Source organism: Actinoplanes sp. 13, assembly GCF_056134165.1.
The window spans coordinates 56,215-112,277 of sequence record NZ_JBVYOQ010000022.1 but is presented as its reverse complement, the minus strand read 5'-3'; the positions used below and the strand labels follow the sequence as shown (position 1 = coordinate 112,277).

General features: G+C 69.5%; 54 protein-coding genes and 1 pseudogene (1 of these 55 running past the window's edge). 30 read left to right on the top strand and 25 right to left on the bottom strand.

All coding sequences use genetic code 11. The annotated features are described in order from the left end of the window. Positions 1-48: 48 nt before the first annotated feature. From AC0NH5_RS32200 to AC0NH5_RS32190, 3 genes are all read right to left on the bottom strand, one after another. Positions 49-1,422 (bottom strand): MFS transporter, encoded by a 1,374-nt coding sequence (locus AC0NH5_RS32200; protein WP_474410641.1) that lies wholly within the window; start codon positions 1,420-1,422, stop codon positions 49-51. 83 nt (positions 1,423-1,505) lie between these two features. Then, on the bottom strand, positions 1,506-2,147 hold the full coding sequence (locus tag AC0NH5_RS32195) for a DJ-1/PfpI family protein (RefSeq protein ID WP_474410639.1): 642 nt from the start codon (positions 2,145-2,147) through the stop codon (positions 1,506-1,508). Positions 2,148-2,166: 19 nt separating this feature from the next. Continuing rightward, positions 2,167-3,099 carry a GlxA family transcriptional regulator gene (locus AC0NH5_RS32190; protein WP_474410637.1) on the bottom strand — a complete coding sequence of 311 codons (933 nt, stop codon included), beginning with the start codon at positions 3,097-3,099 and terminating at the stop codon, positions 2,167-2,169. A 187-nt stretch (positions 3,100-3,286) separates the two neighbouring features. Between AC0NH5_RS32190 and AC0NH5_RS32185 the strand changes: the two genes are divergently transcribed. The 5 genes from AC0NH5_RS32185 to AC0NH5_RS32165 all read left to right on the top strand — a co-directional run bounded on the left by AC0NH5_RS32185 (position 3,287) and on the right by AC0NH5_RS32165 (position 10,405). Continuing rightward, positions 3,287-3,709, top strand: a complete 423-nt coding sequence (locus tag AC0NH5_RS32185; protein ID WP_474410693.1) for a recombinase family protein — start codon at positions 3,287-3,289, stop codon at positions 3,707-3,709. A 327-nt stretch (positions 3,710-4,036) separates the two neighbouring features. Further along, complete coding sequence (locus AC0NH5_RS32180) at positions 4,037-4,333, top strand: hypothetical protein (RefSeq protein WP_474410635.1); 297 nt, start codon at positions 4,037-4,039, stop codon at positions 4,331-4,333. Between the two features lie 311 nt (positions 4,334-4,644). Then, entirely contained in the window at positions 4,645-5,700 is a 1,056-nt protein-coding gene (locus AC0NH5_RS32175) for a ThuA domain-containing protein (protein ID WP_474410633.1), read from the top strand. Positions 5,701-5,719: 19 nt separating this feature from the next. Continuing rightward, positions 5,720-8,395 (top strand): outer membrane protein assembly factor BamB family protein, encoded by a 2,676-nt coding sequence (locus AC0NH5_RS32170; RefSeq protein WP_474410631.1) that lies wholly within the window; start codon positions 5,720-5,722, stop codon positions 8,393-8,395. 78 nt (positions 8,396-8,473) lie between these two features. Then, positions 8,474-10,405: an alpha/beta hydrolase family protein gene (locus tag AC0NH5_RS32165; RefSeq protein WP_474410629.1), complete on the top strand. Its 1,932-nt coding sequence runs from the start codon at positions 8,474-8,476 to the stop codon at positions 10,403-10,405. A 54-nt stretch (positions 10,406-10,459) separates the two neighbouring features. Here the strand turns inward: AC0NH5_RS32165 and dctP are convergent, their stop codons facing one another. The 3 genes from dctP to AC0NH5_RS32150 are packed head-to-tail and all read right to left on the bottom strand — an operon-like array spanning position 10,460 to position 13,357. Then, the gene (gene dctP / locus AC0NH5_RS32160; RefSeq protein WP_474410627.1) at positions 10,460-11,494 is read right to left on the bottom strand and encodes a TRAP transporter substrate-binding protein DctP; all 1,035 of its coding nucleotides are present in this window, start codon (positions 11,492-11,494) and stop codon (positions 10,460-10,462) included. A 31-nt stretch (positions 11,495-11,525) separates the two neighbouring features. After that, positions 11,526-12,806 (bottom strand): TRAP transporter large permease, encoded by a 1,281-nt coding sequence (locus AC0NH5_RS32155; RefSeq protein WP_474410625.1) that lies wholly within the window; start codon positions 12,804-12,806, stop codon positions 11,526-11,528. Continuing rightward, positions 12,803-13,357 carry a TRAP transporter small permease gene (locus tag AC0NH5_RS32150; protein WP_474410623.1) on the bottom strand — a complete coding sequence of 185 codons (555 nt, stop codon included), beginning with the start codon at positions 13,355-13,357 and terminating at the stop codon, positions 12,803-12,805. The genes AC0NH5_RS32155 and AC0NH5_RS32150 overlap by 4 nt, the downstream gene beginning before the upstream one ends. A 403-nt stretch (positions 13,358-13,760) precedes the next feature. Here AC0NH5_RS32150 and AC0NH5_RS32145 point away from each other — a divergent pair, with 403 nt between their 5' ends. After that, complete coding sequence (locus AC0NH5_RS32145) at positions 13,761-14,570, top strand: IclR family transcriptional regulator (RefSeq protein ID WP_474410621.1); 810 nt, start codon at positions 13,761-13,763, stop codon at positions 14,568-14,570. A 14-nt stretch (positions 14,571-14,584) separates the two neighbouring features. Here AC0NH5_RS32145 and AC0NH5_RS32140 read toward each other — a convergent pair whose 3' ends face one another. From AC0NH5_RS32140 to AC0NH5_RS32125, 4 genes are read right to left on the bottom strand one after another with little or no spacing between them, the layout of a single operon-like run. Next, positions 14,585-15,634: a Gfo/Idh/MocA family protein gene (locus AC0NH5_RS32140; RefSeq protein WP_474410619.1), complete on the bottom strand. Its 1,050-nt coding sequence runs from the start codon at positions 15,632-15,634 to the stop codon at positions 14,585-14,587. Further along, positions 15,625-16,083, bottom strand: a complete 459-nt coding sequence (locus AC0NH5_RS32135; protein WP_474410617.1) for a type II 3-dehydroquinate dehydratase — start codon at positions 16,081-16,083, stop codon at positions 15,625-15,627. Before AC0NH5_RS32135 ends, AC0NH5_RS32140 begins: the two co-directional genes overlap by 10 nt. A gap of 28 nt (positions 16,084-16,111) precedes the next feature. Beyond that, positions 16,112-17,869, bottom strand: a complete 1,758-nt coding sequence (locus AC0NH5_RS32130; protein WP_474410615.1) for a thiamine pyrophosphate-binding protein — start codon at positions 17,867-17,869, stop codon at positions 16,112-16,114. Further along, entirely contained in the window at positions 17,866-19,356 is a 1,491-nt protein-coding gene (locus AC0NH5_RS32125; RefSeq protein ID WP_474410614.1) for an aldehyde dehydrogenase family protein, read from the bottom strand. Before AC0NH5_RS32125 ends, AC0NH5_RS32130 begins: the two co-directional genes overlap by 4 nt. Before the next feature lie 166 nt (positions 19,357-19,522). Here AC0NH5_RS32125 and AC0NH5_RS32120 point away from each other — a divergent pair, with 166 nt between their 5' ends. Further along, the gene (locus AC0NH5_RS32120) at positions 19,523-20,743 is read left to right on the top strand and encodes a CaiB/BaiF CoA transferase family protein (protein ID WP_474410692.1); all 1,221 of its coding nucleotides are present in this window, start codon (positions 19,523-19,525) and stop codon (positions 20,741-20,743) included. Next, complete coding sequence (locus AC0NH5_RS32115; protein ID WP_474410612.1) at positions 20,740-21,552, top strand: citryl-CoA lyase; 813 nt, start codon at positions 20,740-20,742, stop codon at positions 21,550-21,552. Before AC0NH5_RS32120 ends, AC0NH5_RS32115 begins: the two co-directional genes overlap by 4 nt. An 81-nt stretch (positions 21,553-21,633) precedes the next feature. On the opposite strand, the gene AC0NH5_RS32110 is transcribed toward AC0NH5_RS32115, so the two are convergent. Beyond that, the gene (locus AC0NH5_RS32110) at positions 21,634-24,408 is read right to left on the bottom strand and encodes a TIM barrel protein (RefSeq protein WP_474410610.1); all 2,775 of its coding nucleotides are present in this window, start codon (positions 24,406-24,408) and stop codon (positions 21,634-21,636) included. A 193-nt stretch (positions 24,409-24,601) separates the two neighbouring features. Between AC0NH5_RS32110 and AC0NH5_RS32105 the strand changes: the two genes are divergently transcribed. The 4 genes and pseudogenes from AC0NH5_RS32105 (at position 24,602) to AC0NH5_RS32090 (ending at position 26,929) form a co-directional block, all read left to right on the top strand. Further along, positions 24,602-25,258 carry a TetR/AcrR family transcriptional regulator gene (locus AC0NH5_RS32105; RefSeq protein WP_474410608.1) on the top strand — a complete coding sequence of 219 codons (657 nt, stop codon included), beginning with the start codon at positions 24,602-24,604 and terminating at the stop codon, positions 25,256-25,258. A gap of 57 nt (positions 25,259-25,315) precedes the next feature. Next, complete coding sequence (locus AC0NH5_RS32100; RefSeq protein WP_474410606.1) at positions 25,316-25,750, top strand: hypothetical protein; 435 nt, start codon at positions 25,316-25,318, stop codon at positions 25,748-25,750. A 618-nt stretch (positions 25,751-26,368) separates the two neighbouring features. Beyond that, positions 26,369-26,422 (top strand): annotated as a pseudogene (locus AC0NH5_RS32095) (hypothetical protein); the annotation flags it as partial. A gap of 15 nt (positions 26,423-26,437) precedes the next feature. Then, positions 26,438-26,929, top strand: coding sequence for a calcium-binding protein (locus AC0NH5_RS32090; RefSeq protein ID WP_474410605.1), 492 nt, complete (start codon positions 26,438-26,440; stop codon positions 26,927-26,929). Positions 26,930-27,064: 135 nt separating this feature from the next. Here the strand turns inward: AC0NH5_RS32090 and AC0NH5_RS32085 are convergent, their stop codons facing one another. Next, on the bottom strand, positions 27,065-27,835 hold the full coding sequence (locus AC0NH5_RS32085) for a response regulator transcription factor (protein ID WP_474410604.1): 771 nt from the start codon (positions 27,833-27,835) through the stop codon (positions 27,065-27,067). 458 nt (positions 27,836-28,293) lie between these two features. Between AC0NH5_RS32085 and AC0NH5_RS32080 the strand changes: the two genes are divergently transcribed. The 3 genes from AC0NH5_RS32080 to AC0NH5_RS32070 are packed head-to-tail and all read left to right on the top strand — an operon-like array spanning position 28,294 to position 29,362. Beyond that, positions 28,294-28,641, top strand: a complete 348-nt coding sequence (locus AC0NH5_RS32080; protein WP_474410602.1) for a hypothetical protein — start codon at positions 28,294-28,296, stop codon at positions 28,639-28,641. After that, positions 28,641-29,072, top strand: a complete 432-nt coding sequence (locus AC0NH5_RS32075) for a MerR family transcriptional regulator (RefSeq protein WP_474410690.1) — start codon at positions 28,641-28,643, stop codon at positions 29,070-29,072. Before AC0NH5_RS32080 ends, AC0NH5_RS32075 begins: the two co-directional genes overlap by 1 nt. After that, positions 29,069-29,362: a hypothetical protein gene (locus AC0NH5_RS32070; protein ID WP_474410600.1), complete on the top strand. Its 294-nt coding sequence runs from the start codon at positions 29,069-29,071 to the stop codon at positions 29,360-29,362. The genes AC0NH5_RS32075 and AC0NH5_RS32070 overlap by 4 nt, the downstream gene beginning before the upstream one ends. 486 nt (positions 29,363-29,848) lie before the next feature. On the opposite strand, the gene AC0NH5_RS32065 is transcribed toward AC0NH5_RS32070, so the two are convergent. Continuing rightward, on the bottom strand, positions 29,849-30,112 hold the full coding sequence (locus AC0NH5_RS32065) for a hypothetical protein (protein WP_474410598.1): 264 nt from the start codon (positions 30,110-30,112) through the stop codon (positions 29,849-29,851). Between the two features lie 262 nt (positions 30,113-30,374). Between AC0NH5_RS32065 and AC0NH5_RS32060 the strand changes: the two genes are divergently transcribed. Further along, on the top strand, positions 30,375-30,734 hold the full coding sequence (locus AC0NH5_RS32060) for a hypothetical protein (RefSeq protein WP_474410597.1): 360 nt from the start codon (positions 30,375-30,377) through the stop codon (positions 30,732-30,734). 91 nt (positions 30,735-30,825) lie between these two features. On the opposite strand, the gene AC0NH5_RS32055 is transcribed toward AC0NH5_RS32060, so the two are convergent. The 5 genes from AC0NH5_RS32055 to cspE form a co-directional block, all read right to left on the bottom strand. Next, a complete protein-coding gene (locus AC0NH5_RS32055) occupies positions 30,826-31,500 on the bottom strand; it encodes a uridine kinase family protein (RefSeq protein WP_474410596.1) in 675 nt (224 codons plus the stop codon). Between the two features lie 64 nt (positions 31,501-31,564). After that, positions 31,565-33,007, bottom strand: a complete 1,443-nt coding sequence (locus AC0NH5_RS32050; RefSeq protein ID WP_474410594.1) for a GGDEF domain-containing protein — start codon at positions 33,005-33,007, stop codon at positions 31,565-31,567. Positions 33,008-33,145: 138 nt separating this feature from the next. Then, positions 33,146-33,778 carry a maleylpyruvate isomerase N-terminal domain-containing protein gene (locus AC0NH5_RS32045; protein WP_474410592.1) on the bottom strand — a complete coding sequence of 211 codons (633 nt, stop codon included), beginning with the start codon at positions 33,776-33,778 and terminating at the stop codon, positions 33,146-33,148. Positions 33,779-33,907: 129 nt separating this feature from the next. After that, positions 33,908-38,422, bottom strand: coding sequence for a HAMP domain-containing protein (locus tag AC0NH5_RS32040; RefSeq protein ID WP_474410590.1), 4,515 nt, complete (start codon positions 38,420-38,422; stop codon positions 33,908-33,910). Between the two features lie 218 nt (positions 38,423-38,640). Beyond that, on the bottom strand, positions 38,641-38,844 hold the full coding sequence (gene cspE / locus AC0NH5_RS32035; RefSeq protein ID WP_474410588.1) for a transcription antiterminator/RNA stability regulator CspE: 204 nt from the start codon (positions 38,842-38,844) through the stop codon (positions 38,641-38,643). Positions 38,845-39,139: 295 nt separating this feature from the next. On the opposite strand from cspE, the gene AC0NH5_RS32030 reads away from it, so the two are divergent. After that, positions 39,140-39,562: an ATP-binding protein gene (locus tag AC0NH5_RS32030; RefSeq protein ID WP_474410586.1), complete on the top strand. Its 423-nt coding sequence runs from the start codon at positions 39,140-39,142 to the stop codon at positions 39,560-39,562. A gap of 2 nt (positions 39,563-39,564) precedes the next feature. Next, positions 39,565-39,894 (top strand): STAS domain-containing protein, encoded by a 330-nt coding sequence (locus AC0NH5_RS32025; protein ID WP_474410584.1) that lies wholly within the window; start codon positions 39,565-39,567, stop codon positions 39,892-39,894. A 75-nt stretch (positions 39,895-39,969) separates the two neighbouring features. Here AC0NH5_RS32025 and AC0NH5_RS32020 read toward each other — a convergent pair whose 3' ends face one another. After that, the gene (locus tag AC0NH5_RS32020) at positions 39,970-40,551 is read right to left on the bottom strand and encodes a hypothetical protein (RefSeq protein WP_474410582.1); all 582 of its coding nucleotides are present in this window, start codon (positions 40,549-40,551) and stop codon (positions 39,970-39,972) included. Positions 40,552-40,761: 210 nt separating this feature from the next. Between AC0NH5_RS32020 and AC0NH5_RS32015 the strand changes: the two genes are divergently transcribed. Both AC0NH5_RS32015 and AC0NH5_RS32010 read left to right on the top strand, forming a co-directional pair. Next, positions 40,762-40,926 (top strand): hypothetical protein, encoded by a 165-nt coding sequence (locus AC0NH5_RS32015; RefSeq protein WP_474410580.1) that lies wholly within the window; start codon positions 40,762-40,764, stop codon positions 40,924-40,926. 32 nt (positions 40,927-40,958) lie between these two features. After that, on the top strand, positions 40,959-42,698 hold the full coding sequence (locus AC0NH5_RS32010; protein WP_474410579.1) for an amylo-alpha-1,6-glucosidase: 1,740 nt from the start codon (positions 40,959-40,961) through the stop codon (positions 42,696-42,698). A gap of 36 nt (positions 42,699-42,734) precedes the next feature. Here the strand turns inward: AC0NH5_RS32010 and AC0NH5_RS32005 are convergent, their stop codons facing one another. Then, positions 42,735-43,796 (bottom strand): hypothetical protein, encoded by a 1,062-nt coding sequence (locus AC0NH5_RS32005; protein ID WP_474410577.1) that lies wholly within the window; start codon positions 43,794-43,796, stop codon positions 42,735-42,737. Positions 43,797-44,007: 211 nt separating this feature from the next. Here AC0NH5_RS32005 and AC0NH5_RS32000 point away from each other — a divergent pair, with 211 nt between their 5' ends. The 3 genes from AC0NH5_RS32000 to AC0NH5_RS31990 all read left to right on the top strand — a co-directional run bounded on the left by AC0NH5_RS32000 (position 44,008) and on the right by AC0NH5_RS31990 (position 45,968). Next, positions 44,008-44,529 carry a SigE family RNA polymerase sigma factor gene (locus AC0NH5_RS32000; RefSeq protein WP_474410575.1) on the top strand — a complete coding sequence of 174 codons (522 nt, stop codon included), beginning with the start codon at positions 44,008-44,010 and terminating at the stop codon, positions 44,527-44,529. Continuing rightward, the gene (locus AC0NH5_RS31995; RefSeq protein WP_474410573.1) at positions 44,526-45,275 is read left to right on the top strand and encodes a hypothetical protein; all 750 of its coding nucleotides are present in this window, start codon (positions 44,526-44,528) and stop codon (positions 45,273-45,275) included. Before AC0NH5_RS32000 ends, AC0NH5_RS31995 begins: the two co-directional genes overlap by 4 nt. 318 nt (positions 45,276-45,593) lie before the next feature. Then, entirely contained in the window at positions 45,594-45,968 is a 375-nt protein-coding gene (locus AC0NH5_RS31990) for a BlaI/MecI/CopY family transcriptional regulator (protein WP_474410571.1), read from the top strand. A gap of 9 nt (positions 45,969-45,977) precedes the next feature. Here AC0NH5_RS31990 and AC0NH5_RS31985 read toward each other — a convergent pair whose 3' ends face one another. Beyond that, complete coding sequence (locus AC0NH5_RS31985) at positions 45,978-46,904, bottom strand: M48 family metalloprotease (RefSeq protein ID WP_474410569.1); 927 nt, start codon at positions 46,902-46,904, stop codon at positions 45,978-45,980. Between the two features lie 122 nt (positions 46,905-47,026). Here AC0NH5_RS31985 and efeU point away from each other — a divergent pair, with 122 nt between their 5' ends. The 4 genes from efeU to trhA all read left to right on the top strand — a co-directional run bounded on the left by efeU (position 47,027) and on the right by trhA (position 51,117). Beyond that, positions 47,027-47,863 (top strand): iron uptake transporter permease EfeU, encoded by an 837-nt coding sequence (gene efeU / locus AC0NH5_RS31980; RefSeq protein ID WP_474410567.1) that lies wholly within the window; start codon positions 47,027-47,029, stop codon positions 47,861-47,863. A gap of 9 nt (positions 47,864-47,872) precedes the next feature. Beyond that, entirely contained in the window at positions 47,873-49,012 is a 1,140-nt protein-coding gene (gene efeO / locus AC0NH5_RS31975) for an iron uptake system protein EfeO (protein WP_474410566.1), read from the top strand. Positions 49,013-49,021: 9 nt separating this feature from the next. Then, positions 49,022-50,284 (top strand): iron uptake transporter deferrochelatase/peroxidase subunit, encoded by a 1,263-nt coding sequence (gene efeB, locus AC0NH5_RS31970; protein WP_474410564.1) that lies wholly within the window; start codon positions 49,022-49,024, stop codon positions 50,282-50,284. A gap of 83 nt (positions 50,285-50,367) precedes the next feature. Continuing rightward, complete coding sequence (gene trhA / locus AC0NH5_RS31965) at positions 50,368-51,117, top strand: PAQR family membrane homeostasis protein TrhA (protein WP_474410688.1); 750 nt, start codon at positions 50,368-50,370, stop codon at positions 51,115-51,117. Positions 51,118-51,139: 22 nt separating this feature from the next. On the opposite strand, the gene AC0NH5_RS31960 is transcribed toward trhA, so the two are convergent. The 4 genes from AC0NH5_RS31960 to AC0NH5_RS31945 form a co-directional block, all read right to left on the bottom strand. Next, positions 51,140-51,475, bottom strand: a complete 336-nt coding sequence (locus tag AC0NH5_RS31960) for a hypothetical protein (RefSeq protein ID WP_474410562.1) — start codon at positions 51,473-51,475, stop codon at positions 51,140-51,142. A 156-nt stretch (positions 51,476-51,631) separates the two neighbouring features. Continuing rightward, positions 51,632-52,078: a YsnF/AvaK domain-containing protein gene (locus tag AC0NH5_RS31955; protein ID WP_474410560.1), complete on the bottom strand. Its 447-nt coding sequence runs from the start codon at positions 52,076-52,078 to the stop codon at positions 51,632-51,634. Between the two features lie 88 nt (positions 52,079-52,166). Beyond that, the gene (locus AC0NH5_RS31950) at positions 52,167-52,925 is read right to left on the bottom strand and encodes a DUF2382 domain-containing protein (protein WP_474410558.1); all 759 of its coding nucleotides are present in this window, start codon (positions 52,923-52,925) and stop codon (positions 52,167-52,169) included. 180 nt (positions 52,926-53,105) lie between these two features. Beyond that, positions 53,106-53,873: a TetR/AcrR family transcriptional regulator gene (locus AC0NH5_RS31945; RefSeq protein ID WP_474410556.1), complete on the bottom strand. Its 768-nt coding sequence runs from the start codon at positions 53,871-53,873 to the stop codon at positions 53,106-53,108. A gap of 158 nt (positions 53,874-54,031) precedes the next feature. Here AC0NH5_RS31945 and AC0NH5_RS31940 point away from each other — a divergent pair, with 158 nt between their 5' ends. The 3 genes in view from AC0NH5_RS31940 to AC0NH5_RS31930 are tightly spaced (at most 11 nt apart) and all read left to right on the top strand, a layout consistent with a single transcriptional unit that may run on beyond the window. Beyond that, complete coding sequence (locus tag AC0NH5_RS31940) at positions 54,032-55,288, top strand: sensor histidine kinase (RefSeq protein WP_474410555.1); 1,257 nt, start codon at positions 54,032-54,034, stop codon at positions 55,286-55,288. Continuing rightward, positions 55,276-55,920: a response regulator transcription factor gene (locus AC0NH5_RS31935; protein ID WP_474410554.1), complete on the top strand. Its 645-nt coding sequence runs from the start codon at positions 55,276-55,278 to the stop codon at positions 55,918-55,920. Before AC0NH5_RS31940 ends, AC0NH5_RS31935 begins: the two co-directional genes overlap by 13 nt. 11 nt (positions 55,921-55,931) lie before the next feature. Then, positions 55,932-56,063: the 5' end (the start) of a DUF4097 family beta strand repeat-containing protein gene (locus tag AC0NH5_RS31930; protein ID WP_474410552.1), read on the top strand. 672 nt of this gene lie beyond the right edge of the window; only the first 132 of its 804 coding nucleotides appear in the window; its start codon is at positions 55,932-55,934; its stop codon lies beyond the right edge, outside the window.

Below are 56,063 nucleotides of genomic sequence, written 5' to 3'. Positions count from 1 at the left end.
TGCTGTCAGTGTTCGGTCGATCCCCTTAGATCAGCCCAACTCCGTTGATTATCCGGCGAGTAACACCGGCCCTTTCCGGTGGGCCGGGCGCCTGGGCATCTGCGATGCAGGCAGCAGACCGAGGGCGGCGAGGGCGGCCAGGACCAGCAAAGCAGGGCCCATCGTCGAAACAGCGGAGCCGGCTGCGCCGGCCGCGACGGCGATGCCCAGGGTGGGCCCGATGTTGATGGCTGTCTGCTTGAGCCCACCGACGACTCCGGCGTACCCGGGCGGTGCGTCGCCGACCACGGTGCCGGTGGCAGTGACCATCAAGGTGGCATACCCGGCACCGATGACAGCCAGGGCCGCGGGCATGCCCGTCCACGGGCTGTCCGGACCGACCCGGGACAGCCCCACGATGCCGAGCACGACGAGGACCGTGCCCGCGACCGCGGTGCGGCGCGCACCGTGCCGACGGAGCGCGACGCTCGCGGCGGGTGCACCCAGGATCATGAGCACGGTCAGCGATAGGACGCGCAATCCGCTGGCAAGCGGGTCGAGGTGAAGTGTGTTCTGCAGGTAGAACGTGCCCATGAACAGCACACCGAACAGGCCGGCGCTGATGACCAGCAAGAGTGCCATCGATGCCATCACCGGCACGGACCGTGCCACGGCAGCCGGAACGATCGGGTGCCTGGTGTGGCGCTCGTGCCAGACGAGCACCGCCACGACACAGGTGAAGGCTAGGAGTTCGAGCAGCGTCGGCGCCGCGGTCCACCCCCGCGCGGGCACCTCGGCCAGGGCGTGGACCAGGATGGCGAGCGCGATGGCGAGCAGGCCCGCACCGGTCAGGTTGAGCCGCGAAGAGACGGAACGTTCCGGTACAGGCATCCGCACAGCGACGGCGAGAGCGGCGATGACCAACGCGATAGGCACGTTGACCCAGAACGCGGCCCGCCAACCCCACTGCGCCACCAAAACACCGCCGAGGAGGGGACCGGACCCCGCTGCCACCGCAATCGCCGCGGTGCGGATGGCGATCGGCGTACCGAGCCGGTCTGCGGGATACACCAGCCGCAGCAGCGCGAGTGTTGCTGGCTGCAGAAGGGCACCGAAACCGCCCTGCGCCGCGCGCAGGACGATCACCCCTTCGATGGCCGACACGAGCGCGATCCCGGCCGAGGCAGCCCCGAAACCGAGCACGCCGACGAACAATAAGCGCGGATGCCCGTACCGGTCCCCGAGACGCCCGGCGATGACGAGTAACGCAGCCACCGCAACCAGATAGCCGGTACTCGTCCAATGGATCTGCGCCACGCTCGCGTCGAGGTCGCGCTGCAGGCTGGGCTGCGCCATGAGCAGGATGGTGCCGTCCAACGCGACGATCATCGCGCCTGCCGCGCTAACCAGGAGGGCGAGCCGCCGCTGTACGGGTGTGGTCATGGAGCCACCGGACCTGGCTGTGCGTCCGCGATCCGCCATGCCGGACCGGCCACCTTGTCGAGAATGCTGTCCATGGCTCCTCGTCAACTTCGAGTCAAGATGAAATCTTTGCGGCTGCGCACCGCGGCGAGCACCTCGCGTGGTGACCGTTCCGGTGAACCGGCCTGGTAGGGCGGCTGCGGGTCGTACTCGTGAGCCAGCTGAATGGCCTGGGCCACCGCATCTCCGGCGATGCGGCCGGCCAGCGTGAACGCCATGTCGAGGCCGGCGGACACTCCCGCGCCGGTGAGGTACTTGCCGTCGGTCACCACCCGCTGCGCGACCGGGACGGCTCCGAGCGGGGCGAGTTGGTCATGTGCCAGCCAGTGTGTGGTGGCGCGCCGGCCGATGAGTACCCCCGCAGCGGCGAGCAGGAGCGAGCCAGTGCAGACCGAAGTGGTCCACGTGCTGGTGGTGTCCACCGCACGCAGCCAGTCACGGATCGGCCCGTCGCCCATGTGATGGCGCTGCCCGGGCCCGCCGGGCACCACGACCACGTCGGGCCTGACCACCTCGGACAGGGCGGCGTCGGCGGTCAGCGCCAGGCTGCCCACCTCGGTGCGTACCGGTCCGGGTCGCTCGCCCACGAACACGACCTGCGCTCCGGGCAGGTGGGCCAGTACCTCGTACGGGCCGACTGCGTCCAGGGCGGTGAGCCGGTCGAAGAGCAGGACGGCAATCTGCATGAAAACCTCCGTTGATCGGTCAGAATCGGCGCCGGTATTCGCCGGGCGAGACGCCCAACTCGCGGACGAACGCGCGGCGCATCGTCTCGGCCGTGCCGTACCCGCAGCGGGCGGCGATGCGCTCCAGCCCGTCGTCACCGTCGAGCAGCAGGCGGCGCGCCGCCTCCAGGCGTACGTTGTCAACGTAGCGGCCCGGTGTCTGGCCGACCTCGCCGACGAAGGCTCGCGCGAACTGGCGCGGCGACAGGCTCGCCCGCCGGGCCAGGGCCGGCACGCTGAGATCCGCGTGCGGGTTGTCGGCGATCCACCGCTGCACCTCGCGCAGCCCCGGCCGCGCCGCGAGCTGCGCCGACAACTGGGCGCTGAACTGCGCCTGATTGCCCGGCCGCCGCAAGAACATCACCAGATGCCGGGCGATCTCCAACGCGATCTCACGGCCGAGATCCTCCTCGACCAGCGCCAACGCCAGGTCGATGCCGGCAGTGACGCCGGCCGAGGTGGCGATCGGCCCGTCCCGTACGAAGATGGGTTGCGGGTCCACCTCGACGTCCGGATACCGCCGCGCCAAGCTGTCGCACACCCGCCAATGGGTGGTTGCCCGGCGGCCGGCCAGCAGCCCCGCCTCGGCCAGCAGGAACGCCCCGCTACACACTGAGGCCACTCGCCGCGCTCGCGACGCGTGCCTGCGTAACCAGTCCACCACCGCGGGGTCGTTGCTGCGGGTTCCTTCGCCGCCGGGCACGACCACCGTGTCCGGCGGCGGCGCGGCGAACAGGTCGAGGCCGGGAATCAGAACCAGGCCACTCGACGTACGCACCGGCGTCCCGCCAGGGCTCGCCGTGGTGACCCGGTAGGCCCCTGCGCCGGCACCGGCGAACACTTCCAGCGGGCCCGTCACATCAAGGCTCTGCACACCCTCGAAGACGATGATCAACACGTCGCGGCCTGACACGAACTCAGCTTCCCGGCCGCCGGCTACGGCAGCAATGTCGTAGACCCCACCTTTCCTGCCACCCGCGTCGCCGCTCTCGGTCAGGGACGAGCGGAGCGATGACCATCGTGCGCCGGGCGTCTGCCGGACCCGCTTCTCCCAATGTTCGCTGCGCTTCAGGACATATCCGGCGGGCCACGGCTAGCCCCTGAACCATCCGACTACCGCCAGTTTCCGTTCCGATGTTCCGGTCTCACGCGCCGCCTCCGGCAAGGACACCACCCGGCCCAGGCTCGACGAGATGATCGGGTCCGTCCACGACGACGACACGGTGCTCGTGCATTCGATGGACCGGCTCGCCCGCAACATCGACCACCTCCGCAGGCTCGTGCGGACGCTGGCCGGCAAGGGCGTGCGCGTGGAGTTCGTCAGGAAAGGCCTCACGTTCACCGGTGAGGATTCGCCGATGGGGACCCTGCTGCTGTCGGTGATGGGCGCCGTCGCCGAGTTCGAGCGCGCCCTGATCCTGGAACGCCAGCGCGAGGGCATCGCCGTGGCTGGCCGTCGGCTCGGTCGTCGGCACCATCGCCTGTCCTCGATCAAGGTCTGGAAGCACTCCACCACCGAATGATCAGCGACCAGCAGAACCCGCACCGGCGCTAACACTCAGTCACGGAAACGGGCTCTTACCGCAGGCCAGGTGTGGCCAAATCAAGCCGTCACACCATCGCAGATCTCAATCAAGGTGGGGCCACTTCAAGCCGTCCGAGTGGGGCCACCGCAGGCCGTCAGAATCAGCCATAGCGGCTCCCCACCCGCCGATGAGCAGGCTGGCGCCAGTGGTGAGGGCGCCTTGCCGCCTGGACGCCATACGTCCATGTATGGCCGGATGTGGAGCATCCGCTCCTACGCTCCCTCGGAACGCTCACCTAACGGTTGGGAGTGCAACATGCGCAGCTTGAGTGCAACCCTCGGGATGGCACTGGTTGTCGGAGCCGGCCTTGTCGCCGGCGCGGCCCCGGCGCACGCCATCAGCAACTGCTCCACCTTCCTGATCGACACCGACACCGTGGGCGCACGGTGCACCAGCAGCGCCGGCTGGGGAAGGTCGATCATGGCCGTCGGCGAGTGCCGCCGGGCCAACACTCCTCCGCGCGATGTCTACGGCGCCTATGTGGGCGTCGGGCAGACGTCGGTCGCCGACTGCGGGGGCGGCTGGTACGCGGTTGCCTACCCCTACATCCTCCGGAGCTGAGGCAAACCCCGACAGGCCCGGTTCAGGCAAAGCCCTGAACCGGGCCTGAGCCATGTCCGGACCCGGCATCACACGAGGGGGCGGGCCGGCGCCCGGCCTCGTCGCAGCGACACCCCTCGATCCCGGAGCGCGATCGCCGCTGTCTTGTGAGACGGCCCACGCCACATTATGGTCTGTCCAGCGGAACTAAGAGTCCACCACGCGGACCGAGCGACCTCGGCGTCCGGCGAGTCCGCACGCCGATGCATGGCATCGATGAGGGGACAAGAGCGCATGCGACCGGAATCCACCTCCCGACGGGAGTGCCCAGCATGAACAACAATTGGCTCAAGACGGTGGTGGCTCTCGCGGCGCTCGCGATCCTCGCGCCGGCCTCGGCTCTGGCGATCACGGGGTCACCGAAGGACAAACCGGCCGGCGTCGACCCGGTGTACGGCGTGTGCCGCGGCCCCGATCCGGCCTGCTACAGCGACTGGGGCACCCAGCGCGACAACAAGGTGCTGGTGTACTCCCGCACGGCGGGACCGCGGCACGCCAACCTCGGACGGGTCCTGGACCCCGACAACGCGAGCATCCAGAGCCTGGCGCTCCCCCGCCCCTACGTGATCACGCACGACCACACCGATCCGGCGGCCTGGCCGCGCCCCTTGGACGCTTCCAACGTGGCGCAGTCCGGGCTGGTCGCCATGCTCGAGGCCGACGGCATCGAGGTGCACGTCACCGAGGACGTCCAGGCGGTGGAGCGGCTGAACTCCAGCTACAACGCCGTGATCTTCATGAGCCCCACCCGGGACACCCTGTGGAATCACGCGCGGGGTGCGGTGGGCGGCACCCGTCTCGACTGGGCGCGGGAGTCGCTGCGCAAATACATCCAGGGCGGTGGCGGCTTCGTCGGCGTCCACAACGCCTTCGGCACCGAATACGGCTGGCAGTGGTACGAGGGGCTGCTCGGCAACGCGAACTACTACAACCACGGGCGGAGCCAGCCCGGTGACGTCGTCATCGTGAACGACCGCGACGTGTCCACCAAGAGCCTTCCGCGACGCTGGGGCTTCTCCGACGAGTGGTACAACCTCGTCCCGTTCCCGACCAATGTGAACTTCCTGGCCACTGTCGACGAGCGGACCCTCGCTGACGGCGCGGGCGGAGAGGGATCGCACCCCGGGCACCGCGGCTTCCATCCGGTCACCTGGTGCCAGTACTACGACGGCGGCCGTTCCTGGGTCACCACCCTCGGCCACGAGGGGGCCGCCTTCCAGCAGAACTCGACCTTCCCCGGCGCAGCCGAGTTCCAGGCGCACCTCGAACACGGCATCAAGTCCGCCATGGGCCTCGAGCCGTTCTGCACCCCGGCCAAACGCAAGTAGCCACAGCGGAAGGCGATCGATGAAACCACGTACTCTCGCACCGATCTTTTTGGCCGTCGCTGTCGCCGTGGGACCGTCGGCGGCCGTCGCCGGAGCCCCGCGACACGGCGTCGAGCACGAAGAGCCGCCAGGGTTGGAGCCGACCGGGGCGGACACGCCGGCCGTCGGCGGCAACCTCGCGAACCAGCACTACTCCGGCCTCCGGCAGATCTCCCGGCGCAACCTCGACAAACTCGGGCCGGCCTGGCGCACACACGTCTCGGCGGTCGCGCCGGCCGGCGACGACGTGGGCCAGCAGACCACACCCATCGCGGCCGACGGGGTCATCTACCTCGACACGCCCGGCGGCGAAGTGATCGCCGTCGACGGCGCGACCGGTGCGCCCAGATGGAAGTGGGCACCGGAGGGCTTCGACACCGCGGACACCCGGCGCGGCGTCTCCATCGGCCAGGGCAAGATCTACACCCTCGCCGACGGTGACCGCATCGTCGCCCTCGACAAGGACACCGGTGAACAGGTCTGGGTCGTACAACCGGCGGTTCAGGCCGGAGTCGACCTGGGCAACATCGACCGGGTCGCGACCGTGTACAACGACGGCATCGTCTATGCCCACGCGGCCAACGGCGACCGCGCCGCGGTCGTCGCGGTCCGCGCCAGCGACGGCGGCTACCTGTGGCACTTCTTCGGCGGACCGGATCGCGGCGCCATCTACACCGACGTCAACGGCGACTCTGTCGACGCCGGCGCCACGTGGGGGCCCGTCCTGCCCGACGGCACCCAGTGCAACCTGGAGGGCGGCGCCACCCCGTGGATGCACGGCGCGGTCGACCCCGGCCTCGGCCTCTACTACATGACCTTCGGCAACCCGCGCAGCTGCCGCAGCTCGCAGGACGGCTCGCAGCGCCCGGGCGACAACCTGTTCTCCACCACCATGGTCGCGGTCGACATGAGGACCGGCGCGTACAAGTGGCACTACCAGTCGATCCGGCACGACGTGTGGGACATGGACAACGTCCATCCGCCGACCCTGGCCGACATCAGGATCAACGGCCAGAAGCGCAAGGTGGTGTTCTACGGCAGCAAGTCGGGGCACCAGTTCGTGCTCGATCGGACCACCGGCAAGCCCGTGCTTCCGGTCGTCGGCAAACCGATGATCCAGGACTCCCGGCAGCACAACGCCGAGACCCAGCCGTTCCCGGCGCAGCGCCTGCTGCCCGAATGCGTCGTCTGGCAGAAGCTGGACCCGCGCAACGTCCCGGGTGACCCGTGGCGGGCCGTGCCGAACTACAACGGCTACCAACCCGACGCGGACGGCAACCTGGTGTTCAACCCGGACAGTTACGTCGCGGCGGACGAACCGTTCCTGACGTACCCGCCCGGCCATCCCTCGGACCACCGCCGCGGCTGCATGTACGACCCGCAGTGGAACCTGCCGATCCTCTCGACCACCAGCCAGAACGGCGGCGGCGACTGGTCGAACAACTCCTACAGCCACAGCACCAACATGGTGTACTTCCCGTACGGCACCAACCCGGTGGCGCACTGGAACGGCGCCGCGGCCAACGGGCAGCGGGCGATCGGCCAGTACCAGACCGGCGGCATCCTCGCCTACGACGCCTCGACCGGCAAGGTGAGGTGGCGCAACCACCTCGGCACGGACATGTCGCACGGCCAGGGCCCGCTGACGACCGCGGCCGACCTGCTGTTCGCGGGCCAGATCGACGGTCGCCTGCTGGCGATGGACGCCCGCGACGGCGACGTGTTGTGGGAGTTCCAGACCGGGTCCGGCATCGCCGGCGCCCCGATCACCTACGAGGTCGACGGCGAACAGTACGTCGCCGTCCTCGCCGCCGGCTCCACGAACCCGTACGGCGGCTCGGTGACGCAGGGCGACTCCTTGTGGGCGTTCAAGCTCGGCGGCACCTACACGACCGAGTCGGGTAGCCAGGAGGGGCCGGACACCGCTCCCCTGACGATCCGCCGTCCCGTCCAAGGCGCTCCGGTCGAGGGAGCGACGGTGAACAACACCGTCTACCTGGGCCGTCAGGACCGCACGACGGACACCGCCACCGCGCGGGACAGCACCTCACAGGCCGGCATGGCCCCGACGCACCTGCGGGTGCCGGTCGGGACCACCGTGACCTTCCTCAACCCGGGGGCGGAGACCTTCCCGAATTTCCCCAACCAACGGCCGCACTGCGCCACCCAGTACTTCGAAGGCCTCTTCAACGCCCGGCTGGACCCCGGGGAGCGCTCCGAGTTCACGTTCGACCGTGCCGGTGAGTACTACTTCAACGACTGCACCGACCCACGGCCGACCGGCAAGATCGAGGTGTACCCGGCACCGCGGGACCTGCCGGGCGCGTTGCGGTTCGTCCCGTCGACCATCGACCTCGGCTCGCGGACCGGGATCTTCACCGCGGTGCGCGGCGTGGCGACGGCGACGCTGAGCCTTCCGGCCGGCTACCGGCTCGACGGTGACGTCGAGCTGCGCACGCCGCTGTCACGGACGCCCGTCAAAGCCAGGAAGGCGACAACGATCGGGCGCACGTTGGTCGTGGTGTTCGACAAGGCCGGCCTCGACAACAACGTGCCGCAGGGCGACGCGGTGCCGTTGACCCTGGTGGCGAACTTCCTGCACGACGGGAAGCAGCACCAGCTCACCTCGACGGCGACCGTGCGGATCCGCAAATAAGGCCCCGAACACCGAGCCCGGTGCGGCAGCACGCCTGCCGCACCGGGCTCGGCCATCACCGGCGAAAGGACCATCGCCATGAGTACGATAGATCGACGCCGCCTGCTCCGGGGAACCGCCGCCCTCGCGGTGACCGCGACTCTGGCGGGCCAGACAGCTGCCGGGCCGGCCGCCGGCGCACCCTCGGCCGGGCCGGCCGCCGGCGCACCCTCGGCCGGGCCGGCCCGCGACCCGCTCGGTGAACCGCGACCGCTCGACGGCCGCCCGTTCCCGGCGTACGACTATTCCCGCGCCAGCAAGCTGCCGCGGGAGATGACGGGTTACTGGACGAAGTCCTTCGACGTGGCGGGAACGGCGCGGACGGCGAAGGTGTACATCTCCCCCGAGACGCCGATCCGCTCCTACTTCACGGTGATCGCGGTTCCCGACGGCGTCGATACCGGCGAATTCCTGCGACGAAAGGGCTGGGCCGGTGTCGCCGACCGGCGCGCGGAGGGCCTGTTCGTTCTGGAGCCCGGCCCGGGCGGCTGGGGCGGCGTCGCGCAGGAAGCCGCCTACGTCGAGGCCGCGATGGCCTTCTTCCAGGCCAACCGGTATTTCTCGATCTTCGGACTGCACTACCTCGTCGGGTACGGCCTCGGCGCCCCGGCCCTGGAGGCGTGGGCGGTGGCGCACCCGTTGCGAGTGATCAGCCAGGTGTACGTCGACTCGCCGGGCCTCGGGGCGGACTTCCTGAACTCCTATGCCGGCCGCGAGTTCGGCGGCCAGACCGAGGGCAGCTACACCCCGGTCGAGTTTCCCGACGGCTTCGACCTGATCAGGTACGACGAGACGGTCCTGCCCACCTGGTACATCTCCCCCGACCGGGACTCGATCGACGCCGGCCTGTCGTACTGGAAGCGCGCCAACGACACCGGGCACCGCGGCCGGAAAGACCGGACCCTCGGGACCGTGTACGCGCAGCGCCGCGACTCCGGCCGGTGGATGACGTCGTACGCCGGCCCGATCTCCCAGGTGGCCGTCCAGCACCGCCCGGCGAACACGCACCGCATCGTCGAGTTCCTGACCCGCTACACCCGGTACGAGAACTTCTTCGCGTACGGCAACCAGCTCTTCGAACGCGCGGACTACGCGAAGCTGGGCGTCGAGGTGCGCACGATGATGGTCGAGGGCTTCCCGCGGGAGTACCTGATCCACGTGCCCCGCTCCGCCCGCCGGTTGTGGCGCGACCGGGCGCCGGTCGTCTTCGTCTGGCCGGGCAACAGCCAGACCGCCAAGGTGTTCTTCGACGCCGCCCAGTGGTGGAAGGTCGCCGAACGCGAAGGATGCGTCCTGGTGGTCATCGGCGAGCAGTACAGTGCCAGCTCCGTCTCGGTCAGCCACCGCGACTCGCACGCCTTCTTCCGGCAGCTGCGCGACCTGGTCACCGACGAGTTCGGAGTCGACCCGACGCGGTTCTACTCCACCGGTCAGTCCGCCGGCAGCGCGGTGACCCAGAACTTCGCGATCGCGTACCCGGAGTACTTCGCCGCGGTCGCCTCGACGTCGTTCACCACCGCCCCCGACGCCGCGGGCACGGTCGGCATCGACGGCGTCCCGGTGCCGGCCAGCGGCCGGCCGATCCCCAACTATCAGATCTACGGGTACGGCGACCTCGGCTTCCTCGACGGTGACCTGTGGGACGACACCCAGAACTCACTCGACAGCTGGGCGCAGTATCACCTGCGTGCCAACGGGCTCAGGCTCGCCGACGTGGACACCGTCGCCGGCAGACGCCACGGCTGGCACGACCGTTTCCAGACCTGGACCTGGCGCGACGACCGCACCGCCGTCCCGGTCCTGAAGCTGTCCAAGAACCTGTACCGCTCGCACAACACGATGCCCGAGGAGTCACCGTTGCTGTGGGACTTCCTCAAGCACTACAGCATCGAGACCGACCGCGACGGCACCGTCGTGCGGTATTACAGCCGTTCCGCGTTCCGGCGCCCGTGGGACAAGAAGCGGCTCTGATCCCGAGGCCCCCGGAACTGACGGGGCCGGCGGATCGCCGGCCCCGTCCCCCGTTCAGGCCGAGGCCCGGATGCTCTTGTAGAGCTCCAGATCCTTGCCCTTGAAGTGGGTGGTGAAGAAGGCTTCCGCCTTCTTGATGAAAGCCTCCCGGTCGACCTGGTCGATCTCCACCACGGTACGGGTGGAGTCGTTACGCCATCCGTCGAGGACCTTCTCTGTCTCGTCGTCGACGCATTTGCGGTTCTCGGCCCGGATGTCGTGAATGGCCTTGAACAGCGCGTCCTTCTGCGGCTGACTCATCTTCTCGAGAGTCTTGTCGGAAACCACCACGTAGTGCGCGCCGACCTGGTGGTTGGTGAGGCTGGCGACCTTGAGGATCTCGTCGAACTTCTGCGCGTGGGTGGCCACCACCGGGTTCTCCTGCCCTTGGGCCACCCCCTGCTGCAGAGCCAGATAGAGCTCCTCGACGGCGATGGCGACCGCGTTCGCGCCGAGGGCCTCGGCGTTCGCCAGGAACTGCGGAGTATTCGGGAACCGGATCTTCAGACCGGCGAGGTCCTCCGGCTCACGGATCGGCTTCGTAGCGGTGAACGTGCGCATGCCGAAGTACCAGGCGTCCACGATGGTGGTGTCGGTGGCCGTGTTGAACTCGGCGAAGAAGTCCTTGCCGTTCTGGTCGACCCAGGTGAAGAAGTGGTCGATGTCGTTGAACGCGTACGCCGCGTCGGCCACCCCGATCTGCGGGAAGGCGGTGGACATGGCGGAGCCGCCCTGCAGGTCGATGTCGATGTCGCCGGTCTGCACGCTGGCGAATCGTTCAGCGTCCGGGCCGAGCTGGCTGTTCGGGAACATGTCGATCGTGAGGCCGAGGTTCTGTGCCTCGACCCGTTCCTTGAGCAGCTTCATCCCGCAGTAGAAGTTCGGTTGCGTCTCGGGCTGCGAGCTACCGATCTTGAGCGTCAGAGTGGGGTTCTCGCCCTCGGCAGCGGGGGTGTTGCTCGACGTGGAGCACCCCGCTGCGAGAACGATGGACAGGGGCAGGGCGAGCGCCGCGGTGATTCGGCGCCACCCAACTGGACGTTGGCGCATGGTGTCTCCCTTTGGATAGGCGGCGAGGCGGTCAGAATCCGAGGAGCCGGGGTAGCCACAGCACGAGGCCGGGCAGTGCCGTGACCAGGACCAGCACGGCGACAAGGGGAACCAGGAACGGGATGATCCCGCGGAACACCTCTTCGACCGGTTGCCCCGTTACCGAGGCGGTGACGAACAGGACGCTGCCGACCGGCGGCGTGAGCAGCCCGATCATCAGGTTGATGATCATGACGACGCCGAAGTAGACAGGGTCTACACCGAGGCTCATGGCCACGGGCAGCAGCACCGGCACGAGCACGAGGATGGCGGCCGTCGCGTCGACCACCGTGCCGAGGACCAGCAGGACGAGATTGATCATGATCATGAAGGCCCAGGGCTCGCTGGACACCGACGTCACCAGCTCCGCCACGTCGCGCGAGACGTGTGCCCGGGTCAGGATCAGACCCAGGAGCGCGGCCGAGCCCAGGATCAGCCCGATGCCACCGGTGATGACAGCCGTCTCGCGCAGCGACTGGAGCATCACCCGCGGCGTCAGCGTGCGATAGATCAACCCGAGCACGATCATCAGCAGTACGGCGACCGACGCGGCCTCGGTCGGGGTGAAGGTGCCCGACAGAATGCCACCGAGCAGGATGACCGGGACGAACGCGGGCCCGATGGTGCCGATCGCCGCGCTGCGCAACCGCGAGCGGTCGAACGGCACGGAGGTCACGTCGGGGCGGCGCGCGGTCCAGATGAACACGTAAACACAGAGGCCCACCGCCATCAGCAGCGCCGGCACGATGGACGCGGCGAACAGTGCCCCGGTGGAGACCGCCGCGGTCGCGGCGTAGATCACCGCGGGGATGCTCGGCGGCATCACCGGGCTGATGAGCGACGACGACGCGGTCAGGCCGGCGGCGAAACGGTACGGGTAGCCGGCCTTCACCATGTGCGGGACCTCGATCTTCCCCAGGCCCGCGACATCGGCGAGGGCTGAGCCGCTCATCCAGGAGAAGCCGACCGCGGTGCCGATGTTGACGTACGCGAGGTTGCCCCGGATCCGGCCCAGCACCGCCAGGCAGAAGTCGTAGAGCCGGTCAGCGATGCCGAGCCGGTTCGCCATCACGCCGACCAGGATGAACAGCGGCACGGCAAGCAGCGGAAAGCTGTTGAGACCGTCGAAGGTGGTCTTCAGGGCGAACCCGCTGGAGCTGCCGTCGGCGAGGGCCCACCACAGGCAGGGGCCGATGAAGGCGAGCCCGACCGGCACCCGGATGAGCAGCAGCACCGTGATGACCGCGCCCACCATCCACAGTTCGAGAATCATCGAGCCTCCGCCGAGTCGAAGAACTCGTCCGGCCGGCCGGCCAGAAAGATGCGGACGACCGCTCGCACGGCGCCGGACAGAAAGCCGGCCAGCGGAACGGCGTACAGGATCCAGAGGGGGATCTCGAGGGCAGCGGTCCGCCGATCCGGGTACGCCCGGATCAACTCGTACGCCTCCCACACCATCAGCGCGCAGATCGCCGCGGTGCAGGCCGCGGAAACCGCCTTCACGACCGTCAGGAACCGCCCCTTGGCGACGTAGTCGATGATCTGGATGGTGATGTGGCCGTTGTTGCCGACCAGATAACCCACCGTGATGAAGGTCAGCACGATCAGCGAGTAGTTGGCCAACTCGCTCACGCCCTGCCAGTTCAACGCCGGCACGTACCGGCTGATCACCTGCCAGAGCACGCAGAGAAAGATCGTCATCACGGCAACACAGGCGATCCAGAGTTCGATCGCCGCCCAGGTGCGCAGAACTCTCGGCGCACGCCACCGTCCGTCCGGCTCAGGATCCAGGTCGGCCGCCGAGGCGACGGGGTCAGCGGTCATCGGCCATCGCTCCCGGCACATGCTCCGCACCGACGGCGGTACGGGACGGGGTGGTCAACAATGCGCCCTCGCTCTCAGATGTATGTCTGTCGCGACACGAGGTGCCGCGGGTGCCGCCACGGCGGTGACCGGAATCGACCGTCACGAGCCGCCCGGGGCGCCGTCGGATCTGGTGGTTCGGGCGACCGTCCTCGGGCACGCCCTCACCACATTGACCGCTAGTCGGACCAACTGGACCGCTACGTGGACTACGTGTAAGGTACGGGCGGCCCCCGTTCCTGGCAAGGGCTGGAGTCGCGACCGTTACGGATCTGTGAAAGGCGAGCCCCGGAGGCGAGAATCGTGGCGATGCGGGAAGGATGGTCAGCGGACCCTTCCCTGGACACGAGGAGAGTGCAGATTCGTGGACGCGCCCGCCACCCGCAATTCCGCGGCCAAGCCGTCCGCGGCGGAGGCCGCCGATCAGCAAGGCGTGCGCAGCGTTCAGCGCGCGCTGGGCATCCTCGGCCTGCTGACCGACGAGCGGCCCCGGGTCTCGGTCCGGGAGATCGTGGAAGAGACCGGTCTGGCCAAGACCACCGTGCTGCGGCTGGTGTCGACGCTGGAACAGAGCGGCCTGCTGTGGGCCACCGGCGGCGGATACATGGCGGGGCCCGGACTCTGGCGGTGGGCGCATCTGGCCCGGCGCAGCTGGGAGCTGCCGCCGGAGACGCAGCGCGGGATGCGCGAGCTGGCCGCGCGCCGGCGCGAGACCGTGAATCTGTACGTGGTCCGCGACATCTACCGGGTGTGCGTCGCCCAGCAGGAAAGCCCTCAGCCGCTGCGGCACGTCGTGCAGGTCGGTGACGAGCTGCCGATGTGGGCGGGCGCCTCGTCCAAGGTCCTGCTGCGCGACGCCACCGCGGCGCTGCTGGAGCGGATCGCCCGGCAGTCGCCGCACGGGCCCCAGCACGCGGCGACGATGCGCCGGTGGATCGACGAGACGGCCGCCAAGGGGTACGGCGAGAGTCACGGCGAACGCGAGGATGGTCTGTCGGCCGTCGCCGTGCCGATTCTCGGGCAGTCGGGCGCTGTCGTCGCCGCGCTGGCGCTGAGCGGGCCGACAGTGCGCTTCACCCCCGAGCTGGTCACCGAGTTCGCGACCGACCTGCGGCAGATGGCTCAGCAGATGGCCGAGCGGGGTTTCGACCGGCCCTTCGGCGGGCGGGGCTGACCACTCCCCCGCGGTCATGACGGCAGCTCCACGGCCGAACCGGTGCGCGACGACTCGTAGACGGCCTCGACGATCGCCAGTGATCGCAGCGCGTCGCGGCCGGTCACGGCCGGCTCACGGTCCTCGCGCAGCGCCGCGACGAAATCAGCGATCTGCGAGGCGTGGTACGGCGCGAGGTGGTCGTGGATCTCGGCCAGCGGAATGTCGAAGGGCCGGCCGGCGGCGTACCCGCCGGCGAACTCCTCCTCGCCGGGCAGGGTCCGGACGTCGGTGAAGCCGACGCCCTCGGGGAATTCCATCACACCGGCCGTACGGCCGTGCGCGTCGCTGACCCACACCTGCACGCCGAGCCCGGGCTGGAAGGTGGTGCCGGCCTGAACCGTGGCGACGGCCCCGGAGGCGAACTCGATGATGGCGGCGGCGGTGTCCTCGACGTCGACGATGTTCTGGTGGGCGAGCGTGGCACAACGGCCGGTCACCCGCCTGGCGGCGCCCATGAACCACTGGAGCAGGTCGATGTGATGGATCACCTGGGTCATCAGGACCCCGCCGCCCTCCGTCGCGCGGCGACCGCGCCACGGCTCGGCCCGGTAGTAGTCCGCGCCCCGGTGGAGGCGGGCCACGACGCCACCGCAGATCGGCAGGCCCATCCGCCCGTCGTCGAGCGCCGCACGGATACGCGCCGCCGCCGGCCAGAACCGGCGCTGGAACAGCACCCCGAAGCGCACCCCGGCGGCAGCGGTGGCCGCGATCATCCGTTCGGCCTGCTCGACCCGCAGGGCGATGGGCTTCTCGCAGAGCACGTGGGTGCCGTGCCGGGCAGCCGCGAGCACCCCGGCCTCGTGCTCGGCGTGCGGGGTGCAGATGGTGACCGCGTCGAGGCCGCCGGCGAGCAGATCCTCCACGTCGCCGAAGGACCGGGCGACGCCGTGGTCCGCGGCGAAGGCGCGAGCCCGCGCCGCGTCGACGTCGGCGACCGCGGCCACCTCGACGCCCTCGACACCGCGCAGGGCGCTCAGGTGGTTACGCGCGATCCGGCCGCAGCCGACGATCCCTATTCGCACGGCCGGCCGCCTCCGCACAGGTGGGCGGCCAGGCCGCGGATGGCCATCTCGTAGACCTCCGCACCGAAGCCGGCCAGCAGTGCCCACGCGGCGGCCGCGGTCAGCAGGTTGCGGTAGAGCGGTTCCCGGCCGAACACGTTGGTGAGGTGCACCTCGACGACCGGCTTCTCGAGCATCCGCAGCGCGTCATAGAGGGCGACGGAGCCGGTGGAGAGCCCGGCCGGGTTGACGATGACGGCGGCCGCCTCGTCATATGCCTGGTGCACCCAGTCGATGAGCTGCCCTTCGGCGTTGGACTGGGCGAAGAACAGGTCGAAGTCGAGGTCGTCGGCGACCGTCCGGCATCTGCTCTCGATGGCGGCCAGCGTCACCCGGCCGTACAGGTGCGGCTCCCGGCGGCCGAGCATGTCGAGGTTGGGACCGTTGAGGATGAACAACCGCTCCGCCATGGACGGCCTCGCCTTCCAGGTCCTGGGCTCATTCGAAGATTCCCTGGTAGATGTCCTTGATGTTCCAGTGCCCCGGCGTCGGCACCGGCTCGTTGACCATCGGCACGTCGATGACCGCGGGCCGGCGCGCGGCGAGGGCGGCACGCAGCGCGTCGCCGAAGCCGCCGGCGCTGGTCACGGCGTAGCCGTCGGCGCCGCAGGCCCGGCCGAGAGCGGCGAAGTCCGGGCTGTACGACGTGCCGTCCGGACCGGTGAAGTCACAGCCGAAGCTCTGCCCGAAGTTGGCCGCCTGCAGGTCGCTGATGGTGCCGTGGGATCGGTTGTTCATGACCACGAAGATGACCGGGGCACCCTGCTCGACGGCCATCGGCAGGGCCGGAAGCTGAGCGCTCATGCCACCGTCACCGATCAGCGCGACGACCGTGCGCTCGGGCCGGGCGATCTGGACGCCGACCGCCGCCGCCGGGCCGAAACCCATCGTCGAGGCGCCGCCCGGGGTGATGAACCGTCCCTGCTCGGGCAGTTCGTAGCACTGGGCGACACCGTTCTTGTTCCAGCCCACATCGGTGACCAGCACCGCGTCGGCGGGCAGGATCGCCCGCAGGTCGGTGAGTATGCGTTCCGGGCGCAGCGGGACGTTGTCACTGGTGCCGCGGTCGCGGCTGTCGGTGAACAGGGTGCGGCGGGTCGCCGTGATGGCCTCCCGCAGCCCCGGCCGGTGCCGGGGTTGCGGTTGGCGGGCGCGCACGGCGGCATCGATGGCCTGGACGGCGTGCGTGACGTCGGCGACCGCGCCGACGTCGACCGGATAGTTGCGGCCGATCTCGGCCGGGTCGATGTCGATCTGGATCAGCCGGCCGGGCGGGAACTTCCAGGTGTAGCGGGAGTCCCAGGAGCTGGCGTCGGTCTCGGCGAACCGGGTGGCCAGGGCGAGCACCACGTCGGCCTCCCGGGTGTATTCGTTGGTCATGTCCAGGCCCCAGAAGCCCGGCATGCCGAGCAGCAGCGGGTGGCTGTCCGGCAGGGTTCCCTTGGCCATCAGCGAGTGCACCACCGGGACGTCGAGGTGCTCGACCAGCGAGCGCAACGCGTCCAGGCCGGGCCCTCGGCGCAGGCCACCGCCGACGTAGACGAGAGGCTTGCCGGCGGCGAGCAGCATGTCGGCGATGCGGTCCGCGACCTCGGCGGGCAGGCCCGGGCGTTGCGGTACGGCCAGCGGGTAGGCGCTGCCGGTCTCCGCCGGAACCGGGCGGGAGAAGTGGTCCATCGGCACGCTGAGCAGCACCGCGCCCGGGCGTCCGGACGCCGCGGTCCAGAAGGCGCGTTCGGTGAACCGGGCCAGGTCGGCGGCACGGTGCACCTGCCAGGCCCGCTTGACGAACGGCCGGTAGATGGCCGTCTGGTCGGCGTCGGCGTGCAGATTCACCTCCTGATGCGGGTGCCGGCCGTGGTAGTAGGACGGGATGTCGCCGGCGATCGCCACCAGCGGGACCGAGTCGAGAGCCGCGGTGAGCACCCCGGTGACCCCGTTGGTCAGGCCGGGGCCGACATGCATGAGCACCACGCCGGTGCGGCCACTGGCCCGGGCGTACCCGTCGGCGGCGTGCGCGGCGGCCTGCTCGTGGCGGGCGATGACGAACCTGATGCTGCTGCGCCCGATCGCGTCGAGCAGGGCGATGTTGGTGTGACCGCAGGTGCCGAAGACGACTTCGACGCCGTACGACTCGAGCTGGGTGACCAACGCCTCGGCGGCGGTCACGGTCTTCTCGTCCGATTCGATGGTCATCGGGCGTCCTCCTGGTCGCCGAAGAGGGAGATGCCGCGCAGCACGAGGGTCTTGACGACGGTGTAGTCGTCGATCATCCAGCGGGGGGCCTCGCGGCCGAAGCCGGAATCCTTGACGCCGCCGAACGGGACGTGGTCGAGGCGGTAGTTCGACGAGCCGTTCACGATCAGCCCGCCCACCTCGAGCTCACGCCACGCGGTGACGATGCGGCGCACGTCGTTGGTGAACAGCCCCGCCTGCAGGCCGTAACGGCTGTCGTTGCAGGTGGACAGCACGTCGTCGAAGTCGTCGAACGGCCGGACCGCGACGGCGGCGCCGAACACCTCCTCGCGGATCAGGCGGGCGTCCGGCGGCGGGGACGCCACGACCGTCGGGATCACCGTGGCGCCGTCGCGGCGGCCGCCGGTGGTGATGGTCGCGCCGGCAGCAGCCGCCTCGCGCGCCCAGGAGACGACGCGTTCGGCCGCGTCGTCGTCGACCATCGAGCCGACGTCGGTGGCGGCGTCGAGAGGATCGCCGACCGTGAGCTTCTCGACCGCGCGGGTGAACGAGTCGAGGAACTCCTCGTACCGATTGCGGTGGACATAGACGCGCTGCACCGAGATGCAGCTCTGCCCGGAGTTGCTGTAGCCGGTGGCGGCGCAGACCCGAGCCGCCGCGGCGATGTCCGCGTCGTCGCAGACGATCGTCGCGGCGTTGCCGCCGAGTTCCATGACCAGCCGCTTGGCCCCGGCCGACCGGGCCACCGCGGCACCCGTCTCCGGGCTGCCGGTGAAGCTGATGACGCCGACCTCCGGCGCGGAACTCAGTGCCGCACCGACCGGACCACCACCGTGCAGCACCTGAACCGCCTCGGGCGGCATCCCGCAGTCGAGCAACAGCCGCACCACCGCGGCCGACGATGCCGGGGCCTGCGGCGGCGGCTTCACGATCGTCGTGTTGCCGGCCGCGAAGGAGGCGGCCAGCTTGTGGGCGAGCAGGTTGGCGGGGGCGTTGAACGGAGTGATCGCCAGGGCGACACCCACCGGGGCCCGGTGGGTCAGCGCCGTGTTGCCCACCCCGCGGGCCCAGCCCGCCACCGGCAGCACCTCCCCGCCGATGCGGCGCGCCTCCGCGGCGGAGACCGCGAACGTGTCGGCCACCCGGTCGATCTCGCCGCGGCCGTCCTTGACCGGCTTGCCGAGCTCCAGAGCGAGCAGCCGGGCCAACTCGTCGCGCCGGGCGAGGGCAGCGGCTGCGGCGCGTTCCAGGACGTCGGCGCGCGACGCGGGTGACATCCGGGCGACCGCCTTGGCGCCACCACGCGCATATCGCAGGGCGGCCTGGACGTCGGAGTCGGTGGCCTGGCGGGCTGAGCTGACGACGGCGCGTGTCCAGGGACCGACGCGGTCGGCTCCCGGCCCCTCCGTCACCCACTCGCCGGCGATCAGGCATCCGACCACGCTCGGCGCTTCCTCCGGGACGGCACCGCCCGGGCTGTCAGTCATCGCCACTCCTCCGCGAGAACCCATAAGCATGTGGACCGCTTGGTAGACCATATGGACCACTGTGTGGACTAGGTGTAACGTACGGGCCGCGAAGTCCCCTGGCAATGCCTGGTTCTGGAGTAGTTACGGGGGCATGCAAGCCGCATTGATTCGCCGCCTGACCGCCATGCCGGGCTTCTCGCCCGATGACGACCGAGGGGCACGTCTCATGGATGACGAGCGACCACTACACGGCGTCCGGGTCTTGGACTTGACCAACGTCCTGGCCGGGCCGTACTGCAGCTATCACCTGATGCTCCTCGGCGCGGAGGTCGTCAAGATAGAAAGGCCGGGCGACGGGGACCTGGCCCGCAGACTGGGTCCGGAGCCCGGCCTGAACCAGGCGGCGATCGGCGCCTCCTTCCTCGCCCAGAACGCGGGCAAGAAGTCGGTCGAACTCGACCTCAAGGACACCGCCGACCGGGCGACGTTCGAGGATCTGCTCCGCGGCGCCGACGTCCTGCTGGAGAACTTCCGGGCCGGGGTGCTGAGCCGGATCGGATACAGCCCCGAGGTGCTGCACCGGATCAATCCGCGCCTGGTGTACTGCGCCATCTCCGGGTTCGGGCAGACCGGGCCGATGCGCCAGGCCCCCGCGTACGACCAGATCATCCAGGGCCTGTCCGGCATGATGAGCGTCACCGGCACCCCGGAGACCGCCCCGCTGCGGGTCGGCTTCCCGGTCTCCGACACCATCGGCGGCCTGGTCGCCGCCATGACGATCGCCGCCGCGCTGGCCGGGCGGGCGAGAACCGGCAAAGGCGTGTGCCTGGACGTCTCCATGCTGGAGACGTCGCTGTCCGCGATGGGATGGGCCGCGTCGAACTTCCTCGTCAGCGGCGTCCCGCCGGAGCCGATGGGCGACCAGAACGCCACCGCCGCACCGTCGGGCACCTTCCACGCCGCGGACGGGCCGCTCAACATCGCCGCCAACCGGCAGGAGCAGTTCGCGACCCTGTGCCGGATCATCGAGCGCCCCGACCTGGTCACCGACGAGCGGTTCGCCGACCGGGAGGCGCGCAAACGGCACCGCCACGCGCTCAACGACGAGATCAATGCAGCTCTGCGGAGCCGTCCGGCCCTCGCGTGGGAACGCACCCTGTCGGCGGCCGGCGTGCCGGCGGCCCGCATCCTCACCGTCCCGCAGGCGATGGAGCTGGACCAGCTGAGGGTCCGTGGCTTCCTGACCGACCTGGAGTTCCCGGGCGACCCGGACCGCACCTTGCGGGTCACCGGCAACGGGGTGCTCGTCAACGGCGAGCCGTTGCGTCCCCGGACGCCGCCACCGCTGCTGGGCGAGCACAACAACGAGTTCAAAGCCACCGTGGACGAGGTGACGGCGCCATGAGCCAGGATCGGCCGGAACCCACTGTCCGCGACGTGTCCGACTGGTGGTCGACGAGCGTCTCGCGCGTCGAGCCCAACCGCATCGACCTGCGCGGGCGCCCGGTCCAGGACCTGATCGGCGCGATCAGCTTCGCCGGGATCATTTGGCTCATGCTGCGCGGCGAGACGGCCACGCCGGGTCAGGAACGGCTGCTCGAGGCGGCCCTGGTCTCGTCGGTGGACCACGGGCCGCACGCGCCGTCCATCGCGGTGGCCCGCATGGCGGCGACCTGCGGCATCGGCCTCAACAACGCCGTGGCAACCGGCGTCAACCTGCTGGGCGACGTGCACGGCGGCGCCGGTGAACAGTGCATGGCCCTGCTGGCCGACGTGCGGCGCCTGCACCAGCAGGGCACCGACCTCGCCACCGCCGCCGAGACGACCGTCGGCGCGTGGCGGGCCAACTCGAAATACCTGCCCGGCTTCGGGCACCGGTTCCACACCGTCGACCCCCGCCGGGATCCACTGCTCGCTCAGGTGGAACAGGCCGTCGCCGGCGGCGTCGTCGACGGCTCCTATCTGCACGCCGCCCAGGCGATCGAGCGGGTTCTCGCCGCGGGCCGCCCCCGGCCGGTGCCGATCAACATCGACGGCTGCACCGCCGTCGTCTACGCCGAACTGGGCTTCCCGCCGCCCCTGGCCCGGGGCCTGTTCGTCCTGAGCCGCAGCGTCGGCATCCTCGCCCACGCCTGGGAGGAGACCGGCCAGGGCCGCCGCAACAAAGGCCCGATGCCGCCGTCCATCCTGCCCACCTTCACCGACGGCGCCTGACAGCGGTGCCATCGAGGCGGCCCGCGGCATCGCATCGACCATGGGCCCCTCCCCTTCCGCCGTTGACACCGGCCGGTGCGGCTAGGCCGCGTCGGCCGGCTCGCGGTCCGCCGGAACGTCGAGGCGGCGGCGTGCCGCGGCGATCGCCAGGCGGGCATGCTCCTTGGCGCCGATCTGCGCCACCAGCTGGGCGCGGGGGATCTCCAGGGCGTACGGGATGCCGGCCGGCAAAGCTGCCAGGATCCCGTCGACGTCGATGCCGCCCTCCCCGGGATAGAGACGTTCGAACCGCGCGGTGTGGATGAGTTCCTCCCTGGTGGGCGGGACTCCCGGCGGCGCGTCACAGACGTGAGCGAAGTGGAACCATGCGGCCGGCAGCTCCCGCAGATCGGCCACGCCGGAACCGGAGCGGGCGAAGTGCAGCAGGTCGATCAGGATGCCGGCGTTCGGCTGATCGGCCGCCCGCAGGACCCGGGTCGCCTCGGTGAGATCCGGTGTCTCGGTCCACGACGGAAACTCCAGATCCATGGTGAGGCCGAGCGGACGGGCCATCTGGCACAACTGGGCGTACCGGTCGATCTTGCGATGGCGGTCCGGATCGGGCAGCTGCACGATGACGTGGCGCGCGCCGAGTTCCGCACCGGCCTCCAGGAAACGCTGGAAGTCACGCGGATCCTCGTCCGGGCCGATCCTGGCGAGTTCGATGTCGAGCACCTCGACCCCGGTGGCCGCCAGGCGCACCTTCGTCGTGCGCATCAACGCGGGATCGGTGGCCAGCGGATAGTGCGGCTCGACCGGCGTCACCCGGGTCAGGCGCAGGCCCACGTACCGGTATCCGGCGTCCGCGGCGGCCTCGACCAGTTCCGGTGGGGACAGACTCAACGCCGTCAGGTGGGCCAGTGAATAGTCGTGCTCACGACCGTACCCCCGCTGTGGGGTGTCCTTGAGGCGCCGCAGGCGACGTTGGCGGTGGGCGGCCATCCGCACCGGGGCGCTGCTCGCGGCGCCGTACCCGGCGTAATCGCCGATGCGCTGCACCACCTCGAAGAACAGCCGCGAGCCCAGCATCTCGGTGTAGAAGTGCAGGTACTCCCCACCCTCGTCGCAGTCGTAGAGGATCGAGTGCTCGCGCAACGTCGCCAGCAGCTCCGGCGGTGGGGCGAGCCTGGCGTCGAGGTCGTCGTAATAGTTCTGCGGGATGCGCAGCACCGGCGCGCCGAGTTCGCGCATCGCCTGAGCGGCGGCGATCACGTTGTCACTGGCGAAGGCGACGTGCTGCGGACTCGGCACGGCCGGCGCCCAGGAACCGCGGCGCAGCGGCGCGGTGTTCAGCGTGATCCGGACAGTGTGCTCGGTGTCGGTGGCAGACCGGCTGCGCAGCAGGCCGAAGGGTGCGGCGAGTTCCGTCGTCTGGCCGGCGTGCAGACCCAGAACCGTCCGGTAGAAGAGCGCGACCTGATCGAAGTCGTCGATCGGCTCGGTAAGAGCGATGTGATCGGTCCCGGTCACCAGGCCGTCGGCGCGGGTCTGATTGCCGGTGGGCTCGAAGTCGGCCAGCCAGCTGGTGCCGTCCGCACCCGCCCGGCAGAAGAAGACAGCCGTTCCGTCCGGAGCAGCCACCGAGCTCAGGTCCGCCTCCCCCGGCTGACGCACGCGTGGCAGCACCGGAGCCAACAGCCGGTCGGCGCGCTCCGCCGAGCTCGCGGGATCGGTGCTCTCCACACCGAGGGCGCAGATCGCCGCCGTTCCGGGCGCGACCGTCCGCTGCGGCGCGAAGTTGAGCAGGATCCGGGCGGCGCCCTGCTGCCACAGCTGCACCGGCTTGGAACGGTGCTGCCCGGCCCGGGTGAAGCCGAGGGCGGTCAGGGTGCGGGCGACGACCGGGCCGGAGACGTCGTCGACCGCCAGCTCGGTGAACATGTGGCCGCCGAGACGCGGCGCCGGCGGAAGGCCGGGCGCGCGCAGCCGCCGCGCACCGGGTGGGCCGGCGGCGCTGACCGACTCCTGCAGGGCGAGCAGCGACCGCATCCCGTCGATGGCGGCGTGCCGGGGATCGGCTTGACGGTAGACGTCGTTGAACACCTCGAGCGAGAGCGGGCCCGCATAGCCCGTCGCCAGGACCTGGCGCACGAAACCGGTCAGGTCGAACGAGCCCAGGCCGGGGAAGAGCCGGTGGTGCCGGCTCCACTCGACCACATCCATCTTCAACCGGGGCGCGTCGGCCAGCTGCAGATGGAACACCTTCGAGCCGGGCACCACCCGGATCCCGGCCGGGTCGTCGCCCCGGGACAAGACGTGGAAGCTGTCCAGGCAGAGGCCGAGGGCGGGATGGTCGGCGCGCCGCACGATCCGCCACGCGTGGGCGTACGTGTTCACGAATCGGCCCCAGGCCAACGGCTCGTACGCGATGCGCAACCCGCGGGCCGCGGCCCGCTCGGCCAGCTCCCGCAGTTGGCCGGCGGCCAGTTCGTCGTCGTCGACGGCGTCGGGCGACTCCGACGACGCGACCAGCATCGTGGCGGCGCCGAGTTGTTCCAGGACTCCGAGCTTGAGTTCCGCGCGGCGCAGGTTGGCCCGGAAGGTGTCGGGAGCGACCGCCTCGAAGTCGCGGAACGGCTGGTAGAGGTCGATGGTCAGGCCGCGGCGTGCGCATTCCTGCCGCACCCGCGCCGGCGACCAGGCCGACGCGATGAGGTCGCTCTCGAAGATCTCGATCCCGTGGAAGCCGGCTGCCGCGGCGGCCGCGAGCTTGTCCTCCAGGGTTCCGGACAGACAGGCGGTGGCGATCGTCAGGTGGGGGCCGGTGGACGGTGCGGCGGCCGGACTCCGCGCAGCATCATGATCAACGATGAGCATGGTGCACTGCCTTCCTCGATGGCTTCGCCCGACGGGACGACGGAAGGTGTTCGCAGCCGAGGGTTTCCGCACCACAGGCGTTGCCGCCGGCCGCAATGTATGTACTAGTTAGTTAGTTATACGCGCTGAGCGGTGGAGGAGGAAGGGCCGCGAACCCCTGGCTAAGGTGAATCTTCGATCGAAGGGGGGCCATGTGGCCACGCAGACGCCGGACTCGCCATCGGCGCCCGCCGCGCGAGACGCTGAGCGGACCCGGTCCGAGATCCTCGCCGTCGCAGCCCGCGAGTTCGCCGACAAAGGCTTCGCCGGCGCCCGGGTCGACGAGATCGCGGCGAAGACCCGCACCACCAAGCGGATGATCTACTACTACTTCGGCGGCAAGGAAGACCTGTACATCGCGGCGCTCGAACAGGCGTACACCGGGATCCGCGCCCTGGAACAACAGGTCGACGTGGAACACCTCGACCCGGCCGAGGCGATCCGGCAGCTCACCGCTCTCACGTTCGACCACCACGAGTCACACCCGGACTTCATCCGGCTGGTCAGCATCGAGAACATCCACTACGCCCGGCACATCGCCCGGTCCGAGATCCTGGCGGGCCTGGCCAACCCGGCGCTGGACGCGCTGACCCGGATCCTCGACCGCGGCCGGGCGGACGGCCGGTTCCGCGGCGACGTCGACGCGATCGACGTCCACATGCTGATCAGCGCTTTCTGCGTCTTCCGGACCGCCAACCGGTACACCTTCAACGCGATCTTCAAACGGGACATGCTCGACCCCGGCCGCCGGGACCACTACCGGACCATGATCGGCGACCTCGTGCTGGAGTACCTGACCGCCTCCGGCTGACACGACCGTCATCAGCGGAGGCGTCACAAAGGTCGGCGCCCGTTCGTCTTGAACGGCATGACCCTCGCAACCAAACGCCTGATCGTCGCGACTCTCGCGGCCTCGGCCGCCGTCGTCGGCATCTGGGCCGCCCTGTTCCCGACGTCCTTCTACAACGACTTTCCGTTGCCGGGTCGCCGTTGGGTGTCGACGCTCGGGCCGTACAACGAACATCTCACCCGGGACGTCGGCGGCCTCTATCTCGCCCTGCTGGTGCTCAGCGTCTACGCGCTGCGCCGCCCGACTGTCGCCGCGATGCGGATGGCCGGCGGCGCCTGGCTGATCTTCAACGCCGAGCACTTCCTGTGGCACATGCTGCACCTGGAGATGTTCCCGATGATCGACAGAATCGGCCATGCGGTCAGTCTCGGCGGCGTCCTGGTGCTGTCGATCCTGCTGCTGGTCCCTGATCGCAGCACAGTCACCACGCCGGACCCCGTCATGACGAAGTAGCACTCCAGAGGTTGATCGGTCGGGTCAGCCGGGACGACGCGTGATCGAGACCGTGGTGGCCGGAGGGACTCCGGAACAGCTCCGGATGCGCGAGTCAATTCGCGCATCCGCTGATGGCGATCGAGCTGCCGCACCAAGGACCGTCGGCAGCATGACCACGACAGCGAACCGCGTCAGCAGCCCACCTACCGAACCCGCCAACCCGTCCATGCGCCGGCGCCGCCTGCTCCGCTTCGGCACTCTCGCAGTGGCCGTCACCGTGCCCACCCTGGTTTTCGTCGCACCCGCCTGGGCAACGACCGGAGTTACCAGATCCGGCGGAGTCATCACCGTCAACGCTCAGGACAACCGCTCCAACAACATCCAGGTCGGCCGGACCGGCAACCGTTTCACGATCAGCGACACCGGCGACCGTCCGGTGGCAGGACTGGGCTGCGTTCAATCCCAGTTGAACGTGGTGACCTGCTCGGCGAACGGCGTCAATCGCATCGACATCAATGCCGGGAACCGGGCGGACCGGGTAACCAACAACACCGGCACCCGCTCGGTTCAGAACGGCGGGCCCGGCAATGACACGCTGCGCGGCGGCTCCGGCATCGACGCGCTAACGGTCAGGCCGGGGCCGACACCCTCATCGGCAACCAGGGCAACGACGGCCTGGACGGCGGCCGGGGCGACGACATCGCGGTGGCGCTGGCGAGCCGGGACGGCAGCGACCGGTTCACCGGCGGACCTGGGTTCGACACCATCACATACGCGGCCCGGTCTCTCCCCGTCACCGTCAGCCTCGACAATGTGGCAAATGACGGCTCCGCGCGCGAGGGCGACAAGAACCGGCCGAACGTCGAGCGGGTGCTGGGCGGCCGGTCCGGTGATCGCCTCACCGGCATCGCCGAACGCAATGTTCTGCACGGGAACGGCGGAAACGACACGCTGCGTGGCGGCGCGGGCGCCGACACGCTGACCGGCGGCACAGGCAATGACACGCTCGCCGGCGGTCCGGGCAATGACAGGCTCGCCGGCGGTCCGGGCAATGACAGGCTCGCCGGCGGTCCGGGCAATGACAGGCTCGACAGCCGGGATGGCATCCGCGGCAACGATCGCAACTCGGGTGGGGCCGGCACCGACACCTGCCGCACTGATGCACGCGACCGGCGCGATGGCTGCGAACTGCCCTGACCCTCCGCAACGACGGGTGGAGCGCCGGGAGGTGCTCCACCCGTCTCCCGGCGCGAGAGGTGCGCCAGGGGCGGGTCTGCCGCTGCGGTTCAGTGCAGCGGAGACAGGGCTCATACCAGTGGTGCCGGCATCTGTTCAGAGCGCTTGAGAGTCGGCGCCGAGTACGCGGGTGACTGCTGCTGTGCGGCTGTCGACCTGCAGACGTTCGAAGACGTTCTCCAGATGCTTACGGACGGTCGCCTCGCTGACCGAGAGCCGGCGGGCCACCTGGCTGTTGGTGTATCCGACGGCGACCAGTTCGAGTAGCTCGATCTGTCGCGGGGTGAGCACCGAGAGCGCGTTGTCAGGGGGTCTCCGGCGCTTGTACGTCTCGTACAGGTGGGGCCTCAGCAGAGTGAGCATGGCCCGGTCGCGTTCGGTGAAGTCACGTCCGGGTGCACGCCAGAACAGCAATCGCAGAACACGGCCGGGCCGACTCGGCAGGCACAGCATTATTTCCCGGTCCCCACCGAAGGGCTTGATGTAGTCGACATACATCGGGCTGTTGTGAAATTCGCGGTCCGTACTGAAATCGGACGCCTTGGTGACCGATTCGATGTCGCCGGAAGAGTCCGGATAGGAGCAGGGTGCTGAGTCCCAATAGTGCAGCCAGAACGATTCATCGTAGGCTTCGTCGCCTTCGGAGAGTTCGGCTTCGGTGGGATGAAGGTCGGTCAGCTCCTGGCAGAGCATTTCGACCCGCGTTTTCGCGTCGAACTGACACAGCTGTACGGCGTCACTGCCGATCAGCTCCTTCAGGCCGGCCAATAACGACCATGGGAGCGGCGCTGCGAGATCCTCGCCCTCGGCGGCGGCGGTGTGCGCCAGGCGCAGCATGAGGTGAACCTCGCGCTCGCTGATGGTCATGCGCCCCGGCATGGTCCCTCCTTACTGCAAACCTACGCCGATGGGGGTTGCCGTTGGCAAGGCCACAACGAGCCTCGGCAGCGATACACCACCCGTTGAGTCAGCCCCCGGCTACGACTCCGGTGCAACGCGAAGGTTTCGGCAGCGAGCGGGAGGCGGCCGGTGCCATCCGTAACCCTCGCAAGCGCAATGACTGTCGCGCCGAGGCCGGCAGTACGCCGCTTCGGCCGCTGGCCGGCGCAGTGGGATGAGGGCATCCCACTGACCTGGGACGAGCTTGCGCGAGAGCACACGGGCTGAGCCGTGGCCCGGCGAGCCGGGAAACGCCGTATCGGTCGTCTGTATCACCAAGGCTGGGCACAGATTTCTGTAGCGTCGGCCGGGTTGCATCCGGTACCCCGGTACAGGCTTACCGTCGAACGGACGGCGCCGACGGCGCCCTGTTCGAGGAGACCGGTATGTCTTTCGAGGTTCCGGACGCCTGCACACTGCCGACGGCGGCGCAGCCGTTGCGGCTGGCGGAGTTCGACGCCCTGTTCGCCACCGCGGTACGGCAGGTGGATCAACTGGACGCGGCGCATGCGCGGTTGCGGATGGCCGGCCCGGCCGGGCTGGCGGCCACGGTACGGGATCTGACCGCACGCGAGAGCGAGTGCTGCTCGTTCTTCGGCTTCACCGTCGGCGCCGAGCCCATGCCGGAGGGTGAGGTCGTGATCCTGGACATCGAGGTGCCCGCCCAGCATGCCGATGTGCTCGCCTCGCTGGCCCGGCGGGCGGGCACCGTCTCGGCCACCCGCGCCTCGTGATGGACGGGTTGCGCACCGGCGAGGTCGCCGACCGGGCCGGCGTCAACATCCAGACGCTGCGCTACTACGAACGCCGCGGCCTGCTCGCCGAACCGACCCGGTCCAACGGCGGGCACCGCCTCTATCCGGCCGACACCGTCGCTCTGATCACCGTGATCAAAGCGGCGCAGCGGCTCGGGTTCACCCTCGACGAGGTCGCGGACCTCTTGGCCGCCGGGCGGCGCCGGCATCCGAGCGCAGACCTGCGGCAACGCGCGATCGACAAGATCGCTGAGATCGACCGGAGGATCGCCGACCTGACCGCGATCCGCGGCACGCTCGCCGAGGTCGTCGATGCCCGCTGCGACAGCCTGACGAACTGCACCTGCGCCGACTGCCCGATCCCGTACCTGACCATCGGCACCACCCGAGCATCCGGAGAGCCCGCATGAGCCCGCCCGCCGCGCCGCCGACCCGCATTGACAACGCACCACCGTGGCGCAGCAAAGTCACCGGCGGGCTGGCCGCGCTGGCGTGCGCCGCCTGCTGCGCCCTGCCGCTGGTGGTCGCCGCCGGGGTGCTCACCGGCGCAGGCGCCGCGGTCCTCGAGAAGACGCTGCTCGCCGCCGCGGGCGGCCTCGTGGCCCTGGCGCTGTGGATGTGGTGGCTGCACCGGCGCCGCTCCACCGTGCGCGCCGGTGCCCCGGGTGGCCGATGCGCCACCAACGCATGCAACTGTTGACCAGGACGGAACTGGTCCGGACGCGGTCCTTCGAAGCATGCACGGTCGCTCGTAGCCCACGGGTCGCAGCCTCACGCTGGTTGCCCAGCGGTAGCTTGCCTGCGGCGATGTTGCGCTCCGCGCCACGTCGACACAGGCTCCCCACGCCGGTGAAAGTGACGCCGGCGGCGAACAACGGGAACCGGCAGCCCCAGCCGCACTGTCCAGGGACGCAGAACATGCTCGGCGCGGTGACTGGGGTCGACCGTCCGCAGCAGAAACACCCGCCGCTGCGTCGGTTCTTAACCCTGCGCAGCCACCAGCACACCCCGGTCAGCTCATCTGCACCTGGAAGCGGCCGGCGACGACGGAGGCGATCACGCCGCCGTGGATGAGCAGGTCGGAGCCGGTGAGGAAGGCGACGTCGCGGCCCATCAGGAACGCGGCGACCGACGCCGGCCGGCAATGGGGCGGCCTCCGCGCCCTGACACCGGAGCTGACACGACGTCATGGCGCAGGGGCGGGCAGGCCACCGATACGGTTGGGCCCGGGAACAGTGTGACGTCCCCCCGTGGCGCGGAGCGCCTCCCGTGCAGCCTCGAACCCGGAGTCGGCGAACGGCTGCAACAGCACCTGCCGCGACCCGGCAGCTGCTGTTGCGCCGGCGGCGATGACGTGAGCCGCCGTCATCACGTCCGTCTGCAGCGCGACCAAACGCGCCTCCTGCCCGGGGAACCGATCGTCCAGGAATCGCGCGACCAGCGTGCTCACCGGGAACCGGCCGGTTGGTCGCCGCCGGCGATGCAGGAGTCTCCGCCGCCGAGGCTGTACCGGTGTTCGTGGCCGGCCATGTTCACCATGTCCACTCGTTCTCCGATCGCGGCGCGGGGGCACAGACAGGATGGGCCCAGGGTAAGGGCTGCTCGATAGCACCTCGAATTTGTATCGTTTCGACGCAGGGGTCTACGGATGGCGATAGAAAAACCGGTTCAGTTGCGTGTGTCGACCAGTCGCCGGGGGAACCCATGGAGACATGTCGATTGCTGATGAGAACCTGAGCATCTGCCCCGCCCGCATCACGCTCGACGCGACGCAGCTGGCGTTCTTCAGTGGGCTCCCGGCAGCCGCGCCCAGCCTGCAGTCCGAGCTGGGATGTGAGCTCGAACGGGGTCATGAGGGGTCTCATGCCGCGCTCGGCCAACAGGTCGAGACGACGATGTGGTGGGTGCAGTGGACCCTCAGCGCGTCCGAGATCAACCCGTACACGTGGTGCCCGGTCCGCGACACGAGCGACACGCAGCCGCGCGACGACAAGGATTGTGAACTGTTCGCCGGGCATCCCGGCGGCCATTCCTCCGCCAAAAATCATTGGCAGGTCGCCGAGTCCACATAAACCGGTTCATGACCATTTCAGCGGCGTGGCACCAGGGACCGCCGAGCGGTACCTTTCGGCCACCGGGCCGCCGCGGGACTGCGGGTCCCCGTCACATGCCGGGCGGAGGCGTGCGTCCCCCGGCGTCAGCCGGGCGGCGGGCGGTCAGCAAGGTGCCCTCGGCGTCGTACCCGACGATACGGCCGGCGCGCTCCCACGGCCGGTCGGCGAGGAAGAACGGGATCTCCTCGACCATCCACTCGTCCCAGTTGCGCACGGCCTCGGCCTCGTCGAAGCCGTGCAGGGCCATGTCCCGCGGCAGAGCGCGGCGTTTCGCCTCGTCGAAGTCGAACTGCACCCAGACGGCCACGTCGACCAGATGCATCAGTTCCCGGCGCGAAGCGCCGCACCCTTCGACGATCACCGCCGGCGCCGCGCCGGACACTTCGATCCATCCGGTACGCCCACGCGGCGCCCACGCCGGAGGTTGGTACCGGACGTCACGTCTCGCGTGCAGCGGAGCGAGGACACCGTCGATCATGAGATCGTCCCAGCCGAAACGGGAATGCCACCACGCGATGTCGTCGGTGTGGACGACCTGCGCGCCGGGAATCGCGTCACGCAGCCGGCCGGCGAGCGTCGACTTACCGGATCCGCCACGACCGTCCACGGCGATGATGCGAGGACGGGCGGTGGCCGGCGTGCCGAGCAGATCACGCGCCAGGGCGTCGATCCCGCCCACAGCCGGCCGCAGGTCGACGATCGGCTCGCCGGGTCCGGGATACATGCCCTCAGGTTAGTTGGCGAGACCAGTTCGGTGGGGTCGGCCCTGAGCAGGCGTACGCCCGAGGTCAGCCGTGGTGTACCCGGCCGCGGCCCGCGCGCTTGGCGGCGTACATGGCGGTGTCGGCGCGGCGTAGTTGCGCATTCGGATTGTCGCCCTGGGCCGCGGTTATGACACCGATGCTGGCGCCGATGAACACCGGGCGCTCGGAGAGGTCGAACGGCTGCGCCAGCTCCCGGACGATGCGTTCAGCGATGGCGCCGGCGGTAGCATCGTCGGTCCAGGGCAGGATGATCGCGAACTCGTCCCCGCCGAGGCGGGCGACCACGTCGCCGGATCGGACGACGCCCCGCAGGCGGTCAGCGACGGTGAGCAGGACGGCGTCACCGGCGTCATGACCCAGTTTGTCGTTGACCGGCTTGAAGCCGTCGAGGTCGATGTAAAGCAGTGCGGTCGGTCCCACTCCGTCGGTCAGGGACTGCTGCCAGCAGGTGTGGAAGCGGCGACGGTTGGCCAGGCCGGTCAGCTGGTCGGTGCTCGCCTGCACCTCGGTCGACCGCAGGGTGTCGGTCAGCAGCACCACCAAGCCGTGCAGGCGGGCGATGACCAGCAGGAACAGGACCACACAGCCCGACACGATCACCGGAATATTGATCTCGGTGCCGCGAAGCCACTCGATGACCAGCGCCGCGGGGGCCATCAAACTCGCCAGGGCGAGAGCGACCAGTCGCCGGATACCGATCGGTCCCTCAGCAACCGGTGGCGCCAACCGTGACATGTCGGCCATCGTCGGGTGCAGGGCCGCTGCGCCGGCGAAGGCGTACATCAGCATCCACGCCGCGTCGATCGGGTCCCCGGCGTCGTAACCCGTCGTCAGCTCCATGAATCCGTAGACCACGTCGCCGGCCAGCATGGCAGCGACGGCGGCCACGAGGAGCCGATACGCCGGCGGTTGATCCCCGCGTCCGGTGGTCAGCCGCAGCAGGACCGCCAGGAGCAGCAGGTCCGCCACGGGGTAAGCCAGAGACACCGCCCGAGCCGCAACGCTCAGATCACTGGCGTGCACGTACGGCTCCATCAGGAACACCCACGACAGCATCGCCCCGCCGGTGGCCAACACCAGCGCGTCCAGCAAGCCGGGCCGGTCCTTGCCCGGCCGGCGGGCCCGCACCAGCCCGAGCAGGGCGACCGCCAACAGCGGGTACGAACTCAGGTAGAAGGCGTCCGCGATCGACGGGAAGGCGTCGTGGCCCAGGACCGAACTCTGCACCCAGTAGATGACGTCAGCGGCGGCGAACAGCAACCAGCCGGTCGCCATGCAGTACCACGGCCAGCGCACCGCCGGCCGGTACCGCGCCACTCCCACCATGGTGGCCGCCACCGCCGAGATGCCGAGCATCCCCGTCAGGACCGTCTTGACCGGCTCCCAGGGCGCCAGGAAGCAGGCACCCATCACCAAGACGCTCAATGCGGTGAACACGAACCACGCCTGACGAACGAACCTCAGCACTTTGACTCCCGAACCAGCAGATCCTGACGGTCCGATCGGAACCGGATGCCCGGATATGAGGCTCGCTGTGGTGGCTTACGACACTTGCCGTGCGCGGGAGGGGTTACGTGGGAACGGGCCCGGCGGGACGACGTCCGCTCAGAGCGCCGCGATGATCTTCGGGGCCCTCTCTCGTCGGCTGAGCGCCCGGATCAGGGCCGCCTGACCGTGCCGGAGCGCCGCCAGGCGACCGAGCACGCCGACCACCGTGTCGAACGAGGCGGGCGGGAACGTCGGGCTGTCCGCGCCGATGCTGGCAGCCAGATCGTCGCAATGCACGACCAACTCCAGCAGCCGGGTGACGAGGTAGTCGTCGAGCGACAGGGCCCACGGTCCCCACGGCAGCTGGATCACCCGCTCCGGGGGCTCGGCCGGCAGTCGCTGTCGCAGCTGCGCCAAGGCGGTCCCCGCGGCACCGATCACCGCCGGGGCGCCGGCGGTCGCCTCCTGCTCGGCAGTGCGGCGGATGTAGGTGTTCACCTCGCTGTCGATGTCACCGTCGAGCCATGTCGACCTGGCGAAGTGCTCCCGCAGGGAGATGCACCTGTCCGCGACCGGGGCGGCCAGCACCAGTGGCACCTGAGTGATCTGGCCGGCGAGATGAGCGGTCAGACCGCCGACGCCCAGCTTCGCCAGCGCGCTCGGCCCGTCCCAGCGATCCGCCACGGCGGGATGCCGCAGGAACGCGGTCACGAGGGCAGCCGAATCGAGGTAGGCCTGTCTGACGCTCACGAGTGCCAGTGTGTAGACGGACCCGCCACGCCTCAACGCGAAAGGTCCCGCTGGGCAGTTGAAGCAAAGGAGGCCACCGGGTAACCGTGAAGCCACCCGGCAGATGGGTCGGTCAGCCGCCTTCGGTGCTTACGGCTCCTGGTCTTGAGCCAGCCAGCGCTCGATGCACGTCAACAGGTCTTCGGCGTCGACGGGTTTGGTGACATAGTCGCTGGCGCCCGAGGAAAGGCTCTTCTCACGATCGCCGTGCATGGCCTTCGCAGTGACCGCGATGATGGGCAGGCGTGCGTACCTCGGCATGGCGCGGATGGCCGCCGTGGCGGCGTAGCCGTCCATCTCCGGCATCATGACGTCCATCAGAATCAGGTCGACGTCATCGTGCTGGGACAACACCTCGATGCCCTTGCGGCCGTTCTCGGCGTAGATGACCTCCATACCGTGCAGTTCGAGAATGTTCGTCAGGGCGAAGACGTTGCGGGCGTCGTCGTCGACGACCAGCACCTTGCGGCCGGCGAGGCTTGTCGCGACCGCACTCATGCCAACTACCGTGTCGACCTGCATGGGCGGCGGCAGAACAGGACGGCCGGCCTCGGTGGACAGGTGCAGGGTGATACGTTCCCGCAACTCGTCCAAGCTCGCCAGCGACTCCAACGGCCGCATCTGCGCGAGTGCCTGCAGCAGCGTGTCGTTGCCGAGGGACGCGTGCTGGCTACGGAAGACGAGCACCGGAAGATGACGCAGTTCGGCCTCGTCGTGCAGCGCTTTGAGAAAATCGGGACCATGGTCGGCCGGCATGGCGAGGTCCAGTACGGCCGCGTGGAACGGCTGTGTCCTGAGTTCGTTGATCGCGGCGTCGGGGTCGGTCGCGGTCACCACGTCGATCCCTCCGTGCATATCGGTCAGCGCCGCTGCCGCGCCTCGGGAGATCAACGTCAGCAGCCCTTCAGCATGGCTCTCGACAACCAGCAAGCGCCGGGGCGCGGCGAGTTCCGCCGGATGCGACGGCATCGCCGGCGGATTTGAGAAGGTCTCGGTCGAGGCAGGCGGTGTGTCGGTGACCTGCTGGACCGGCATGTAAAGGGTGAAGGTGCTGCCCTCGCCGAGGGTGCTGTGGGCACTGATCTCGCCGCCGAGCAGCCAGGCGATCTCGCGGCTGATCGACAGGCCGAGCCCGGTGCCGCCGTATCGGCGGCTGGTCGTGCCGTCGGCCTGCTGGAACGCGTCGAAAATGGCCGTCAGTTGCTGTTCGGCGATACCGATTCCGGTATCGGTCACGCGGAAGGCGATCACAGTGTCGTGCTCGGCCAGGGCCGGCGACAACTCGTCCCGCCGTGCCCGTTCGATCCGCAGCCGCACGTGGCCCTCTTCGGTGAACTTGACCGCGTTGGACAGCAGGTTGCGCAGGACCTGGCGCAAGCGCTGCTCGTCGGTGAACAGTCCGGTGGGCACGTCTGCGGAGGTGGACACCTGGAAGTCCAGGCCGCGTGAGGTGGTCAGCGGACGGAACGTCGCCTCGACGTAGTCCAGGAGGTTGCGGAGCTCGAAGGCCTCCGGCGCGATGTCCATCTTGCCCGCCTCGACCTTGGACAGGTCCAGGATGTCGTTGATCAACTGCAGCAGGTCGGTGCCGGCGGAGTGGATGACGTTCGCGTACTCGACCTGCTTGGCGGAGAGGTTGCGGGTCGGGTTCTGGGCCAGCAACTGTGCCAGGATCAGCAGCGAGTTCAAGGGTGTGCGCAGCTCGTGACTCATGTTGGCGAGGAATTCCGACTTGTACTTGGAGGCCAGCGCGAGTTGCTGGGCGCGGGTCTCGAGTTCCTGACGGGCCTGCTCGATCTCGGAATTCTTGGTCTCGATGTCGCGGTTCTGCCGGGCCAGCAGGGTGGCCTTGTCCTCCAGTTCGGCGTTGGAACGCTGCAGTTCCTCGGACCGTGCCTGCAGTTCCTCCGACCGGGCCTGCAGTTCGGCGGCGAGCCGCTGGGACTCCGTGAGCAGCACATCGGTACGTGCATTGGCCACCATGGTGTTCACGTTGACGCCGATGGTCTCCATCAACTGGTCCAGGAAGTCGTGATGCACGTCGGTGAAGGCCGTCATGCCGGCGAGTTCGATGACACCGAGCGTCTGGTCCTCCACCACGATCGGCAGGACCACCACCTGCAAAGGCCGGGCCGAGCCGAGGCTGGAGGAAACGGTGAAGTAGTCGGCGGGCAGCTCGTTGACGACGATGCGGCGCTTCGCCAGGGCGGCCTGACCCACCAGTGACTCGCCGAGGGCGAAACGCCTGCCGGCCCCGATGTGCCCGTAACTGCCGACCACCCGCAGTTCTGTACCCGCGGTGGTTTCGTCGACCAGCAGGAAGGTGCCGAGTTGGGCGCCGACCAGGGGTGCCAGCTCGTTCATCACCAGGGAGGCGACCACCTCGAGGTCGCGGTGGCCCTGCATCAGGGAGGAGATACGGGCCAGGTTGGTCTTGAGCCAGTCCTGTTCCTGATTGGCCCGGGTGGTCTCGCGCAGCGACTCCACCATGAAGTTGATGTTGTCCTTGAGTTCGGCGACCTCACCCGAGGCGTCCACGGTGATCGAGCGGGTCAGGTCGCCGGTGGCCACGGCGCTGGTCACCTCGGCGATGGCGCGTACCTGCCGGGTCAGGTTGCCGGCGAGCTCGTTGACATTCTCGGTGAGCCGTTTCCACGTACCGGAAACGCCTTCCACCTCGGCCTGCCCGCCGAGGCGGCCCTCGCTGCCGACTTCGCGTGCCACGCGGGTCACCTCGGCGGCGAAGCTGGACAGCTGGTCGACCATCGTGTTGATGGTGGTCTTGAGTTCCAGAATCTCGCCGCGGGCGTCGACGTCGATCTTCTTGGTCAGGTCGCCCTGGGCGACTGCGGTGGTCACCTGCGCGATGTTGCGGACCTGGCCGGTGAGGTTGTTGGCCATCGAGTTGACATTGTCGGTCAGGTCCTTCCAGGTGCCGGCCACGTTCGGCACGCGGGCCTGGCCGCCGAGCTGACCCTCGGTGCCGACCTCGCGGGCGACCCGGGTCACCTCGTCGGCGAAGGCGCTGAGGGTGTCGACCATCGTGTTGATGGTCTGCGCCAGCACGGCGACCTCACCTTTCGCCTCAACGGTGATCTTGCGGCTCAGGTCGCCCTGGGCCACCGCCGTGGCAACCAGGGCGATCGACCGCACCTGGTTGGTCAGGTTGGTAGCCATCACGTTGACGTTGTCGGTGAGGTCCTTCCACGTGCCGCCCACGTTGAGGACACGGGCCTGCCCGCCGAGGCGTCCTTCGGTGCCCACCTCGCGGGCCACCCGGGTCACCTCGTCGGCGAACGCCGACAGCTGATCGACCATCGTGTTGATGGTCTCCTTGAGCTCGAGGATCTCACCGCGGGCGTCGACGCGGATCTTCTGGGTCAGATCGCCACGGGCCACGGCGGTGGTCACCTCGGCGATGCTGCGCACCTGCGCGGTGAGGTTGTCACCCATCACGTTGACCGACTCGGTGAGATCCTTCCACGTTCCCGAGACACCTTTGACGTCCGCCTGCCCGCCGAGGCGTCCTTCGGTGCCCACCTCGCGGGCCACCCGGGTCACCTCGTCGGCGAACGACGACAGCTGGTCCACCATCGTGTTGATGGTGCTCTTCAGCTCGAGGATCTCACCCCGGGCGTCAACAGTGATCTTCTGGGACAGGTCACCACGGGCCACCGCCGTGGCGACCTGCGCGATGGAACGCACCTGGTTGGTCAGGTTGCCGGCCATGAAGTTGACCGAGTCGGTCAGATCACGCCAGGTACCGGCCACGCCACTGACCTGGGCCTGTCCGCCGAGACGCCCGTCGGTGCCCACCTCGCGGGCCACCCGGGTCACCTCGTCGGCGAACGACGACAGCTGGTCCACCATCGTGTTGATGGTGCTCTTCAGCTCGAGGATCTCACCCCGGGCGTCAACAGTGATCTTCTGGGACAGGTCACCACGGGCCACCGCCGTGGTGACCTGGGCGATGTTACGGACCTGGTTGGTCAGGTTGCCGGCCATGAAGTTGACCGAGTCGGTCAGGTCACGCCAGGTACCCGCGACACCCGGGACCTCTGCCTGCCCGCCCAGACGCCCTTCGCTGCCGACCTCGCGGGCCACCCGGGTCACCTCGTCGGCGAACGACGACAGCTCGTCCACCATCGTGTTGATCGTGTTCTTCAGCTCCAGGATCTCACCGCGTACGTCGACGGTGATCTTCTGAGACAGATCACCACGGGCCACGGCCGTGGCGACCTGGGCGATGTCGCGGACCTGGTCGGTCAGGTTGCCGGCCATCGCGTTGACCGAGTCGGTGAGGTCCTTCCAGGTGCCGGACACGCCGGGCACGTCGGCCTGGCCGCCCAGCTGGCCCTCCGTGCCGACCTCCCGAGCCACCCGGGTGACCTCGGAGGTGAACAACGACAGCTGGTCCACCATGCCGTTGAAGACGGTGGCGATCTCGCCGAGGAGGCCTTCGCCGTCCTCGGGCAGTCGGGTACCGAAGTCACCGTCACGGACAGCGGTCAACCCGGCCAGCAACTGCCGCAATCCGGGGTCGGCTACCGCAGTGCCCGTGACCCCGCCTGATGTGTGACCGTGCACGGTCATGTCGTCGCCCACCGAGACCTCTCCGCCCTGTTCCTCACGTGACCGTCGGCACCGGGGTACGACGATCGGCGGTAAGTATGCATGGCGATCTGCGGGTGTGATCGCACAGACGGGGGGCTGTGACATACCTCTGCCCGCACGGCAGGCGGCCGGAGTTGTCGCTGGTCGAGAACCAACGCGCCGAGGGTCGGCGGCCACCGAACCAGGCGCGCCGCCGACCCGACCCTGGATCAGAGGGGGCGGATGTTCTCCGCCTGCGGGCCCTTCTGGCCCTGGGTGATGTCGAACTCCACCTTCTGGTTCTCCTCGAGGCTGCGGAAACCGCTGGATGCGATCGCAGAGAAATGGGCGAAGACGTCGGCGCCGCCGTCGTCCGGGGCGATGAAGCCGAAGCCCTTGTCAGCGTTGAACCACTTCACGGTTCCGGTAGTCATGTCTGCTCCTTTGCAGTCGTTCGAGCCCGCACCGTGCGCGACTCGTACGCCGCTGCGTTCTTACCCCCACCGGGGCCTACAGCAACAACGAAGCTCAACGATGTGTGCAAGACGCACCCCCAGGTTGCGTCGATTAGTGCGTCGATTTAGCCTGAGAGGCATCAGTCACCGAACCGAGGGCCACCGCTATGAGGCACTGGGCACAGAAGCGCGCTGCCGCCGGCGCATCCCTCGGTGCGGCCTCTTCGGTGCGCCTGTTGCCGCCATCGCCCATCGCTGAGCAACCGGACGGCCGATGACCACCCTGACTGCACAATTCGATGTACCGATCAGTCGCGAGTCACCGCGTACCACTCGCAAGGCGGTCGCCGCCGTCCTCGCTGTCTGGGGTTATACCGACGAGGACTGGGCCTCGGGCGCCGCCGTCGTCGTCAGCGAGCTGGTGACCAACGCGGTTCAGCACGGTGCGGGGTCCGTGGTCTTCAGCATCGAGGCGTACGACAGCCAGGTCGTGGTCTGCGTCGCCGACGGGTCCTCGGTCGTTCCGCGCCGCAGAGAGCCCGACGGGCGCGGCGGCCGCGGGCTGATGCTGGTTGATGCGCTGACGCGGCATTGGCACGTCGAGCCACACCAAGGCGGCAAACGCGTCCGGGCAGAGCTGCTGCTCTATCCGGACCTCGAGGACGTGGCCACCCAGACCGGCACCGGTAGGGAGTAACCGTGAAGATCGCTTCTCACCATGCCGATGGGGTGGCCCGGCTCAGCCTCACCGGCGAGCTGGACATGTCCACCACTCCTCACCTGGCCGAGCAGGTGAGCACCGCCTTGCGGACCACGGAGCCCCGGACTCTCATCATCGATGCGAAGAACCTGGCCTTCTGTGACTCGTCGGGCATCCGGGCACTCGTGAACGCATATGAGGAAGCCACCCGGCGCGGCATGTCGTTCCACCTCATGAACGTCCAAGGCATCCCGCTCATGACACTGCAGATAACCGGCGTCCTCGAGCTGCTGACCGGCGCTCCGGCGACCGGCTCGGAGATCAGATGATCGTCGGCGGTCCACAGCCGGAACGCACGCGCGCAGGGGCCACCTCTGGTCAGGGAGGCCCGTGCGCGGCACCGGTCAGCAGACTTTGATGGAGCCGACCCAGTTCCACGGTGCGACGTTGTCCTCGGAAGGGGCGCCGGGAGTGCCGTACCGGATCACCCCGGCCTTGTCCCGCATATATGTGACCGTGTTCTTGGACTGGTTGTTCTTCCACGAACCGTCGTACGTCAGGCGGTTGCGGTAGTCGGCGCAGGAGGACCGCTGTTCCACCATGCCCTGGAAGTTGATGTTGCTGTACTGACAGAAGTTGAGACGCGGACAGGGTTCCGCCATGAGTCTGCCCGCAGCGGTCCGGCTGGCCGGCGCGTCCAGGTTGCGGGCGTAGATCTCGCCGGGCAGCGGGAGCAACACCGTCGCGCCGGGCCGCTCGATCCGGTTGAGCGCCACCTGGGTGCCGCCGGCCCGTGCGATCTCGGCAGTCACCGCCGACTGCAACTCACGGGCCTCGGCGCTGGACAACCCGACGCTGCGCGCCTGCGCCGAGAACGTGCCCGCACCGGGTGCCGCGCCGGCCGCGGCGGTCGTCCCCAGGACCATGCCGCAGGTCGCCGCCAGCGCGACGACCGCCTGCTTCCATCCGGCCGTTCTTCGAGTCATGACCGACCTCCTTGTCGATGTACCGAACCCGCCCGACGTTAGGGACATATGTCGCTGATGCGGCGCGGTTGGCCACAAACGGCCACCGAGAACCGGTCGCAAGACGCAGCGCGGAGGCGCGCCCGTAGACGCGGCGGGCCGGCTCGTCAGCGCTTCGGGAGCGCAGCCCACGACCTGACCAGGACGCGGAACAGCCGGTGAGCGAGAACCGTGACGTTTCCAGCGGCGCTGTCGACGAGCATCGGCGCCGGCGCCTTCCTGCGTGCGCTGACCCACCAGCCCGGCAGCCGGCTGCTCGCATCGGGCTGGGCGAGCTCGGAACCCGACCGGATCAACGACTTCGCGGTGGCCCGGTACCGGATCGAGCGGGACTAGGGTCAGGCATGCAGAAAGCAGGACCACCACCCATGACCGTTGCACCCTTCGCGATCCGGGAGATCCCGTTCAGCTACCGCGGCTCCTGGTTCGACATCTCCTCGGTGATCGCCGAGAAGAACTACGCGGAGGATCTGCACCTGGTTTCCCACCAGACCGGCATGCACCCGGTGCTGCGCTTCGAAGCCCGCCACGGCGGCGTTCGCGCCGAACCGGCCGTCGTCGCCACTCCGGCCATGCTGTCCTGGCGGCACGAGGGCGGCACGATCGAGCTGGTCTACCAGAACGCCGACACGATCCGGTTGCGCGGCACCGGCCTGGGCCTCCGGATCGCCGCGGCGGCCCACGCCCTCACCCCGTTCGCCGGCATCTACCTCTACCGCGACCCGGCCGACGGCGCCCACGTCTTCACCTCCTACGGGACCGGCCGCCGCTACCGGATCACCGTTCTCACCGGCGAGCCGGTCAGCGCCCGCGGCGTGGAACTCCTCGGCGCCGGCGACCGCCACCTGGATCTGCCCCAGGAATCCGGGTGGGAGATCGCCATCGAGGAATATGCGACCGCGCGCCCCTCGTTCCGCGCCGGCATCCCGTTCGATCAGGTCGCCGCGGAGGCCCGGACGGCGTTCGGCTCGTTCGTCGACGCGGTCGCACCGTGGCGCAGCCCGGCGACGCCGGCCGCCGAACTCGCCGCCTACGTCATGTGGTCGGCCACTGTGGCGCCCGGCGGCTTCCTGGCCCGCCCCGCCGTGCTCATGTCCAAGCACTGGATGGACAAGGTGTGGAGCTGGGATCACTGCTTCAACGCGATCGCTCTCGCCGCGGGCGATCCCGAGCTGGCCTGGCACCAGTTCATGCTGCCCTTCGACCATCAGGACCCGACCGGCGCGCTACCCGACTCGGTGACCCACTCCGAGGTCCTCTACAACTTCGTCAAACCGCCCATCCACGGCTGGGCGTTCCGCCACCTGCGGCGGCTGCTGCCGCAACCGCTCCATCACGATCAACTGCTGGAGGCGTACGACCGGATGAGCCGGTGGACGCGCTTCTGGCTCGACCAGCGCCGGGTGCCCGGCCACGATCTGCCCTACTACCAGCACGGCAACGACAGCGGCTGGGACAACGCCACCACGTTCGACAACGGACGCGTACTGCAGACCGCCGACCTCGCCGCGTTCCTCGTCATCCAGATGACCGAACTGGCCGGTCTCGCCACCGAACTCGGCGAGACCGGGGACGCCGAGCACTGGAAGACCACCGCGCACGCTGTCAACAGCGCGATGCTCGGCCGGCTGTGGAGCGGCACCCGGTTCCTCGCCCGCCGCCCGGCTGACGGCGGGGCCGTCAGCAGCACCAGCCTGCTCGACCTGATGCCCATCGCACTCGGCTCCGGACTGCCGGAGGACATCCGCGAAAAGATCACCGCCGACCTGCGTACGCATCTCACCGGCAACGGCCTGGCCACCGAACCGGTCGACTCCCCGCACTACGACCCGGACGGCTACTGGCGCGGTCCGATCTGGGCGCCGTCGACCGTCCTGATCGAGGACGGCCTGCGCCGAGGCGGCCACGAGGTTCTCGCCGACGCGATCAGCGAACGCTTCCGGGTCTTGTGTGAGAAGTCGGGCTTCGCCGAGAACTTCGACGCCGAGACCGGCGCCGGCCTTCGCGACCGCGCCTACACGTGGACCGCGAGCAGCTACCTCATCCTGGCCGAGGCCCACGAGTATCGCCGCGCCGGCACGAGCGCCGGAGGACCACGCCCGGCGTGATCCGTCACGACGCCGCACCGATCGGCATCGTTTTGCCTATCCGTGCCCGGCGCCCACGCGCGCCAGGGGTGTTGTCCGGCTGAAACGGACCGGGGAGACGCGCAGCGGAGGAAGCCGGCGAACCAACTCCGCGGTCCGCGGGTTCGAGCCGTAAACGAGCAGGGTGAGGAAGATGCCGTACACCGGGAGGTGGCCCAGCAACTCAGTCTGGCCGAAGAGCAGCAGCGTCGCGTTGAACGGGACACCGGCGACCAGCACAGCCACCTGCGGCAGCGCACCCGAGATGACGAGCAGGCCGAACAGCAGCTCGGTGGCGCCGGCGACAGCGACGAACGTGTCCGCCGGGAGATGGATCCCCACCGCGTGAAAGACGTCGAGCTGCGGAAACAGCCGCACAGTCTCCCGGGCGAGCGCCGGGTTGGCGAGCTTCTCCGCGAAGGCCAGAGTGATGAGCGCGCCACCGGCGCCCAGCCGCAGGGCCAGCAGCCCCCGGCGCAACGCCGCCGCGTCCGGCTCGACCCGCCCGAACGCCGTGTCCGACGGCGGCACGAACGCGAGGAACACTGCTACGCCCAGCAGATCCATGGCCGACAACAAGCCGACCGGCCCGGTCATCAACAGCGCCAGCGGACCGGTCACCGCCAGCAGGATCGCAGCCGGCCGAAGCCGGACACCGGAGATGAACCAGATGCCCAGCGCCCCTTCGACGAGCAGCAGAACCGGGCCCACCCCGACGGTGCCGGCGTCCAGGTCGCGGGTGAGGAAGTGGCCGGACACAGCCGCGGCCAGCAACGACACGCCGAGGTGGATGCCGAGCAGCCGAGGGACGTACGGGACGAGATCACCGACCCGGCTCAGGACGCGCAACTCGGGCGCCGGCAGGAACCGCACCGCGACGAGCCGCCACACCACCGTCACGGCCACGACCGCCAGGATCAGCGTGAGCGTCACCGGCCGGATCACGAAGGACCAGTCCGTGGGGAACGAGCCCGGCTCCGGGACGAACCACTTCTCATGCGCGGAGGCCGGCGCCGGCCGGAGCAGGACAGCACCCGCGACAGCGAGCGCTACTCCCCACCGTCGGATCACGTTCACCATCACAGTCACTCCTTCGCCCTTGCACGCCCCGTTCGGGCGTCCTGGAGCAGTTTGCGATCATCGATTCGGTCTGGGCAGAGAGCTAGGGCCCGCTCACTCAGGACCAAAGTCCCGCCCGGGTCCCGCGGACGCGTCAAGATTCGTCGTGGGGAGCGCAACCGAACAGAGGCTTCGCTCGTCTTGGTGCTCATGAAACGGACAGAGGCTTCGTATGAAACGCGGTGACGACGACTTCGTCGCGTTCGCGCAGGCGAACTCGGCGCGTCTGCAACGCGCGGCGTACCTGCTGACCGGCGATCGGCATCAGGCGGAGGAGGCGGCCCAGGCGACCCTGGTCCGGGTGTACGCCGCGTGGGGCCGGGTCCAGCGCACGGATCCCTACGCGTACGCCCGCGCGGTGCTCACCAATCTGGTCACCGACCAGTGGCGCCGCCCGATGCGGGAGTACGCGACCGAGACCATGCCGGAACCGCCCGCCGCGCAGGATGTCGCCGACGTCGTGTCGAGGCGGCGCTGGCTGATCAGCGCGTTGCAATCGCTGTCGCCCCGGGAGCGGGCGGTGGTCGTGCTGCGGCACTTCTTCGATGCGAGCGAGGCGGAGGTGGCCCGCGAACTCGATCTGTCGGCGGGCACCGTGAAGAGCCTCAACTCGCGAGCCCTGGCAAAACTTCGCATCACGGCCGGCTCCGTGCCGCCGTTGCGCCTGGAGACGGAAGCAGGAGTACGACTGTGACGCAGCTGGACGAACTGAAGGACGCGATGCACTCGCCGCCGGACTTCGAACCCGCTCCCCTGGACATCGCGCACGTGCTGACCGCCGGCGGCCGGATGCGCCGTCGTCGCAGCTTCGCTGTCGGCGGCGCGTCCGCGCTCACGGTGGCCGCTCTGCTTGTCGGCGGCAGCCAGCTGGGGGACCTGAGCCGTCCGGCAGGCGGGATCCCGGCGGCCGGCCAGTCACCGGGCACCGCAGGCTCACCGGGGCCGATGCCGTCGGCTGACAACTCGTCGGCGCCCGGCATCCTCGGCAAGGTCGTCGAAACCGGTCAGCGGGTCGGTGGCCGTCAATGGATCATCTATGTCGAGACGACCGACCCGGACGATCTGGACAACACTCTCACGCTGGTCCTCGGGCACACGAAGACCGTCACCATCGACGACTTCCGCATCGAGATCGTCGCCGGCGACCAAGGCGCGGGCCGGATGAAGCCGGGTTTCCATGCAGTCGAGGCGGGGCGGCTGCTCGACGGCCGTACCACGCCCACGTTCGGCTACTACGTCGGCGACGCTGCCAGGATCACCGCTCGCAACACCGCCACCGGCACGATCGTCGAAGCGCACCGGACGGCGTGGACGGGCTTCGGCAAGGCGGACAAGATGCAGATCTTCTGGTTCGACTTCGCGCAGGGACAGACACCCGCGAACCTGACCGACCTCACCGCGTACGACCGGAACGGCGCCGAGTTGCCCGCCGGCGGCTGACGCGGCTGACCTCCCGGGACACCTCGCGTATCCCGGGAGGTCACTGCGGCCGTGATCAGAAATAGTCGGCCCAGCCCGGCCACGAACGCACCACCAGTGGTGCTGAAGGGCTCGGGCGGGGCCACAGGCGCAGCCGGAAATGCTGCGCGGTGTCGGATCCGGCGGGCCACCCTGCAGAGCGACCGGCGTCCGGTGGGTGTCGGCCGCGGGCGAGAGCACGACAAGGACGTCGTTCACCGCCGCGACGCGCGCGGGCGGGACACTCCCCCTTGTACAGATCCCTGCGGCCACCGTGGCGGCGATCGTTATGCTGCCCGGGTGCCGCCCGAAGACGAGAACATCGCGCGCCGGCCGGCTGGTGCGCTCGAATCGGAGGTGCTCCGCGTTCTCGTCGCCGCGGCCGAGCCACTCACCCCGCGGGCGGTCCGCGACCGGCTGACGTCTCCGCTGTCGTACAGCACCGTGGTGACGATCCTGACCCGGATGTACGACAAGGGCATGGCGGCGCGTTACCGGGACGGACGCGCGTTCCGGTATGCGCCGCTCACCGATGAGGCCGCGGTGGCCGCCGACCGGATGAGTGCCGCGCTGGGCGCCGGCACGGACCGGGCCTCGGTGTTGCGCCGGTTCGTCGCGGGGCTGCAACCGGGCGACGAGGAGCTGCTGCGCCGGCTGCTCAGCGACGACGACTGACGACGGGCCCTACACCTGGGCCGCGTTGAGCAGCTCACCCAGGTCGTACACGCACTCGGCGGTCCACACCACCGAGAACGCCGCGACTGCGGCCGGAACGACCAGCGGTAGCAGCGAGCGGGCGCGGCGTGGCGCGATCAGTGAAGCCACCCGCCGCGGCACCGCGCCGGCCCGGCGCAGGTCTCGCGGCGACGGCGTCATACGCAGGCTGCCACCGCTGTAGGCGCCGTTCGACACCAGCGCCGCGGCGCCGATGGCGTGGGCGACCACGCGCCGGTCGGCGAGTTCGGCCGCGGCACGCTCGTCCGCGGCACGCTCGATCAGATAGTCGAGCGGGCGCACGAGCAGGCGGAAGACCGGGTGGACGGCAACCGACAGCCGGGTCAGCAGCACCAGGCGATGGTGGCGCCCGTCCAGGTGGGCCCGTTCGTGCGCGAGCAGCGCGGAGTACTGGGCGTCGTCGAGGGCGGCGCGCATCCCGGTGGTGACCACGATCCGGGCGTCGGGGCCGGGGACGGCGAAGGCTTCGGCGCGGTCGTCGTCGAGGACGACGATCCGCCCGTCGACGGTCGGTAGCGCGGTGTAGCGGCGGGCGAAGTCCCAGTCCCGGCGATGGGTGCGCCACACCCGGGCGGCGCCGGCCACGCCGATGAGCAGCATGCCGAGCGACAGCCAGGACACCCATGGCTCGTGGGCGGTGTCGGCCCGCACATACGCGTCGGAGATGTGCAGCAGCGTGCCGAGGACCGGCAGCTCCGCGAAGGCCTTGAGCGCGAACGTGAGCAGGGTGACCAGGCAGGCGACCGCGGTTGCCACCAGCGAGGTGACGAGAAGGATCGCGGCGCACTCGGGTCGCAGCCGGTCGGCGAGCCAGCGGATCGCCACCGTCACGACGACGGGGCAGACCACCACCGACCAGATGAAGTGATCGAACACCGCCGCCCCTTCCCGGCAAAACCGCAGTCTCGCACACCGTGGGGACCCTGGACAGTTAGGCAAGGCATCCCTAATCTACAGTCTGTAGAAGCAAGGTAAGGCAACCATAAGAAACGAGGACCATGCTCGCCACCTACCTCATCGGCCTGCGCGAAGGGCTGGAGGCCACGCTGGTGGTCAGCATCCTCGTCGCGTTCCTCGTCAAGGCCGACCGCAGGGACCGGCTCCCCCAGGTCTGGGCCGGCGTCGCCGCGGCCGTCGCATTGTCCGTCGGCTTCGGCGCGCTCCTCAGCTACACCTCCACCACCCTGCTGCGCGAGTACGACCAGCGCGAACTCTTCGAGGCGATCACCTCGATCCTGGCCGTCGTCTTCGTCACCTGGATGATCTTCTGGATGCGGCGGGCCGCTCGTTCGATCGCCGGTGACCTGCGCGGCAGACTGACCGACGCCCTCGCCCTCGGGTCGATCGCGGTGGCCGTGATGGCCTTCCTCGCGGTCGTCCGCGAAGGACTCGAGACCTCGCTGATCTTCTACTCCGCGGTGCAGGGCGCCGACGTCGACGGCGCCCCGCTCTACGCCCTGCTCGGCGGCATCCTCACGGCCGTCGTCATCGGTGTGCTGATGTACGCCACCGCGGTCCGGATCAACCTGACCGCCTTCTTCTCCGTCACCGGGGTCCTGCTCATCCTGGTCGCCGCCGGCATCCTCAAGTACGGCGTGCACGACCTCCAGGAATCCGGCGTCCTGCCGGGACTCAACACTCTGGCGTACGACGTCAGCACCGTGCTCGACCCATCCGCCTGGTACACCGCCCTGCTCACCGGCATGGTCAACGTCACGCCGACGGCCAGTGTCCTCGAGGTCGTCGCCTGGGTCGCGTACGCCGTACCCGTGCTCCTCCTCTTCCTCCGTCAGCCCGGGCGCAAGCCGGCCCCTGTTTCCGCGTCACCGTCCTAGGAGATAACCGTGCGCACTTCCCCCCGTCTGCTCGCCCTCGTGACCGCCGGGTCGCTCGGCGTGTCACTCGCCGCGTGCGGTTCCGGCGACACCGGGACGACCGAGGCCGCCGGCGGCCCGATCGCGGTCAAGGCCACCGACAGCAGCTGCGAGGTCGCCACGACCTCGGTGAACGCCGGGACCAGCGTCTTCGCCGTCACCAACGGCGGGCAGAAGGTCACCGAGTTCTACGTCTACGCCCCCGGCGACCGGGTGATGGCCGAGGTGGAGAACATCGCCCCCGGCCTGTCCCGCAACCTGCACGTCGAACTGCCCGCCGGCACCTATGAGACGGCCTGCAAGCCCGGCATGATCGGCAAGGGCATCCGCGGCGCGCTCACCGTCTCCGGATCCGCCGCGCCGCTGGCCGACGACGCCGCGCTGCTGGCCGCGACCGAGAGCTACTCGCGGTACGTGAAGTCGCAGACCGCCGCCCTGGAGGAGAAGACCGGCGAGTTCGTCACCGCCGTCAAGAGCGGTGACATCCCCAAGGCCAAGGCGCTCTTCCCGATCGCCCGCACCTACTGGGAGCGCATCGAGCCGGTGGCGGAGATCTTCGGCGACCTGGACCCGCGGATCGACGGCCGCGAGGAGGTCACCGAGGAGGGCCTGAAGTTCGGCGGCTTCCACCGCATCGAGAAGGACCTGTGGGTGGACGGCGACGTCGCGAAGTCCGGCCCGATCGCCGACCAGCTGCTGACCGACGTCAAGGAGGTCGTGCAGAAGGCGAACGCCGAGAAGCTGTCCCCGCTGCAGCTGGCCAACGGCGCGAAGGCCCTGCTCGACGAGGTCGCCGCCGGCAAGATCACCGGCGAGGAGGACCGCTACTCGCACACCGACCTGTGGGACTTCAACGCCAACATCGACGGGTCCAAGGCGGCGATCGCGTCGCTGCGGCCGGTCCTGGAGGAACGCGCCCCGGAGCTGGTCAAGACCCTCGACACCGAGTTCGCCAACGTCGACGCCACCCTCGGCAAGCACCGGTCCGGCGACGGCTGGAAGCTGCACACCGACCTCTCCCAGGCCGACCTGAAGGAGCTGTCCGACGCGATCAACGCGCTCGCCGAGCCGGTCAGCCAGGTGGCCGCCGTGGTCGCCGAGAAGGCCTGAGGAGCGACCATGGCGCAGGTCTCACGGCGGCGTGCCCTCGCTCTCGCCGGCGCGGGCGTCGCCGGGATCGCCGGCACCGCCGCAGCCACCCGCCACCTCACCACCGGCACCGGGCAGGCACCCGACCCGATCACCGGCGCGGTGACGTTCACCGGCGCGCACCAGGCCGGCATCGTCACCCCCGCCCAGGACCGCCTGCACTTCGTCGCCTTCGACGTCATCACCAAGGACCGCGACCGGCTGATCCGCCTGCTCAAGGACTGGACCGCGGCCGCCGCCCGGATGACCGCCGGCCACGACGCCGGCGAGATCGGCGCGGTCGGCGGCATCCCGGAAGCCCCGCCGGACGACACCGGCGAAGCCCTCGGCCTGCCGCCGTCCGCGCTCACCCTCACCATCGGTTTCGGCCCCACCCTGTTCCGCGACGCCGACGGCCGGGACCGTTTCGGACTCGCCGCGCGGCAGCCCGAAGCACTCGCCGCACTCCCCCGCTTCACCGGCGACACCCTCGACCCGGCGCTCTGCGACGGCGACATCGGCATCCAGGCCTGCTCGAACGACCCGCAGATCGCCGTGCACGCGATCCGCAACCTCGCCCGCATCGGCATGGGCGCGGTCAGCGTCCGCTGGTCCCAGCTGGGCTTCGGGCGCACGTCGTCCACCTCCACCGGGCAGGCCACCCCTCGCAACCTGTTCGGGTTCAAGGACGGCACCCGCAATCTGAAGGCCGAAGAGACCGACCTGCTGCGCGAACACCTGTGGGTCCAGCCCGGCGACGGCCCGGACTGGATGACCGGCGGCTCCTACCTGGTCACCCGCAAGATCCGGATGCTCGTCGAGACCTGGGACCGTTCCTCGCTCACCGAACAGGAGATGATCGTCGGGCGGACCAAGGGCACCGGCGCGCCGCTCGGCAGGCAGGACGAGTTCGACGACGTCGACTTCACCTCGGTCGGCGCCGACGGCGAACCGCTGCTCGCCCCGGTCGCCCACGTCCGGCTCGCCCACCCCGACACCAACAACGGCGCCCGCATGCTGCGCCGCGGCTACAACTTCGTCGACGGCTCCGACGGGCTGGGCCGGCTCAACGCCGGCCTGTTCTTCATCGCCTACCAGCGCGACCCGCGCACCGGCTTCATCCCGGTCCAGCGCAGCCTCGCCGCGAGGGATGAGATGAACGAATACCTCCGGCACGTCTCCAGCGGGCTGTTCGCCTGCCCGCCGGGAGTCACCGGACCCGACGACCACTGGGGCAGCGCGCTGTTCGGGTGACCGTGCGGCTCATCGCGCGGGACCGATGCTCGCTGCCGGCGGGTTGTCTGCCGTCCGCTGGTGGGTATCACTGTGCCGTGAGTATGGATGGCCCCTCGCGGGCAGAAACCGGCGACGGCGCGGACGCCGGCCTGGAAGCCGCTCTGCATCAGTTGGAGGACCGGGTCGAGCACGGCCTGGACCACCTCAGCGCGGCGATCAAGCCGCGGCTTCGCGGCTGGCTGCACGCCGCCACCTTTCCCGTCGCCGTGGCCACCGGAGGGCTGCTGACCGTGCTGTCCCCCGACAGCCGCACCCGGTTGGCTCTGGCCCTTTTCACGCTGTCGGCAGCGCTGCTGTTCGGCATCAGCGCGCTGTATCACTGCGGTCTCTGGGCCGACCGCGTCCGGGCGGTGCTGCGGCGGTTCGACCACGCCAACATCTTCCTCATCATCGCCGGCAGCTACACGCCGTTCTGTGTGCTCCTGCTGCCGGAGGGACAAGCCCGGACGCTGCTGTGGATCGTGTGGTCCGGCGCGCTGGCCGGCGTCGCCTTCCGGGTGCTGTGGGTCGGCGCCCCACGCTGGCTGTACGTGCCGGTGTACATCGCGCTGGGCTGGGTCGCCGTGCTATACCTACCCGGATTCTGGCGGGCCGGCGGCGCGCCGGTCGTCACGTTCCTCGTGCTCGGCGGCGCCCTCTACACGGTCGGCGCCGTCGTCTACGGCCTCAAACGGCCCAACCCGAACCCGCGATGGTTCGGGTTCCACGAGGTTTTCCACGCGCTGACCATCGCCGCTTTCGCCGCCCACTGCATCGGCATCTCCATCGCCCTGCGCGCCGCCACCGTCTGACCCGCCGGCGGCGGCGCCCGGCTCAGTGGTCCGTCCGGTTCAGGAACGCACGGATCTGTTCCGCCAAGTCGCGTGTCTTCGTGCTGCTCCCGTTCTGAGCCGCCCCCTCGAGGACGTCGAGCAGGGCGGGACCGATCTCGACCGGCTCGGAACCCGGGGACGGCCATTCCAGCGCCGATTGATATCCGGCGTCCTGCGCCGTCAATTGGACACGAACCGTACTTCCGGCTTTCGACACCTCGAATTGCGGCTTTTCAGCGCTCGGGTAAGCGTCGATGAAACTGTCCGGTCCCACTTGCGTGGTCTCCAGACGCTGATTGAGAAATACGAAGCGCGGGCTGATCCTCTGGTCGGTCAACGCAGTCTCCTTCAACGTGCCGATGGCACCGGCGGCGGGTCCTGCTCGGTGCTCGGAGCAATACCCCCGAACGAGCGTGACAATCGCCGCAGCCGGGGCAGGCGCCGCATCGGGGCGCCCGCTCCGGCTGCGTACGACCCGGAACGACCGGCGGGTTCAGCCGAGGGTCGTCGGCGGGCGGCCGGGCATGTCGACCTCGATGCGTTCCTTGAGCACGTCACCGGTGGCGATGTGCTGCTCGGTCTGCACGAGTTTGCTGAGGCGGACCTGCTCCACCGGCACGATCTCGGTGGTGATGACCGGCCGTTCCTCGTGCAGGGTGACCTCGAAGATGACGCCACCGTCCGGACCACCGAACTCGTCGAGGGTGCCGAAGACGTCGGGATCCTCGACCGGCGCCCGGTGACCGTCACCGATCGGCTCGCGCTCCAGGCGCAGCTCCTCACGGCGGATCTGCACAGTGATCTGCACGTCCTCGGTGACCACGTATTTGCGCAGCCTTGCCCGGCCGGTCTCGAAGACCTCGGTGCCCGCGACCAGGCGTTGTTCGGAGCGGGTCATCGCATCGTCGTCGGCCGCTGCTCGGTGCTCTGTGGGGTTCATGTCTCCTCCGCCGGTCGTGGTGCCCTGAAGCCGATACCGGTGCCTCACCGCTGTCAGCGGTGAGGCACCGGCGGATGGAACGCGGAGATCAGCGCCGGCCGTCGGGACCGTCGAACTCGATCTGCTCCTTGCGGACCTCGCCGCTGACCGTCTCCTCGTCGCGGACGGTCTCCTTGTTCAACCGGACCCGCTCGACCGGCACAGTCTCCGTCTGGAGCACGGGCCGCTCGGCGTGCAGGGTCACCTCGTGCTCGGCTTCGGTGATGTCGGCACCGGCGAGCGCGTCGCCGCGGTTGGCGTCGGTGATCGGCTCGCGCTCCAGGCGTACCTCTTCGCGCTCGACCGGCACCCGGACCTGCTGCTGCTCGGTGACGATGTACTTGCGGAGCCGGGCCTTGCCGGTCTGCTCGTTACGGGTGTCGGCGACCAGACGCTGCTCCGAGCGGGTCATGGCGTCATCGCCGGTGACCCCCTGGGCGCGGCCGGCGTCCACAGTGCCGGTGCCGTGACTCGCGCTGCCCGACCGGGTGCCCGGGGAGGTCACCTGGTAGTAGGTGTAGAGCTCGTTCTCCTCGGTGTAGCTGAGGTCGCCGTCCGGGTCGATCCGCGGAGCGTCCTTGACCGTCGCCTTGTCGTAGGCGACCGTGATCCGATCGTCCGCGACGTCGGCCTGCTGCAGCGGGATGAAGGTCTGCTTCGTGCCGAACAGACCGGTCCGGACCGCCACCCACTCCGGGTTGCCGGTGTCGGTGTCGAGATAGATCTGGCCGACGGAGCCGATCTTGTCACCGTCAGAACCGTAGACGTCGGCGTCGTTCAACCGGGTGAGGTCGTTTTGGGTAAACATGATAATTCCTTCCCGAGGGGTCAAGCCAACCGTCCATAAAGGAACTCCGGGCCACCGTCGGAACCAGCGGGAAAATCGCTCGATCCTTCGACGGCACCGTGCTCCGACTCTCGGAGAGGTGCCCTGCTGTTTACGTCATAAACAGCGTGCGGCGGGTTTTCACCCAGCGCCCGCTCAGCGTTATTTTTCCTCGGTCAGCCGCGGCGGGCGCCGGCGGCGGGGCAACAGCAGCGCGACCCGGTCGAGAAGAGCCTCCAGGGCCTCTTCGAAGTCCTGCGCGGCGACGTCGACCGACAGGTGCGGCTCCAGGCGTTGCAGAAGTGGATAACCGGAGAGATCCTCGATCGGCGCGACGTCGGGTTCCTCGACCGGGCCGGTCTCCACGCCGTGCGCGGAGACCTCCAACAGCAGGTAGCCGAGCAGGAAGCTGCTGAAAGCCCGGTAGACGGCAGCGGCGTTCTCGTCCGAGAAGCCGGCATCGACCATCACGTCGAGCAGCGACTCGATCCAGCGCAGACTCCGCAGCGGAGGCCGGACCCAGGGCGCCGCCGGTGGACGCGTCGCCACCAGGGGGAACACCTCCGGGTGGGCCAGCGCGATGCGGCGCAGACCGTGGGCCAGGCGCTGCAGATAGTCCACCCAGCCGCCGTCGGCATGCAGGTGCACGTCCGGGTCGGCGAACAACTCGTCGACGACCGCCTCCACCACCCCGTCGAGCAGGGCCTCCCGGCCGGGCACATGCCGATAGAGCGCCATGCCCTCCACTCCGAGATACGCACCGAGCCGCTGCATGGTGAGCATCCGCAGACCGTGCTCGTCGATGTAACGCACGGCCGCCTCGATGATGCGCCGCTGGCCCAAGGCGCTGCGTCCGGCGCCGGGGCCGCCGGCGAACGGTACGGCGGCGGGTCTCCCCCGCCTCTCGGGTGTGTCCGGCTCGGTCACCATGCGCCTCTCCAGTACCTCGGGTCCGGCCGGGGCTGCGGCAAGTCTGCCGAAAAGCATTTCACGGAAACGGTGGAACGTGGCGGCTGGTGCTGGGTACAGGGTGGAAGGGGGTGCTTGTGTCCTGGTGAGATCAGTGCCTCTTCCCTACCGTCTTACCCGTGGCCTTCCTCGCAAGCCCGCAGCGGCTGCTTCCCTCCCTGACCGGGCGTCACGCCCCCTGGTCGGGCGAGACGTGGCGGACCACTGCGCATGTGCTGGTCGGCGGCGTGGTCGGGGTGCTCACCGGATCCGTTGTGGTGGTACTCGCACTACTCAGCGCGGTGCTGTCGGTGACTGTCGTGTTCGCTATCGGCACGGTGCTCGCGCTGCTCTCCTGCGTGCACGGATTCGCCGCCCTCCAACGGTCGCGGTTCGACGCCTTTCTCGGCCAGGTCATCCCGGCGCCGACGGTGCCACCACAGAGCACCTGGACGCGGCGGCTGGCGACGGATCTCCGTTCCGAGACCACCTGGCGCCAGCTGTCGTACCACCTGTTCGCCCTGACCGTCGGGGGTGCCGGCGCGGCGGTCGTCGCGCTGGCCTGGGCCACCGGCAGCCTGCTCGTAGCCGTGCCGGTCCTGGGCCGGGTGGCAGTCGGCACCGGACCCGGTGTGCTGGGAACGCTCGCCGCTGTGACCGGCGGTGTCGTACTGCTGTTCGCGGCACCCTGGCTGGCACGCGGTGTGGCAGCCGTCGATCTGGTGGCCGCCCGCGCCCTGCTCGGCCCGAATGCGCGGACGGAGCTCGCCCGGCGGGTGGTCAGCGTCGAGCGCAGCCGAGCGGATCTGGTGGAGGCGGCCGATGCGGAACGCCGCCGGATCGAACGCGACCTGCACGACGGCATGCAGCAGCGACTGGTCGCGCTGGCCATGAACCTCGGCATCGCCCGGGCCGCCGGCACGGAGTTGCCGGAGGCGATCGCCCGCTCGCACGACGATGCCAAGCAGGCGTTGACCGAGCTGCGGCACATCGTCCGCGGACTCCATCCGGCCGTGCTCGACGACCGTGGCCTGGACGCGGCGCTCTCCGGCGTCGTGGCCGCTTCGCCGGTGCCCACCAGACTGCATGCCGACCTGCCCCGGCGACCGCCGGCCGCCATCGAGGCGGTGGCCTACTACGTGGTCGCCGAGTCGTTGACCAACGTGGCGAAGCACGCGTCCGCTTCACAGGCTGAGGTGGACGTCCGCCTCGTCGCCGACCTCGGGCACCTGCGGATCGCGGTGGCGGACAACGGTGTCGGAGGAGCCAGCCCCGGGCGAGGCACCGGGTTGCGGGGCCTGGCCCACCGTGTCGCCTCGGTCGATGGAACGCTGACTGTGGACAGCCCGCGAGGCGGGCCGACGACGATTCTGGCGGTGCTTCCGTGCGCGTTGTGATCGCAGAAGACTCCGTCCTGCTCCGCGAGGGTCTGGTCCGGTTGCTGGAGTCCTGCGGTCAGCAGGTGGTAGCCGCGGTGGGCGACGCCGAGGAGCTGATCGCCGTCGTCGCCAAATACCTGCCCGACATCGTGGTGGCCGACGTGCGAATGCCGCCGGCCTTCACCGACGAGGGGCTGCGCGCCGCGCTCACCATCCGGCAGCGGTGGTCCGAGGTCGGCGTCCTGGTGCTTTCCCAGTACGTCGAGGAGCGGTACGCCACCGATCTGCTCAAACAGCCGGCCGGCCGAGTGGGTTACCTGCTCAAAGACCGGGTCGCCGACGTGCCCGAGTTCGTCGACGCGCTGCGCAGAGTTGCCGGCGGTGGCACCGTTCTCGATCCGGAGGTCATTGCCCAACTGCTGGTGCGGCACCGCAGCAACCCGCTGGAGCGGCTCACCGCGCGGGAGACCGAGGTGCTGTCCCTGATGGCCGAAGGCCGGTCGAACGCCGGTGTCGCTACCGCGCTCGGCGTCAGTCAGAGCGCGGTGGCCAAGCACGTGAACAGCATCTTCACCAAGCTCGACATCGCGGCGGTCGACAACGACCACCGCCGAGTTCTGGCCGTCCTGCAGTTCCTCCGGTCCCGTTGAAGGAGCACGTGATGTTCCCACCCGGCCCTGCTGCCACCGCCACCCGTACCGCATGGCGGATCCTGGGCACCGCGGTAACCGTCCTCGCCCTCGTGCTCGCGGGCGTACTGGCGTGGACCTTCCTGGGTCCGGAGCACACCGAT

Coding starts and splice junctions, on each gene's coding strand:
- AC0NH5_RS32110 (WP_474410610.1), bottom strand. CDS start 24,408: ATGCTCATCGTTGATCATGATGCTGCGCGGAGTCCGGCCGCCGCACCG.
- AC0NH5_RS32165 (WP_474410629.1), top strand. CDS start 8,474: ATGAGTACGATAGATCGACGCCGCCTGCTCCGGGGAACCGCCGCCCTC.
- AC0NH5_RS31950 (WP_474410558.1), bottom strand. CDS start 52,925: ATGTTTACCCAAAACGACCTCACCCGGTTGAACGACGCCGACGTCTAC.
- AC0NH5_RS32000 (WP_474410575.1), top strand. CDS start 44,008: ATGAAACGCGGTGACGACGACTTCGTCGCGTTCGCGCAGGCGAACTCG.
- AC0NH5_RS32135 (WP_474410617.1), bottom strand. CDS start 16,083: ATGGCGGAGCGGTTGTTCATCCTCAACGGTCCCAACCTCGACATGCTC.
- AC0NH5_RS32055 (WP_474410596.1), bottom strand. CDS start 31,500: ATGTATCCCGGACCCGGCGAGCCGATCGTCGACCTGCGGCCGGCTGTG.
- AC0NH5_RS32075 (WP_474410690.1), top strand. CDS start 28,641: ATGGACGGGTTGCGCACCGGCGAGGTCGCCGACCGGGCCGGCGTCAAC.
- dctP (WP_474410627.1), bottom strand. CDS start 11,494: ATGCGCCAACGTCCAGTTGGGTGGCGCCGAATCACCGCGGCGCTCGCC.
- AC0NH5_RS32100 (WP_474410606.1), top strand. CDS start 25,316: ATGACCCTCGCAACCAAACGCCTGATCGTCGCGACTCTCGCGGCCTCG.
- efeB (WP_474410564.1), top strand. CDS start 49,022: ATGGCGCAGGTCTCACGGCGGCGTGCCCTCGCTCTCGCCGGCGCGGGC.
- AC0NH5_RS32200 (WP_474410641.1), bottom strand. CDS start 1,422: ATGACCACACCCGTACAGCGGCGGCTCGCCCTCCTGGTTAGCGCGGCA.
- AC0NH5_RS32060 (WP_474410597.1), top strand. CDS start 30,375: ATGTCGATTGCTGATGAGAACCTGAGCATCTGCCCCGCCCGCATCACG.
- AC0NH5_RS32150 (WP_474410623.1), bottom strand. CDS start 13,357: ATGACCGCTGACCCCGTCGCCTCGGCGGCCGACCTGGATCCTGAGCCG.
- AC0NH5_RS32010 (WP_474410579.1), top strand. CDS start 40,959: ATGACCGTTGCACCCTTCGCGATCCGGGAGATCCCGTTCAGCTACCGC.
- AC0NH5_RS32155 (WP_474410625.1), bottom strand. CDS start 12,806: ATGATTCTCGAACTGTGGATGGTGGGCGCGGTCATCACGGTGCTGCTG.
- AC0NH5_RS32030 (WP_474410586.1), top strand. CDS start 39,140: ATGACCACCCTGACTGCACAATTCGATGTACCGATCAGTCGCGAGTCA.
- AC0NH5_RS32020 (WP_474410582.1), bottom strand. CDS start 40,551: ATGACTCGAAGAACGGCCGGATGGAAGCAGGCGGTCGTCGCGCTGGCG.
- AC0NH5_RS32130 (WP_474410615.1), bottom strand. CDS start 17,869: ATGACCATCGAATCGGACGAGAAGACCGTGACCGCCGCCGAGGCGTTG.
- AC0NH5_RS32120 (WP_474410692.1), top strand. CDS start 19,523: ATGCCGGGCTTCTCGCCCGATGACGACCGAGGGGCACGTCTCATGGAT.
- AC0NH5_RS32080 (WP_474410602.1), top strand. CDS start 28,294: ATGTCTTTCGAGGTTCCGGACGCCTGCACACTGCCGACGGCGGCGCAG.
- AC0NH5_RS32115 (WP_474410612.1), top strand. CDS start 20,740: ATGAGCCAGGATCGGCCGGAACCCACTGTCCGCGACGTGTCCGACTGG.
- AC0NH5_RS32195 (WP_474410639.1), bottom strand. CDS start 2,147: ATGCAGATTGCCGTCCTGCTCTTCGACCGGCTCACCGCCCTGGACGCA.
- AC0NH5_RS32005 (WP_474410577.1), bottom strand. CDS start 43,796: ATGGTGAACGTGATCCGACGGTGGGGAGTAGCGCTCGCTGTCGCGGGT.
- AC0NH5_RS32170 (WP_474410631.1), top strand. CDS start 5,720: ATGAAACCACGTACTCTCGCACCGATCTTTTTGGCCGTCGCTGTCGCC.
- cspE (WP_474410588.1), bottom strand. CDS start 38,844: ATGACTACCGGAACCGTGAAGTGGTTCAACGCTGACAAGGGCTTCGGC.
- AC0NH5_RS31955 (WP_474410560.1), bottom strand. CDS start 52,078: ATGAACCCCACAGAGCACCGAGCAGCGGCCGACGACGATGCGATGACC.
- trhA (WP_474410688.1), top strand. CDS start 50,368: ATGGATGGCCCCTCGCGGGCAGAAACCGGCGACGGCGCGGACGCCGGC.
- AC0NH5_RS32070 (WP_474410600.1), top strand. CDS start 29,069: ATGAGCCCGCCCGCCGCGCCGCCGACCCGCATTGACAACGCACCACCG.
- efeU (WP_474410567.1), top strand. CDS start 47,027: ATGCTCGCCACCTACCTCATCGGCCTGCGCGAAGGGCTGGAGGCCACG.
- AC0NH5_RS32175 (WP_474410633.1), top strand. CDS start 4,645: ATGAACAACAATTGGCTCAAGACGGTGGTGGCTCTCGCGGCGCTCGCG.
- AC0NH5_RS31945 (WP_474410556.1), bottom strand. CDS start 53,873: ATGGTGACCGAGCCGGACACACCCGAGAGGCGGGGGAGACCCGCCGCC.
- AC0NH5_RS32085 (WP_474410604.1), bottom strand. CDS start 27,835: ATGACCATCAGCGAGCGCGAGGTTCACCTCATGCTGCGCCTGGCGCAC.
- AC0NH5_RS32125 (WP_474410614.1), bottom strand. CDS start 19,356: ATGACTGACAGCCCGGGCGGTGCCGTCCCGGAGGAAGCGCCGAGCGTG.